The sequence below is a fragment of the Nocardioides panaciterrulae genome, assembly GCF_013409645.1.
Classification (GTDB): Bacteria; Actinomycetota; Actinomycetes; order Propionibacteriales; family Nocardioidaceae; genus Nocardioides; species Nocardioides panaciterrulae.
Genome location: NZ_JACCBG010000001.1, coordinates 224,739 through 280,801, shown reverse-complemented (window position 1 = coordinate 280,801; position 56,063 = coordinate 224,739). Strand labels below are relative to the sequence as shown.

52 protein-coding genes (1 of these 52 only partly in view) are annotated in these 56,063 nt (G+C 74.9%); 28 read left to right on the top strand and 24 right to left on the bottom strand.

The window, feature by feature from the left end; all coding sequences use genetic code 11:
- On the bottom strand, positions 1–988 hold the 5' portion of the coding sequence (gene pdhA / locus BJZ21_RS01350) for a pyruvate dehydrogenase (acetyl-transferring) E1 component subunit alpha (protein WP_179662115.1). Its footprint begins 188 nt before the window's first position; only the first 988 of its 1,176 coding nucleotides appear in the window; its start codon is at positions 986–988; the stop codon falls past the left edge of the window.
- Positions 989–1,184: 196 nt separating this feature from the next.
- Between pdhA (BJZ21_RS01350) and BJZ21_RS01345 the strand changes: the two genes are divergently transcribed.
- A complete protein-coding gene (locus tag BJZ21_RS01345) occupies positions 1,185–1,634 on the top strand; it encodes an SRPBCC family protein (protein WP_179662114.1) in 450 nt (149 codons plus the stop codon).
- A gap of 166 nt (positions 1,635–1,800) precedes the next feature.
- Here BJZ21_RS01345 and BJZ21_RS01340 read toward each other — a convergent pair whose 3' ends face one another.
- Positions 1,801–2,361: a DinB family protein gene (locus tag BJZ21_RS01340; RefSeq protein WP_179662113.1), complete on the bottom strand. Its 561-nt coding sequence runs from the start codon at positions 2,359–2,361 to the stop codon at positions 1,801–1,803.
- Positions 2,362–2,422: 61 nt separating this feature from the next.
- Between BJZ21_RS01340 and BJZ21_RS01335 the strand changes: the two genes are divergently transcribed.
- Positions 2,423–3,394, top strand: coding sequence for a helix-turn-helix transcriptional regulator (locus BJZ21_RS01335; protein ID WP_179662112.1), 972 nt, complete (start codon positions 2,423–2,425; stop codon positions 3,392–3,394).
- On the opposite strand, the gene BJZ21_RS01330 is transcribed toward BJZ21_RS01335, so the two are convergent.
- On the bottom strand, positions 3,391–4,371 hold the full coding sequence (locus tag BJZ21_RS01330) for a glutathione S-transferase family protein (RefSeq protein ID WP_179662111.1): 981 nt from the start codon (positions 4,369–4,371) through the stop codon (positions 3,391–3,393). The two genes, BJZ21_RS01335 and BJZ21_RS01330, sit on opposite strands and share 4 nt — an antisense overlap.
- Positions 4,372–4,442: 71 nt before the next feature.
- Between BJZ21_RS01330 and BJZ21_RS01325 the strand changes: the two genes are divergently transcribed.
- Genes BJZ21_RS01325 through BJZ21_RS01315 form a run of 3 tightly spaced genes read left to right on the top strand, consistent with a single transcriptional unit; the run spans position 4,443 to position 7,201 of the window.
- The gene (locus BJZ21_RS01325; protein WP_179662110.1) at positions 4,443–5,174 is read left to right on the top strand and encodes an SRPBCC family protein; all 732 of its coding nucleotides are present in this window, start codon (positions 4,443–4,445) and stop codon (positions 5,172–5,174) included.
- 54 nt (positions 5,175–5,228) lie between these two features.
- Positions 5,229–5,864: a helix-turn-helix domain-containing protein gene (locus BJZ21_RS01320; protein ID WP_179662109.1), complete on the top strand. Its 636-nt coding sequence runs from the start codon at positions 5,229–5,231 to the stop codon at positions 5,862–5,864.
- Entirely contained in the window at positions 5,861–7,201 is a 1,341-nt protein-coding gene (locus BJZ21_RS01315) for an MFS transporter (RefSeq protein WP_179662108.1), read from the top strand. Before BJZ21_RS01320 ends, BJZ21_RS01315 begins: the two co-directional genes overlap by 4 nt.
- Before the next feature lie 82 nt (positions 7,202–7,283).
- Here the strand turns inward: BJZ21_RS01315 and hisC are convergent, their stop codons facing one another.
- A complete protein-coding gene (gene hisC, locus BJZ21_RS01310) occupies positions 7,284–8,363 on the bottom strand; it encodes a histidinol-phosphate transaminase (RefSeq protein ID WP_179662107.1) in 1,080 nt (359 codons plus the stop codon).
- Between the two features lie 35 nt (positions 8,364–8,398).
- Positions 8,399–8,959, bottom strand: coding sequence for a VanZ family protein (locus tag BJZ21_RS01305; RefSeq protein ID WP_179662106.1), 561 nt, complete (start codon positions 8,957–8,959; stop codon positions 8,399–8,401).
- A gap of 269 nt (positions 8,960–9,228) precedes the next feature.
- Here BJZ21_RS01305 and BJZ21_RS01300 point away from each other — a divergent pair, with 269 nt between their 5' ends.
- The 12 genes from BJZ21_RS01300 (at position 9,229) to BJZ21_RS01245 (ending at position 21,393) form a co-directional block, all read left to right on the top strand.
- Entirely contained in the window at positions 9,229–9,609 is a 381-nt protein-coding gene (locus BJZ21_RS01300) for a phage holin family protein (protein ID WP_179662105.1), read from the top strand.
- Between the two features lie 7 nt (positions 9,610–9,616).
- Positions 9,617–10,165: a low molecular weight protein-tyrosine-phosphatase gene (locus BJZ21_RS01295; RefSeq protein WP_179662104.1), complete on the top strand. Its 549-nt coding sequence runs from the start codon at positions 9,617–9,619 to the stop codon at positions 10,163–10,165.
- The gene (locus tag BJZ21_RS01290) at positions 10,162–11,019 is read left to right on the top strand and encodes a fructosamine kinase family protein (RefSeq protein ID WP_179662103.1); all 858 of its coding nucleotides are present in this window, start codon (positions 10,162–10,164) and stop codon (positions 11,017–11,019) included. Before BJZ21_RS01295 ends, BJZ21_RS01290 begins: the two co-directional genes overlap by 4 nt.
- Positions 11,020–11,089: 70 nt before the next feature.
- Entirely contained in the window at positions 11,090–11,821 is a 732-nt protein-coding gene (locus BJZ21_RS01285) for a response regulator transcription factor (RefSeq protein ID WP_343051894.1), read from the top strand.
- Positions 11,818–13,440, top strand: a complete 1,623-nt coding sequence (locus BJZ21_RS01280) for a sensor histidine kinase (protein WP_179662102.1) — start codon at positions 11,818–11,820, stop codon at positions 13,438–13,440. Before BJZ21_RS01285 ends, BJZ21_RS01280 begins: the two co-directional genes overlap by 4 nt.
- A 251-nt stretch (positions 13,441–13,691) precedes the next feature.
- The gene (locus BJZ21_RS01275; protein ID WP_179662101.1) at positions 13,692–15,014 is read left to right on the top strand and encodes a phosphoribosyltransferase family protein; all 1,323 of its coding nucleotides are present in this window, start codon (positions 13,692–13,694) and stop codon (positions 15,012–15,014) included.
- 60 nt (positions 15,015–15,074) lie between these two features.
- Positions 15,075–16,808, top strand: coding sequence for an acetate--CoA ligase (acsA, locus tag BJZ21_RS01270; RefSeq protein ID WP_179662100.1), 1,734 nt, complete (start codon positions 15,075–15,077; stop codon positions 16,806–16,808).
- The gene (gene pdhA / locus BJZ21_RS01265) at positions 16,805–17,824 is read left to right on the top strand and encodes a pyruvate dehydrogenase (acetyl-transferring) E1 component subunit alpha (protein ID WP_179662099.1); all 1,020 of its coding nucleotides are present in this window, start codon (positions 16,805–16,807) and stop codon (positions 17,822–17,824) included. The genes acsA and pdhA (BJZ21_RS01265) overlap by 4 nt, the downstream gene beginning before the upstream one ends.
- The gene (locus tag BJZ21_RS01260; protein ID WP_179662098.1) at positions 17,821–18,825 is read left to right on the top strand and encodes an alpha-ketoacid dehydrogenase subunit beta; all 1,005 of its coding nucleotides are present in this window, start codon (positions 17,821–17,823) and stop codon (positions 18,823–18,825) included. Before pdhA (BJZ21_RS01265) ends, BJZ21_RS01260 begins: the two co-directional genes overlap by 4 nt.
- Positions 18,826–18,829: 4 nt before the next feature.
- Entirely contained in the window at positions 18,830–20,221 is a 1,392-nt protein-coding gene (locus tag BJZ21_RS01255) for a dihydrolipoamide acetyltransferase family protein (RefSeq protein WP_179662097.1), read from the top strand.
- Complete coding sequence (locus BJZ21_RS01250) at positions 20,218–20,454, top strand: phosphopantetheine-binding protein (RefSeq protein WP_179662096.1); 237 nt, start codon at positions 20,218–20,220, stop codon at positions 20,452–20,454. Before BJZ21_RS01255 ends, BJZ21_RS01250 begins: the two co-directional genes overlap by 4 nt.
- A 105-nt stretch (positions 20,455–20,559) precedes the next feature.
- Positions 20,560–21,393, top strand: a complete 834-nt coding sequence (locus BJZ21_RS01245; protein WP_179662095.1) for an alpha/beta fold hydrolase — start codon at positions 20,560–20,562, stop codon at positions 21,391–21,393.
- Positions 21,394–21,455: 62 nt separating this feature from the next.
- On the opposite strand, the gene BJZ21_RS01240 is transcribed toward BJZ21_RS01245, so the two are convergent.
- Positions 21,456–21,863, bottom strand: a complete 408-nt coding sequence (locus BJZ21_RS01240) for a spore germination protein GerW family protein (RefSeq protein WP_179662094.1) — start codon at positions 21,861–21,863, stop codon at positions 21,456–21,458.
- Between the two features lie 135 nt (positions 21,864–21,998).
- Between BJZ21_RS01240 and BJZ21_RS01235 the strand changes: the two genes are divergently transcribed.
- Complete coding sequence (locus BJZ21_RS01235; protein WP_179662093.1) at positions 21,999–22,364, top strand: VOC family protein; 366 nt, start codon at positions 21,999–22,001, stop codon at positions 22,362–22,364.
- 158 nt (positions 22,365–22,522) lie between these two features.
- On the top strand, positions 22,523–23,173 hold the full coding sequence (locus BJZ21_RS01230) for a TetR family transcriptional regulator C-terminal domain-containing protein (protein ID WP_179662092.1): 651 nt from the start codon (positions 22,523–22,525) through the stop codon (positions 23,171–23,173).
- On the opposite strand, the gene BJZ21_RS01225 is transcribed toward BJZ21_RS01230, so the two are convergent.
- From BJZ21_RS01225 to BJZ21_RS01205, 5 genes are all read right to left on the bottom strand, one after another.
- Positions 23,166–25,088, bottom strand: a complete 1,923-nt coding sequence (locus BJZ21_RS01225) for an anthranilate synthase family protein (protein WP_179662091.1) — start codon at positions 25,086–25,088, stop codon at positions 23,166–23,168. The genes BJZ21_RS01230 and BJZ21_RS01225 overlap by 8 nt on opposite strands.
- Positions 25,089–25,161: 73 nt before the next feature.
- On the bottom strand, positions 25,162–27,348 hold the full coding sequence (locus tag BJZ21_RS01220) for a HelD family protein (protein ID WP_179662090.1): 2,187 nt from the start codon (positions 27,346–27,348) through the stop codon (positions 25,162–25,164).
- 166 nt (positions 27,349–27,514) lie between these two features.
- The gene (locus BJZ21_RS01215; RefSeq protein ID WP_179662089.1) at positions 27,515–28,822 is read right to left on the bottom strand and encodes a hypothetical protein; all 1,308 of its coding nucleotides are present in this window, start codon (positions 28,820–28,822) and stop codon (positions 27,515–27,517) included.
- Positions 28,819–29,358 (bottom strand): SigE family RNA polymerase sigma factor, encoded by a 540-nt coding sequence (locus tag BJZ21_RS01210; protein ID WP_343051893.1) that lies wholly within the window; start codon positions 29,356–29,358, stop codon positions 28,819–28,821. Before BJZ21_RS01210 ends, BJZ21_RS01215 begins: the two co-directional genes overlap by 4 nt.
- A gap of 127 nt (positions 29,359–29,485) precedes the next feature.
- A complete protein-coding gene (locus BJZ21_RS01205; protein WP_246298434.1) occupies positions 29,486–30,256 on the bottom strand; it encodes an enoyl-CoA hydratase-related protein in 771 nt (256 codons plus the stop codon).
- 90 nt (positions 30,257–30,346) lie between these two features.
- Here BJZ21_RS01205 and BJZ21_RS01200 point away from each other — a divergent pair, with 90 nt between their 5' ends.
- From BJZ21_RS01200 to BJZ21_RS01160, 9 genes are all read left to right on the top strand, one after another.
- Positions 30,347–31,912, top strand: coding sequence for a molybdopterin-dependent oxidoreductase (locus BJZ21_RS01200; RefSeq protein ID WP_179662086.1), 1,566 nt, complete (start codon positions 30,347–30,349; stop codon positions 31,910–31,912).
- Positions 31,913–31,995: 83 nt separating this feature from the next.
- A complete protein-coding gene (locus tag BJZ21_RS01195) occupies positions 31,996–32,652 on the top strand; it encodes a fasciclin domain-containing protein (protein WP_179662085.1) in 657 nt (218 codons plus the stop codon).
- A 39-nt stretch (positions 32,653–32,691) separates the two neighbouring features.
- The gene (sigK, locus tag BJZ21_RS01190) at positions 32,692–33,315 is read left to right on the top strand and encodes an ECF RNA polymerase sigma factor SigK (protein ID WP_179662084.1); all 624 of its coding nucleotides are present in this window, start codon (positions 32,692–32,694) and stop codon (positions 33,313–33,315) included.
- The gene (locus BJZ21_RS01185; protein ID WP_179662083.1) at positions 33,312–34,028 is read left to right on the top strand and encodes an anti-sigma factor; all 717 of its coding nucleotides are present in this window, start codon (positions 33,312–33,314) and stop codon (positions 34,026–34,028) included. The genes sigK and BJZ21_RS01185 overlap by 4 nt, the downstream gene beginning before the upstream one ends.
- Positions 34,028–36,088, top strand: coding sequence for an FAD-dependent oxidoreductase (locus tag BJZ21_RS01180; RefSeq protein ID WP_179662082.1), 2,061 nt, complete (start codon positions 34,028–34,030; stop codon positions 36,086–36,088). Before BJZ21_RS01185 ends, BJZ21_RS01180 begins: the two co-directional genes overlap by 1 nt.
- A gap of 4 nt (positions 36,089–36,092) precedes the next feature.
- Complete coding sequence (locus BJZ21_RS01175; RefSeq protein ID WP_179662081.1) at positions 36,093–37,487, top strand: SAM-dependent methyltransferase; 1,395 nt, start codon at positions 36,093–36,095, stop codon at positions 37,485–37,487.
- Entirely contained in the window at positions 37,484–38,875 is a 1,392-nt protein-coding gene (locus tag BJZ21_RS01170; protein ID WP_179662080.1) for an SAM-dependent methyltransferase, read from the top strand. The genes BJZ21_RS01175 and BJZ21_RS01170 overlap by 4 nt, the downstream gene beginning before the upstream one ends.
- Before the next feature lies 1 nt (position 38,876).
- Positions 38,877–39,692, top strand: a complete 816-nt coding sequence (locus BJZ21_RS01165; RefSeq protein WP_179662079.1) for a DUF1295 domain-containing protein — start codon at positions 38,877–38,879, stop codon at positions 39,690–39,692.
- 317 nt (positions 39,693–40,009) lie between these two features.
- Entirely contained in the window at positions 40,010–40,582 is a 573-nt protein-coding gene (locus BJZ21_RS01160; protein WP_179662078.1) for a protein-L-isoaspartate O-methyltransferase family protein, read from the top strand.
- Here the strand turns inward: BJZ21_RS01160 and BJZ21_RS01155 are convergent.
- The 13 genes from BJZ21_RS01155 to BJZ21_RS01095 all read right to left on the bottom strand — a co-directional run bounded on the left by BJZ21_RS01155 (position 40,558) and on the right by BJZ21_RS01095 (position 55,908).
- Positions 40,558–41,571, bottom strand: a complete 1,014-nt coding sequence (locus BJZ21_RS01155; RefSeq protein WP_179662077.1) for a YhjD/YihY/BrkB family envelope integrity protein — start codon at positions 41,569–41,571, stop codon at positions 40,558–40,560. The two genes, BJZ21_RS01160 and BJZ21_RS01155, sit on opposite strands and share 25 nt — an antisense overlap.
- Before the next feature lie 54 nt (positions 41,572–41,625).
- Entirely contained in the window at positions 41,626–42,789 is a 1,164-nt protein-coding gene (locus tag BJZ21_RS01150) for an acyl-CoA dehydrogenase family protein (protein WP_179662076.1), read from the bottom strand.
- Entirely contained in the window at positions 42,786–44,756 is a 1,971-nt protein-coding gene (locus BJZ21_RS01145) for an ATP-binding protein (RefSeq protein WP_179662075.1), read from the bottom strand. Before BJZ21_RS01145 ends, BJZ21_RS01150 begins: the two co-directional genes overlap by 4 nt.
- A gap of 70 nt (positions 44,757–44,826) precedes the next feature.
- Positions 44,827–46,407: an acyl-CoA carboxylase subunit beta gene (locus tag BJZ21_RS01140; protein WP_179665435.1), complete on the bottom strand. Its 1,581-nt coding sequence runs from the start codon at positions 46,405–46,407 to the stop codon at positions 44,827–44,829.
- A 74-nt stretch (positions 46,408–46,481) separates the two neighbouring features.
- Positions 46,482–47,645: an acyl-CoA dehydrogenase family protein gene (locus BJZ21_RS01135; protein WP_179662074.1), complete on the bottom strand. Its 1,164-nt coding sequence runs from the start codon at positions 47,643–47,645 to the stop codon at positions 46,482–46,484.
- Between the two features lie 46 nt (positions 47,646–47,691).
- Positions 47,692–49,449 carry an acyclic terpene utilization AtuA family protein gene (locus BJZ21_RS01130; RefSeq protein ID WP_179662073.1) on the bottom strand — a complete coding sequence of 586 codons (1,758 nt, stop codon included), beginning with the start codon at positions 49,447–49,449 and terminating at the stop codon, positions 47,692–47,694.
- Positions 49,450–49,489: 40 nt separating this feature from the next.
- Entirely contained in the window at positions 49,490–50,299 is an 810-nt protein-coding gene (locus tag BJZ21_RS01125) for a TIGR03084 family metal-binding protein (RefSeq protein ID WP_179662072.1), read from the bottom strand.
- On the bottom strand, positions 50,296–50,925 hold the full coding sequence (locus BJZ21_RS01120) for a TetR/AcrR family transcriptional regulator (protein ID WP_343051891.1): 630 nt from the start codon (positions 50,923–50,925) through the stop codon (positions 50,296–50,298). The genes BJZ21_RS01125 and BJZ21_RS01120 overlap by 4 nt, the downstream gene beginning before the upstream one ends.
- A gap of 138 nt (positions 50,926–51,063) precedes the next feature.
- Complete coding sequence (locus tag BJZ21_RS01115) at positions 51,064–53,697, bottom strand: FtsX-like permease family protein (RefSeq protein ID WP_179662071.1); 2,634 nt, start codon at positions 53,695–53,697, stop codon at positions 51,064–51,066.
- A complete protein-coding gene (locus BJZ21_RS01110; protein ID WP_179665433.1) occupies positions 53,694–54,437 on the bottom strand; it encodes an ABC transporter ATP-binding protein in 744 nt (247 codons plus the stop codon). Before BJZ21_RS01110 ends, BJZ21_RS01115 begins: the two co-directional genes overlap by 4 nt.
- The gene (locus tag BJZ21_RS01105) at positions 54,437–54,580 is read right to left on the bottom strand and encodes a hypothetical protein (protein ID WP_179662070.1); all 144 of its coding nucleotides are present in this window, start codon (positions 54,578–54,580) and stop codon (positions 54,437–54,439) included. Before BJZ21_RS01105 ends, BJZ21_RS01110 begins: the two co-directional genes overlap by 1 nt.
- Positions 54,577–55,236: a PadR family transcriptional regulator gene (locus BJZ21_RS01100; RefSeq protein ID WP_179662069.1), complete on the bottom strand. Its 660-nt coding sequence runs from the start codon at positions 55,234–55,236 to the stop codon at positions 54,577–54,579. The genes BJZ21_RS01105 and BJZ21_RS01100 overlap by 4 nt, the downstream gene beginning before the upstream one ends.
- A gap of 111 nt (positions 55,237–55,347) precedes the next feature.
- Positions 55,348–55,908: a TetR/AcrR family transcriptional regulator gene (locus BJZ21_RS01095; RefSeq protein WP_179662068.1), complete on the bottom strand. Its 561-nt coding sequence runs from the start codon at positions 55,906–55,908 to the stop codon at positions 55,348–55,350.
- Positions 55,909–56,063 lie beyond the last annotated feature (155 nt).

Sequence of the window (56,063 nt, the reverse complement as noted above, 5' to 3'; positions counted from 1 at the left end):
CGTCCTCGGCCAGCCCGTTGCGCTTGAGGTAGACCTCGACCCGGGCGATCGGGTCCTTCAGCTTCCAGTGCTCCACGTCGTCGGAGAGCCGGTAGCGGGTCGGGTCGTCGGTGGTGGTGTGGGCACCCATCCGGTAGGTGTAGGCCTCCACGAACGTCGGGCCCTGGCCCTCGCGGGCCCGCTGCAGCGCGGCCTGGGTGACGGCGTACGTCGCGAGCACGTCGTTGCCGTCGACCCGGATGCCGGGGAAGCCGAAGCCCAGCGCCCGCTGGTAGAGCGGGATCCGGGTCTGGCGCTCGATCGGCTCGGAGATCGCCCACTGGTTGTTCTGGCAGAAGAACACCACCGGCGCGTTGTAGGAGGCGGCGAAGATGAACGCCTCGTTGACGTCGCCCTGCGAGGACGCGCCGTCGCCGAAGTGGGCGATCACCGCGGCGTCGCGGTCGGGGTCGCCGGTGCCGACGACGCCGTCGCGCTGCATGCCCATGGCGTAGCCGGTGGCGTGCAGGCACTGGGCGCCGATCACGATCGTGTAGAGCCCGAAGTTGTTGTCGTTGGGGTTCCAGCCGCCGTGGTCGACGCCGCGGAACAGGCCCAGCAGGTTCAGCGGGTCGACGCCGCGGCAGTAGGCCACGCCGTGCTCGCGGTAGGTCGGGAAGACGTAGTCCTGCGGGCGCAGCGCGCGGCCGGCGCCGATCTGCGCGGCCTCCTGGCCGAGCAGCTGGGCCCAGATGCCCAGCTCGCCGTGGCGCTGCAGCGCGGTCGCCTCGGTGTCGATGCGCCGGGTGAGGACCATGTCGCGGTAGAAGCCGCGGATCGCCTCGTCCTCGGGCACGTCCCCGGAGTCGAAGCGGAAGTCGGGGTGCTCGACGCGCTCGCCCTCGGGGGTCAGGAGCTGGACGAGCTCGGGGCCGCCGTCGCTCTGGGAGGGTCCGAAGACCTCCGCGAGGTCGGGGCCGAAGCCTGGGCTTCCGGGCTGCTGGGTCACGTGCACTCCTTCGTGGTCGTCGGCGGCGCGGGGTCTCCGCAGGCCGAACGTCGGATCCGACCGGGGGCGCGGGGGTGGTGCGCTGTGATCGGGGCCACAACGGGCTGCCCACAACTTACCGGGGGCTCCCCGCGGCTCGCCAATCCGCCGCCGCGCCCCGCCGCCCGGCAACCGGACCGCACCTAGATTGAGCCCCATGAGCACTCGCCTGGTCTCCGCCAGCACCATCGTCGCCGCGCCGCCCGAGGTCGTCTTCGCGATCCTGGCCGACCCCCGCCAGCACCCGCGGATCGACGGCTCCGGCACCCTGCAGGGCACCATCTCCGGGCCCGCGCGGCTCACCAAGGGCGCGACCTTCGGCATGGACATGAAGATGTTCGGGCTGCCGTACAAGATCCGGAACCGGGTCGTGGAGCTCGAGGAGGACCGGCGGATCGCCTGGCGGCACTTCGGCGGCCACCGCTGGCGCTACGAGCTCACCCCGGTCGAGGGCGGCACCCGGGTGACCGAGACCTTCGACTACTCCCGCTACAACCGGTTCTGGGCCAAGGGCATCGAGATCACCGGCTTCCCGGACCGCAACCGGCGGGGCATCGAGGAGACGCTGGTGCGGCTCAAGGCCGCGGCCGAGGCGGACGCGACCTGAGCCGGCGCCGCGCTGCGGGAATCCCCGGCTGGCCGGGGACTCTCTCGGTTGGGGGCCGTTGCAACGCCCCCCAACCGAGAGAACACCCTGACAACCCCCGGGGTACGGCGGGCCGAGGCGGACGCGACCTGAGCGGAGGTACGCCGGGCCGCGGCGGCCGACCGACTCAGGGACGCCAGTCGCGCGGCGGGTCCTCGCCGGTCCGGCCGTCCACGGCCTCGCGGATCAGGTCGGCGTGGCCGGTGTGCCGGCCGTACTCCTCGACCAGGTCGAAGAGCAGCCGCCGCAGGCTGGGCCGCCGCCCGTCGGGCCACCCGAGGTTCACCGGCTGGTCGAGACCACCCGCGGCCAGGGCGGCCTCGAGGTCGGCCCGGGAGCGGGCCGCGGCGCCGTCCCACAGGGCATACAGCTCCTCGGGCGAGTCCTCCGCGGCCGAGGTCCACTCCCAGTCGGGCGTGGCGTCCCAGTCCACGCCCTCCCAGGGCGCACCCGGCGACTCACCGGACAGCTTGAGCGTGAAGTAGTAGGCCTCGACCCACGCGAGGTGCTTCAGCAGGCCCCCGATGGTCACGGCGGAGGCACCGACCCGGACGCGCAGCCCGGCGGGGTCGAGGTCGGCGGCCTTCCAGCGGAAGGTCGCGCGCTGGCGGTCGAGCGCGGCGAGGAGGTGCTCGACCTCGGTGCCGGCGACGGGAGGCTCCCACGGCGGGGTGTCGATGAGGGTCATGTGAGGACCGTAGGTCCGAAACCGGACGGATCGCATCCGGTTGACGTGGCAGTCTGGGGCCATGGACGAGGCCAATCCGACCGCCCGCGCGCTGGTCTGCCTCGAGCTGCTGCAGGGCAGCCCGGGCATCACCGCGGAGCGGCTGGGCCGCCGGCTGGGCGTCTCCGACCGCGCCGCCCGCCGCTACGTCGCGGTGCTGCGCGCGGCCGGGGTGCCGGTGGAGTCCGAGCGCGGTCGGTACGGCGGCTACCGCCTCGGCCGCGGCCACCGGGTGCCGCCGCTGATGTTCACGACCACCGAGGCGCTGGCGCTCGTGATGGCGGTCCTCGAGGGCGACCACGCGGCCGGGGACCCCGCCACCCCGGTCGGCAGCGCGCTGGCCAAGATCGTCCGGGCCCTGCCCGCGCCGGTCGCTGGCCCCGCCGACGCGCTGCGCACGCTCCGCGCCGGCCGGCGCGCCCACGAGTCCACCAGCCCGGACCCCGCGACCACGGTGCGCCTCGCCGAGGAGTGCGCCGCCGCCCGGCGGCTCCGCGTCGGCTACCGCACCGGCTCGGGTCGCGAGGTGGCGCTGGAGGTGGACCCCTGGGCGGTGGTCACCCGCCACGGCCGGTGGTACCTCCTCTGCTGGTCCCACGACAGCGGGGAGCAGCGGGTGCTCCGGGTCGACCGGGTGCTCACGCTCGACGCGCTCGACGCGACGTTCGCGCCGCCCGAGGGCCTCGACGCGCTGCGGGTCGTCGAGGACCACCTCGCCGACGGCTGGACCCACCGGGTCGAGGTCGTCGTCGACGCGGCCGCCGAGGACGTGCGCTGCTGGGTCCCCCGCAGCCTCGGCCGGGTCGAGCCGCTCGACGCCGGCCGCTCCCGGCTGGTCGGCTCCACCGACGACCCGGAGTGGTACGCCCACCAGCTCGGCGCGCTGCGTACGTCGTTCCGCATCCTCGGCCCGCCCGAGGTGCAGCGGGCGGCGGCGCGGATCGGGCGCAACCTCGCGCGCGCCGCGGGCCCGCCGGCGGGCACCGGGGACTAGGCCCCGGACGGCCCGAGTCGCTCCCGGCCGTGCGGGCTCGCCCACCCCGAGGGGTCCGGCCCCTTCGGGACTATCCCGGAGGGGTTGAGGTCGCTCTGCACGACGTAGTAGTGCTGCTTGATCTGCTCGAAGTCCACCGTCTCGCCGAAACCGCGGGTCTGGAACAGGTCCCGGGCATAGCCCCACAGCGCCGGCATCTCGCTGAGCTTGTTGCGGTTGCACTTGAAGTGGCTGTGGTAGACCGCGTCGAAGCGGGCCAGCGTCGTGAACAGGCGTACGTCGGCCTCGGTGAGCCGGTCGCCCATCAGGTAGCGCCGGTCGGTGAGCCGCTCCTCGAGCCAGTCCAGCGCCGCCCACAGCCGATCGTAGGCGCGCTCGTAGGCGGCCTGGGAGCCGGCGAACCCGCACCGATAGACCCCGTTGTTGACGTCGGTGAAGACCCGGTCCATCACCTCCTCCATCTCCTCGCGGAGGTCGTCGGGCCACAGGTCGGGCGCGTCGGGGCGGTGGTGGTCGCGCCACTCGAAGAACAGGTCGTGGGTGATCCACGGGAAGTCGTTGGTGACGACGTGGCCGGACGCGACCTCCACCACCGCGGGGACGGTGATGCCTCGCGGATAGTCCGGGAACCGCGCGTCGTAGGCCTCGCGCAGCTCGTGGATGCCGAGCACCGGGTCGACCCCGCCGGGGTCGAGGTCGAAGTTCCAGCTGGCCGGACCGTGCGTGGGCGCCGGCAGCCCGACCGAGAGGACGTCCTCCAGGCCGAGCAGCGCCCGCACGATGAGCGACCGGTTGGCCCAGGGGCAGGCCGGGGCGGCGACGAGCCGGTAGCGGCCCGGCTCGACCGGCCACAGCTCGCCCTCGACCGGTCCGTGCTCGGGCTTGCGCGCCTCGTGGGTGATCCGGTCCGGGATGTAGGTCATGTCCCGGTCGAACTCCTCGCCCGCGGTGATGAAGGTCGGCTTCTCCTCGCTCATGTCCCTCTCCTACCCCCTCCGAGGACGTCCGACTCTGTGAGCTTCGCCCGGCACCGCGATGGGCTCGGTCCATGAGCACCCCCGGCCCGCTGTCCCTGGCCCGCGCCTTCACGGTCGTCTCCGGCGGCCCGCTGGTGCTGGCCGCGGCCGCGCTCGTCGCCCCGGTGGCCGCCGTACGACGCTGGCCGGACCGGGCCCGCGGCGCCCCGGCCCGGCGTACGGCGTGGGCCGTGACCGCGGCGGCGCTGGCGCTGCCGTGGGTCTACGCCGGCCTGGTCCGGCCGTGGTTGCAGCACTGGGGCAGCACGCCGGCGGAGCGCGCGACCCGCTACCCAGGGGACGCCGACCGGCGGCCGCTGAGCGTCGCCACCCGCGCGGTGCGCGTCGACGCGCCCGCCGAGGAGGTGTGGCGCTGGCTGGTGCAGATCGGCCAGGACAAGGCCGGGTTCTACTCCTACGACTGGCTGGAGAACCTCGCCGGCTGCCGGCTGCACACCGCGACCCGGGTGCACCCCGAGTGGCAGGACGCCCGCGTCGGCGACCCGCTCACGCTGTTCCCCGGGGTCGCCACCCGCCTCGCCGAGGTCGACCCGCCCCGCGCGCTGGTCATCGAGGGCTGGGGCGCCTACCTCGTGCAGCCCGACCGGGACGGCTCGTGCCGGCTGGTCGCGCGCTCCCACGTGGACCGGGAGCCGCGGGCGCTGGCCTACTACCTCGGGCTGGAGCTGCCGCACGCGCTGATGGAGCGCCGGATGCTGCTGGGGATCAAGGCGCACGCGGAGGCGGCCGCCGCACGCCTCTAGACCAGTTAGCAAAGACCTCTTTGCAAACAGTTCTTTGCGGTTTATCGTGAGGGCGTGGACCTCACCTCGATCACCCCGACGCCCAGCCAGCTCAAGGCGCTGACCCACCCCGCGCGGCTGCGGATGCTGGGCCGGCTGCGGCAGGAGGGGCCGGCCACGGCCACCACGCTGGCCCGCGAGCTCGGCCTGAACACCGGCGCCACGTCGTACCACCTGCGCCAGCTGGCCCAGCACGGCTTCGTGGTCGAGGACGCCGGGCGCGGCAACGCCCGGGACCGGTGGTGGAAGGCCGCGCACGAGTCCACGCGGATCGACCGGAACGACCTGGACGAGTCCGGGCGCGAGGCCCTCGACGCCTTCCAGCAGGCCGTCGCGATCGAGCACACCGCCTGGCTGCAGCGGGCCATGGAGGAGCGCGGCCGGCTGTCCGAGGGGTGGCGCGCGGCCTCGACGCTGAGCGACTTCGGCCTCCGGCTCACGCCGCGGCGCACCGAGGAGCTGATCGCGGTCCTCTTCGACCTGGTCCGCGGGTGGGAGGAGGCCGACGAGGACGAGGACGAGGTCGCCGATGTCGCGCTGGTCATCCACGCGTTCCCGCGCCCCGGCACCCTCCCCACCGAACCCCCGACCACCACCGGACCCGAGACCTCCACCGAGGCCGCGAGCATCACTGAAGGAGAGCGTCGATGAGCACCCGCAAGCCCCTCTACGGGTTCCTCACCGCCCAGGGCGTCTCGCTCGTGGGCACCCGGGTCTCGATGATCGCGCTGCCGTGGTTCGTGCTGACCACGACCGGCAGCGCCACCGAGACCGGCCTCGTGGCGTTCGCGGAGATGACGCCGCTGGTCATCCTCAAGGTCCTCGGCGGACCGATCATCGACCGGCTCGGGGCCCGGCGGGTCAGCATCGGCTGCGACGTCGCCAGCCTGGTCGCGGTCAGCGCCATCCCGGCGCTGTACGCCGTCGGCTGGCTGAGCTTCCCGGTGTTCCTGCTGCTGGTCGCCCTCGCCGGCGCCCTCCGCGGCCCCGGTGACGGGGCGAAGACCGCCCTGGTCCCGCACCTGGTCGAGCAGGCGGCGGTGCCGATGGAGCGGGCCACCGGCCTGTCCGCCACCGTGGAGCGGACCGCCTCGATGCTCGGGGCGGCCTTCGCCGGCGGGCTGGTGGCGCTCATCGGCCCGGCCGACGCGCTGGTGGTCGACGCGATCAGCTTCGGGCTCTCCGCGCTCGTGCTCGCCTGGGCGACCCGCCCGCTGCCGAGCCGGTCGGACGCGGGCCGGCCGGTCCCGGGCCGGCCGGACGCGAGCCGGCCGGTCCCGGGCCCGGTGGTCGCGGACGACGCCGTCGAGACCCCGGCGGGCTACCTCACCCAGCTCCGCGAGGGCTGGCAGTTCCTGCGCGGTGACCGCGTCCTGATCGGCATCGCGGTGATGGTGGCGCTGACCAACCTGCTCGACCTGGCCTACGCCAGCCTGCTGGTGCCGGTGTGGGCGAAGGAGAGCGGTGGCGGCGCCGGCGCGATCGGCCTGCTGTTCGCGGTCTTCAGCGGCGCGTCCGTCTGCGGTGCGCTGATGGCGGCGGCGTGGGGGACGCGACTGCCGCGATTCAAGACCTACCTGTTCGCGTTCCTGATCGGGGGCGCGCCCCGCTTCGTCGTGCTCGTGCACGGCTCCCCGCTGTGGGCGGTGCTGGCGGTCGCGGTGGTCGCCGGCGTCACCGGCGGCTTCATCAACCCGGTGCTCGGCGCGGTGATCTTCGAGCGGATCCCCTCCGCGCTGATGGGCCGGGTGACCTCGCTGTCCACCGCGATGTGCTTCGCGCTGATGCCCTTCGGTGGCCTGCTCGGCGGCGTGCTGGTCAGCACCTGGGGCCTCACGGTGGCGCTCCTGGCCTGCGGCGCGGCGTACTTCGCGGTCACCATGCTGCCCGCCCTGGACCCGCGCTGGCGGGAGATGGACCGGCGCCCGGCCGTGCCGGCCGAGCCGGTCGAGCCGGGGGACCCGGCGGCTGCAGGAGTACCCGGCTGACCGGGGATTCCCTCGCTTGATGGGCGTTGCAACGGCCCTCAAGCGCGAGTTTCCCCGGCTGGCCGGGGACTCCCGCAGCCCCTCAGCGCGGGAACTCCTGGGCCAGCTTGAGCAGCCGGTCGTTGGCCTCGTCCTCACCGATCGAGACCCGGACCCCCTCGCCGGCGAACGGGCGGACCACGATGCCGAGCTCGTCGGCGGCGGCCGCGAAGTCCAGGGTCCGCTCCCCGAGGTCGAACCACACGAAGTTGCCCTGCGCCTCCGGCACGTCCCAGCCGGCCGCGCGCAGGCCGTCGACCACCCGGGTGCGCTCGGCGACCAGCGCCTCGACCCGCTCGAGCAGCTCGGCCTCGCGCTCGAGCGAGGCGATCGCCGCGACCTGGGCGACCGTGGAGACGCCGAACGGCAGCGAGACCGCCCGCAACGCGCCCGCGATCGGCTCCGGCGCCACGGCGTACCCGACCCGGAAGCCGGCCAGCCCGTAGGCCTTGGAGAACGTGCGGGTCAGCACCACGTTGCGGTGCCGGCGGTACGTCGCGAGCCCGTCGACCGGGTCGGCCATCCGGACGAACTCCAGGTAGGCCTCGTCGACCACGACCAGCACCCGCGGGGGCACCTTGGCCAGGAACGCGTCGAGCTCGGCCCGGGTGACCGCCGGACCGGTGGGGTTGTTCGGCGTGCAGACCAGCACGATCCGGGTCCGGTCGGTGACCGCCGCGGCCATCGCGTCGAGGTCGTGGCGGCCGTCGGGGAGCACCGGCACCTTCACCGAGGTCGCGGCCGCCGCGGTGACCGCGATCGGGTAGGCCTCGAACGAGCGCCACGCGTAGACGACCTCGTCGCCGGGCTCGCAGAAGGCCTGCACGAGCTGGTAGATCAGCCCGACCGAGCCGGTGGCCAGCGACAGGTCGTCGACCGGCACGCCGAGCCGGTCCGAGAGGGCCTGGTAGAGCGAGGCGGACCCCATGTCGGGGTAGCGGTTCATCGAGCCCACGGCCTGCTGCACGGCCTCGACCACGCCGGGCAGCGGCGGGTAGGGGTTCTCGTTCGAGGAGAGCTTGTAGGACACCATCCCCGGGCGGACCGTCGGCGGCTTCCCTGCGACGTACGGCGGGATCGCGCCGATGTTCGGGCGGGGAGTCGGGGTCTGCTCGGTGCTCATGCGCAGCAGGTTAGTGGTGCGGGTCACCGGCGGTGTCACCAGCGGCGCGACCGCGCCCGCCACGGGCGCAGCACCAGCGCGAGCACCAGGCCGGCGGCGACGCCGAGCGCCGCCCCGGTGACGTTGTCGACGACGTCGGTGACGTCGCAGGCGCGGTCCAGCCGGGCCAGCACCAGCTGGGTCAGCTCGATCCCGGCGGAGTAGGCGGCCAGCATCACCAGGCCCGCGGGCACCAGCCACCGGGCCGCCCGCCACCGCGCGGCCGCCACCACCAGCAGCGCGCCGGACGGCACGAACAGCGCGGTGTTGAGCGCCCGCTGGCCGCTGGCGATGATCCAGAAGCCGTCGGGGGCCGGGCCGCCGATGTCCCACGAGCAGCCCGGCTGGCGCTGGTCGGCGTACACGATCCCGGGCGCGCCGTTGGCCGGGACCAGCGTCACGCACGCGATGACCACCAGCGACCACAGGAACCCCGCGAGGGCGAACGCCGTCACCGTCCCCAGCCGTCGCCGCAGCCCGAGCGCGAGCAGCAGGCAGACCACGCCGGAGAGCGCGATGCCGAGCAGCATCACGCCCACGCCACCGACCGGAACCACGACGGGGAGGCTAACCCGTGACGTCGAACCGGCCCTTCCGGCGCACCGAGCGCGGCGCGGCCGGGGCTCGCGCCGGCGGGGGGCCCAAATCAACACGGCGGCGGGCCCAACTCGACCCGGCAGCGGGCCCAACTCGACCCGGCAGCGGGCCCAACTCGACCCGGCAGCGGGCCCAACTCGACGCGGCGGCGGGCCCAACTCAACACGGCGGGGGGCCCAACTCAACACGGTGGGGGCCCAACTCGACGTGCGGCTCTAGGGTGGGCCCCGTGCGTTTCGTCTCGTGGTTGATCAGCACCGCCGTCGCGCTGGCCGTCGCGGCCTGGCTCTTCGAGGGCATCTGGTTCGCGCCGCGGCACGGCGACCTGTCCGGCAAGGTGGTGCCGCTGCTGGTGGTGGCGGTGATCCTCGGCGCGGTCAGCTCGTTCGTGAAGCCGGTGCTGCAGATCCTGTCGATCCCGTTCATCATCCTCACGCTCGGGCTGTTCCTGCTCGTGATCAACGCCGCGATGCTGGGGCTGACCGCGTGGCTGGCCGGAGCTCTGGGCATCGGCTTCCACGTCGACGGGTTCTGGCCGGCGCTGGGCGGGGCGGTCGTGATCACGATCGTCGGCTGGGTGATGGACGGCCTGCTCGGTGCCGACCGGTGAGCGCGTGATGGCCGACCTGCCCCCGCCCCGCACGCCCGGCGAGTACCGGATCGCGCTGGTCTGCCTGGGCAACATCTGCCGCTCGCCGATGGCCCACGTGGTGCTGGCCGAGCGCGTCGCCGAGGCCGGCCTCGCCGACCGGGTGACGCTCACCAGCTCGGGCACCGGCGGCTGGCACGTCGGGAACCCGATGGACGACCGGGCCGCCGCGACGCTGACCCACGCCGGGTACGACGCGAGCCGGCACCGGGCCCGCCGGTTCGAGCCGGCCTGGCTCGACGAGCTGGACCTGGCGCTGGCCATGGACCGCCAGAACCTCGCCGACCTCGCCGACCTCGCCGACCCGGTCAGCGGCCGGCGGGAGCGGGTGCGGCTGTTCCGCGACTTCGATCCGCAGGAACCCGGCGGCGAGGTGCCGGACCCGTACTACGGTGGGTCCGACGGCTTCGAGGAGGTGCTCACCATGGTCGAGCGCACCGCCGCGTCCCTGGTGGACCGGCTGGCCCTCGTGCTGGCCGGGCACCGGGCCGACCCGCCGGGGAGCAGGTCGAGGTGACCCGGCTGCCGCTGGTCGCCCGCCGCGCCGAGGAGCTTCTCGGCGCCGCGGTGGTGGCCACGGCCCCGGTGGCCGGCGGCGACGTCGCCACCGCCACGCGGCTGCGGCTGTCCAACGGCAGCAGCGCGCTGATGAAGACGCTGCCGCACCCGCCCGAGGACTTCTTCGAGAGCGAGGCGCGCGGACTGCGCTGGCTGGCCGAGGCCGACGGACTGGCCGTGCCCGAGGTGCTCGCGGTCGACCACGAGTGCCTGATCCTGGCGTGGGTCGAGCCCGGCCGGACCACCCCCGACGCCGCCAGCGCCTTCGGCCGCGCGCTGGCCCGCACCCACGCGGCCGGCGCCCCGTCGTACGGCCTGGACCGGGACGGCTGGATCGGCACGCTGCCGCTGCCCAACCGGCCGGCCGGCACGTGGGCGGAGTTCTACGCGACCCGGCGGGTGCTGCCCTACCTCAAGCTGGCCCGCGACCGCGGCCACCTCGAGCCCGAGGACGCCGGCGTGATCGAGGCGGTCGCCCGCCGGCTCCCGGACCTGGTGCCGGAGGAGGGGCCGGCCCGGCTGCACGGGGACCTGTGGAACGGCAACGTGCTCTGGGGCGGGGACGGCGCGGCCCACGTCATCGACCCCGCCGCCCACGGCGGGCACCGGGAGACCGACCTGGCGATGCTGGCGCTGTTCGGGCTGCCGCAGCTGCCCCGCGCGCTCGAGGCCTACGCCGAGACCGCCCCGCTCGCCGACGGCTGGCAGGACCGCACGCCGCTGCACCAGCTGCACCCGCTGCTGGTGCACGCCTGCCTGTTCGGCGGCGGGTACGGCGCCCGGGCCGCCCAGGCGGCGCGCCGGTTCCTGTAGGACTTCCGGGAGGACACGGCCGGCGCCGCGTTCTCAGACACGGTTCAGCCTGGGCTGGCACAGTGGGGTCGTGACCACCAGCGCCTCGTCCAGCCCGGGAAGCCTGCCCCGGCCCCGCGTCCTCGTCGTGGACGACGACAAGGCGGTGCGGGAGTCGCTGCGCCGCTCGCTGGAGTTCAACGGGTACGACGTCACGCTCGCCTCCGACGGCGCCGAGGCGCTGGCCGGGCTGGCCGCCGCCGGGACCGGCGCCCCCGACGTGGTCGTGATGGACGTGATGATGCCGCGCCTGGACGGCATCGAGACCACCAAGGCGCTGCGCACCGCCGGCAACGACGTGCCGATCCTGGTGCTCACCGCCCGCGACGCGGTCGGCGACCGGGTCGAGGGGCTCGACGCCGGCGCCGACGACTACCTCACCAAGCCGTTCGCGCTCCAGGAGCTGCTCGCCCGGCTGCGCGCGCTGCTGCGCCGCGTGTCGGTGCCCGAAGAGGACGCCGACGAGGTGCTCGCGTTCGCCGACCTGCGGATGGACATCGGCACCCGCGAGGTGCTCCGCGGCGACCGGCTGATCGAGCTGACCCGCACCGAGTTCACGCTGCTGGAGATGTTCCTGCGCCGGCCGCGCCGGGTGCTGGAGCGCTCGTTCATCCTCGAGGAGGTCTGGGGCTACGACTTCCCGACCACCGCGAACTCGCTGGAGGTCTACGTCGGCTACCTGCGCCGCAAGACCGAGGCCGCCGACGAACCTCGACTGATCCACACCGTGCGCGGTGTCGGCTACGTGCTGAAGGAGTCATGAGCTCACTGCCGCCGCCTCCCGGGCCCCCACCCCCGACCCCGCCCCCGCCCCCGCGCCCGCCCGTCTCGCCGCCCGCGGCGGGCCCGGCGGCCGCCGGCCCGGAGGGCCCGGGCGGCCCGGTGGCCCCGGTGGTGCCGACCCCGCCTCCGGCCCCGGCCCCGGCGGCGCCGGCCGCCGAGGAGCGCCGCTGGCACTACCGGCGCTCGCTGGCCAGCCGGGTGACGCTGCTGACGACCTTCGCGGTCGGCCTGGCGGTCGCGTTCGTCGCGGTCGGCGCCTACGTCACCGTGCGGATGCAGCTGCAGTCGACCCTCGACGACTCGCTGGTCCAGCGGGCCACGTCCGCGGCGCGCTCGGACGCGCTGGCGCAGATCACCGACAGCTACCGGCTGCCGTCCTGGGCGCTGGGCGCCTCCGACGTGCGGATCGGGTTCCTCTACAGCAGCGGCCACGGCATCGTGCTCGACCAGGGCCCGAAGCTCCCGGTCAGCAGCGCCGAGCTCGCCGTCGCGAACGGCCGCTCGGGCACCAGCCTGCGCACCGTCTCCTCCGGCGGCCGGGACTACCGGATGGTCGCGGTGCCGACCACGGTCCCCGGCCAGGCGCTGGTGATCGCCCAGCCGCTGGACTCCCAGCAGCGGGTGCTCGAGCGGCTCGGCTGGGTGATGCTGCTCTTCGGCGCGGCCGGGGTGATCGCGGCCGCGATGGCCGGCTGGGGTGTGGCCCGCAACGGCCTGAGACCGGTACGCCGCCTCACCGGCGCCGTCGAGCACATCGCCCGCACCGAGGACCTCACCCCGCTGCCGGTCGAGGGCGACGACGAGATCGCCCGGCTGGCCACCGCGTTCAACATGATGCTCACCGCGCTGGCCGCCTCCCGCGACCGGCAGCGCCAGCTGGTGGTCGACGCCGGCCACGAGCTGCGCACCCCGCTGACCTCGCTGCGCACCAACCTGGACCTGCTGGCCCAGATCGACGACTCCGCCGCCCCGGGCGGAGCCGGCGGGCCGGCGCTGCCGCCGCAGGCCCGGGCCGAGCTGCTCGACGACGTCCGCGCCCAGATCGAGGAGCTGACCACGCTGATCGGCGACCTCGTCGAGCTCGCCCGGGACGAGCCGCTCACCCACGTCGTGGAGGAGGTGGACCTCTCCGAGGTCGCCGACCGCGCGGTCGGCCGGGTCCGCCGCCGCGCTCCCGGCGTCACCTTCGAGGTGCGCACCAGCCCGTGGTGGGTCGAGGGCGAGCCCGCGGCCCTGGAGCGCGCGGTGACCAACCTGCTCGACAACGCCGCGAAGTGGAGCCCCGCGGGCGGCACGGTCACGGTCAGCCTCGACCACGGCGTGCTCACCGTCGACGACGCCGGCCCCGGCATCGCCGACGCCGACCTGCCGCACGTCTTCGACCGCTTCTACCGCTCCCAGGAGTCCCGGTCGATGCCCGGCTCCGGGCTCGGCCTCTCCATCGTCCGGGCGGTCGCCTCGCGGCACGCCGGCTCGGTGGCGGCCGGCGCGTCCCCCGCCGGCGGAGCCCGGCTCACCCTCTGGCTCCCGGGCCGGCCCGCGCCGCGCCACCCGTCGTACGACGAGCAGACCGTGCCGATCGCCGCCCGCCCCCGCTGACGCAGCCCGCCCGGCACGCCCCCCGCACGCCGAGTCGGCGCAGGTTGACGCACCCCGCACCCCGAGTCGGCGGATGTTGACCCGCAGCCCGCGCGCCCGGGCGTCAACATGCGCCGACTCGGCGCTCCCACCGACGGCCCGGGCCGTCCAAACGTGGCGGGGTGGCGGGGCGGCGGGGCCGCCGGCGCAGGTGACCCTCGGCGGGCCCAACGTCCCTACCGACCGCGTGGGGGCCCGCGCAGCGTGGCCCCATGATGTTCGAGGACCGCGAGGACGCCGGTCGCCGGCTGGCGCGCGCGCTCGAGCGGCATCGTGGCGCCGACGTCGTGGTGCTGGGCCTGCCCCGCGGCGGCGTGCCGGTCGCGTTCGAGGTGGCCCGGGCGCTGCGCGCCCCGCTGGACGTGCTATGCGTGCGCAAGCTCGGCGTGCCCTTCCAGCCGGAGCTCGCGGCGGGCGCGGTCGGCGAGGACGGCGTGGTGGTGGTCAATCCCGACGTGGTCGCCGCGGCCCGCCTCGGCCCCGCCGAGCTCGACGCCCTGCAACGGCGGGGAGCCGCCGAGCTCGAGGAGCAGGTCCGTCGGTGGCGCGGCGTGGCGCCCCGCCAGCCGCTCTCGGGCCGGATCGCGCTGGTCGTCGACGACGGCATCGCCACCGGGGCCACCGCGCGCGCCGCCTGCCAGGTGGCCCGCGCACACGGCGCCGCCCGGGTCGTGCTCGCGGTGCCGGTCGCCGCCCACCAGGCCGTGACGGCGCTGAGCCAGATCGCCGACGAGGTCGTCTGCCTGGACCAGCCGGCGGAGTTCTGGGCGGTGGGCCAGGCCTACCGCCACTTCGGGCAGACCAGCGACGCCGAGGTCACCGCGCTGCTGCAGGCGGCCACCTGGCCCAGCGCGGCGACCGTGCGCGAGCAGACCCGGCGCCGGGACGTCGCGATCCCGGTCACCGGCGCGGACCGTCCGCTCGCGGGCCTGCTCGACCTGCCGCCCGACCCGGTCGGGATCGTGGCGTTCGCGCACGGCAGCGGCAGCAGCCGGCTCAGCCCGCGCAACCAGCAGGTGGCACAGGTGCTGGGCGCCGCCGGCCTGGGCACCCTGCTGATGGACCTGCTCACCGCCCGCGAGGACGGCGACCGCCGGCTGGTCTTCGACATCGGCTTCCTGGCCGACCGGCTCGCCGGCGCCTGCCGCTGGCTGCGGCAGCAGCCGGGCTGCACGCAGCTGCCGCTGGGGCTCTTCGGCGCCAGCACCGGCGCCGCCGCGGCGCTCACCGCGGCCGGCGACCCGCTGCTCCGGGTCTCGGCCGTCGTCTCGCGCGGCGGCCGCCCCGACCTGGCCGAGCAGCTCCCCCGGGTGCACACCCCGACGCTGCTCCTCGTCGGTGGCCGGGACACCGAGGTGCTCCGGCTCAACCGGCTCGCCCAGCGGCAGCTGCCCGACGCGAGCCTGGTCGTGGTGCCCGGGGCCACCCACCTCTTCGAGGAGCCCGGCACCCTCGAGCAGGTCGCGGTCCTCGCGCGCGACTGGTTCCTCGCCCACCTCGCCCCCGGCGACCGGCACGGCACCGCCGCCGGTTGACGCCCCGTGAGCACCCAGCCGTGAGCCCCCAGCCGTGAGCACCGAGCCCGAGGAGCCGCCGTGTCCCACCTGAGCACCCGTCCGACGTACGACGAGCTCCGCCGCGGCTTCAGCTGGGAGCAGGCCCGGCGCGAGCTGTCCGGCCTGCCCGGCGGCCGGGGGCTCAACATCGCCCACGAGGCGGTCGACCGCCACGTGCTGGCCGGCCACGGCGACCAGGTCGCGCTGCGCTGCGTCGAGGAGGACGGCACCGTGGCGTCGCTGAGCTACGACCTGCTGCGCCGCGAGACCAACCGGTTCGCCCGGGTGCTCGACGAGCTCGGGATCCGGCGCGGCGACCGGGTGGTGACGCTACTGGGCCGCCAGCCCGAGCAGTACGTCGCGGCGCTGGGCACGCTGAAGGCCGGCGCGGTGTTCGCGCCGCTGTTCTCCTCCTTCGGCCCCGAGCCGATCCGGCAGCGGCTGCTCCTCAGCGGCGCCCGGGTGCTGATCACCACCCCCTCGCTCTACCGCCGCAAGGGCGCCGGCCTGCTCGGCGACCTGCCCGACCTCGCGCACGTGCTGGTGACCGGCGAGCCGCCCGACGAGCGCGCCGGCAGCCTGACCGCCGCGATGGCGCTGGTGACCGACGACCTGGAGATCGCGCCGACCCGGCCCGAGGAGCCGGCCCTGCTGCACTTCACCAGCGGCACCACCGGCCGCCCGAAGGGGGCGGTGCACGTGCACGAGGCGGTGGTCGCGCACCACGCCACGGCCCGGTTCGCGCTGGACCTGCAGGCCGGTGACGTGTTCTGGTGCACCGCCGATCCCGGCTGGGTGACCGGCACGTCGTACGGCATCGTCGCGCCGCTCACCCACCGCTGCACGGTGGTGACCTACGCCGGCGAGTTCGACCCGCGGGCGTGGTACGGGCTGCTGGAGGAGCAGCGGGTCGACGTCTGGTACACCGCGCCGACCGCGCTGCGGATGCTCGTGAAGTACGGCGCCGCGCCGGCGCGCGCGCACGACCTGTCGTCGCTGCGGCACATCGCCAGCGTCGGCGAGGCGCTCAACCCCGAGGTCGTGCTGTGGGCCCGCGACACCTACGGGCTGCCGGTGCACGACAACTGGTGGCAGACCGAGACCGGCGCGATCATGGTCAGCAACTACCCGGGCATGGAGATCCGGCCCGGCTCGATGGGCCGGCCGGTGCCGGGCGTCGAGGCCGCGGTGCTGGTGCGCGGCGAGGACGGGCGGGCGCTGGTCAGCGACGGCCGCACCACCGTCGCCGGGCCCGGCGTCACCGGCGAGCTCGCGCTGCGCCCCGGGTGGCCCTCGATGTTCCGCGGCTACCTGGGCGAGGAGGAGCGCTACCGCTCCTGCTTCGCCGGCGGGTGGTACCTCAGCGGCGACCTCGCCCGGGTCGACGAGGACGGCTGGTTCTGGTTCGTCGGGCGCGCCGACGACGTGATCAAGTCCGCCGGCCACCTGATCGGGCCGTTCGAGGTCGAGACCGTGCTGATGGAGCACCCGGCGGTGGTCGAGGCGGGGGTGATCGGCAAGCCGGACCCGGTCGCCGGCGAGCTGGTCAAGGCGTTCGTGACGCTGCGGCCGGGGTTCGAGCCCTCCGAGGACCTGCGGCTGGACCTGCTGGCCTTCGGGCGGCACCGGCTCGGCGGGCTGGCGCCCAAGGAGATCGACTTCGACCAGCACCTGCCGCACACCAGCAGCGGCAAGGTGATGCGCCGGCTGCTCAAGGCCCGCGAGCTCGGTCTGCCCGAGGGCGACCTGTCCACGCTGGAGCGCCCGTCATGAGCCTGCTGGAGGAGCGCGTCACCGCCACCCACCGGAGGCAGCTGCTGCGCACGATGCTGCTGATCCGCCGGTTCGAGGAGGTCTGCGCCGAGCTCTACAGCGCCACCCGGATCCGGGGCTTCCTGCACCTCTACGTCGGGGAGGAGGCGGTCGCCACCGGGGTGATGTCGACGCTGCGGCCCGAGGACGCGGTCGTCTCGACCTACCGCGAGCACGGACACGCGCTGGCCCGCGGGGTACCGGTCGCGGCGATCATGGCCGAGATGTTCGGCCGCAGCACCGGGTGCAGCCGCGGCCGCGGCGGATCGATGCACCTCTTCGACGCCGGCACCCGCTTCCTCGGCGGCAACGCCGTGGTGGCCGGCGGGATCCCGCTGGCGATCGGGCTGGCGCTGGCCGACCGGATGCGGGGCTCGACCACCGGCGGCTCGGACCCGGTCACCGCCTGCTTCTTCGGCGACGGGGCGGTGGCCGAGGGCGAGTTCCACGAGGCGATGAACCTCGCCGCGCTCTGGCGGCTGCCGGTGCTGTTCTGCTGCGAGAACAACCGCTACGCGATGGGCACCGCGCTCGCCAAGGAGCACGCCCAGACCGACCTGGCGCTGCGGGCCTCGTCGTACGGCATGACCGCGTGGGCGGTCGACGGCATGGACGTGCTCGCGGTCGAGGAGGCCGCCACCCGGGCCACCGAGGAGGTGCGCGGCGGCGGGGCGCCGGTGTTCCTGGAGCTGCGGACCTACCGGTTCCGGGCGCACTCGATGTACGACCCCGACCGCTACCGCACCAAGGACGAGATCGCCGCCTGGCGCGCCCACGACCCGATCCCGGCACTCCAGGAGCGGATGCGGGCCGAGGACCAGCTCGACGACGACGCGCTCGCCGACCTCGAGAAGGAGGTGGCCGACCTGCTCGCGGAGGCGGTGGCCACCGCGGAGGAGGGACCGCTGGAGCCGGTCGACGAGCTCACCCGCTTCGTCACCAGCCCCGGCGGCGTGGCCGCGGACGGCCTGGCATGAGCGCCCCCGCCGCCACCGCGGCCCCCACCACGGGCGCGACCACGACCTACCGCGAGGCGATGCGCGAGGCCATCCGGGAGGCGATGCGCGCCGACGAGCGGGTGTTCTTGATGGGCGAGGACGTCGGCAGCTACGGCGGCAGCTTCGCGGTGAGCCTGGGGCTGCTCGAGGAGTTCGGGCCGGACCGGATCCGGGACACCCCGCTGTCGGAGTCGGGGTTCGTCGGCGCCGGGATCGGGGCCGCGCTCAACGGCATGCGGCCGATCGTCGAGGTGATGACGGTCAACTTCAGCCTGCTCGCGCTGGACCAGATCCTCAACAACGCCGCCTCGCTGCTGCACATGTCCGGGGGGCAGTTCAACGTGCCGCTGGTGATCCGGATGACCACCGGCGCCGGGCGGCAGCTGGCCGCCCAGCACTCGCACAGCCTGGAGGGGTGGTACGCCAGCATCCCCGGCCTGCGGGTGCTCGCCCCGGCGACGGTCGCCGACGCCCGCGGGATGCTGGCCCCGGCGCTCGCGGACCCCGACCCGGTGCTGATCTTCGAGCACGGGTCGCTCTACAACTCCTCGGGCCCGCTGCCCGACGGGCCGGTCGAGCTCGAGCGGGCGGCGGTGCGGCGCGCCGGCGACGCAGTCACGATCGTGGCGTACGGCGGCTGCGTGCCCAAGGCCCTGGCCGCGGCCGATCTGCTGGCCGCCGAGGGCCGCTCGGCCGAGGTCGTCGACCTGCGCTCCCTGCGGCCGCTGGACGACGCGACGCTGATGGCCTCGGTGCGGCGCACCCACCGGGCGGTCGTGGTCGACGAGGGCTGGCGCACCGGCAGCCTCGCCGCCGAGATCAGCGCCCGGATCACCGAGCAGGCCTTCTTCGCGCTCGACGCGCCGGTGGAGCGGGTCTGCACCGCCGAGGTGCCGCTGCCCTACCCGCGGCACCTCGAGGAGGCGGCGCTGCCGCAGCCGGACACCATCGCGGCGGCCGCCCGACGGACCTGGGAGTGAGGCGATGAGCGACTTCACGATGCCGTCGCTGGGCGCGGACATGGACGAGGGGACGCTGCTGGAGTGGCTGGTCAAGCCCGGCGACGCCGTGCGCAAGGGCGACATCCTGGCCGTCGTCGACACCTCCAAGGCCGCGGTCGAGGTGGAGAGCTTCGCCGACGGGGTCGTGGACCGGCTCGTCGTCGAGCCCGGCACCCGGGTCCCGGTCGGCGCGGTGCTGGCGACGCTCGGGGAGCCCGAGACGGCGGCCGCCGGGGAACCGGTCCCGGTTCCGGCTCCGGCTGAGGCTCCGGCTCCGGCGGCCCCGGCCGAGGCTCCGGTGGCGACTCCGGGCGAGCGGCCGGCAGGGCATCCGGCGCGGCGCGAGCCCGCCCACCGCAGGGTGCCGCCGGGGCTGCGGGTCAGCTCGCCCTCGGTGCGCCGCGAGGCCGAACGGCTCGGCCTCGACCTCGCCACGATCACCGGCACCGGGCGGGGCGGGGCGATCACCCGCGCGGACGTGTCCCGGGCCGCGGCCCACCCGGAGCCGGCGCCGCGCCGGGTCACGCCGTACGCCCGCGCGCTGGCCGACCAGCTGGGCGTCGACCTTCAGCGGGTCCCGACGACCGGGCGCGGCCCCGTGCGCGCCGCGGACGTGCGCGCCGCCGCTGCGGCCGCACCGAGCGAGCCGGCTCCCGCCGCCGAGCCGGCTCCGGGCGCCGAGCGGGTCCCGGCCGCGGCGGGCGAGGACCGGCGGGCCGCGATGCGCCACCAGATCGCCACGGTGATGGCCCGCTCGAAGCGGGAGATCCCGCACTACTACCTGACCGCCACCGTGGACCTGGGCCGGGCGGTGGCCTGGATGCGGGAGCGCAACCGGGACCTGCCCGTGGCCGAGCGGCTGGTGCCGGCGGCGCTGCTGCTCAAGGCGACCGCGCTCGCGGCCGCCCGGGTGCCCGAGCTCAACGGGTTCTGGGTCGACGACGCGTTCCGCCCGGGCGCCGGGGTGCACGTCGGGGTCGCGGTCTCCCTGCGCGGCGGCGGGCTGGTGGCGCCGGCACTGCACGACGCCGACCGGCTCGACGTGGTGGCGCTGATGGCCGGCATGCGCGACCTGGTCACCCGGGCGCGCGCCGGGCGACTGCACCGCGCCGAGCTCAGCGACCCCACCCTCACCGTCACCAACCTCGGCGACCAGGGCGTGGAGTCCGTGCACGGGGTGATCTACCCGCCCCAGGTGGCGCTGGTCGGGTTCGGCCGGGTCGCGGAGCGGCCGTGGGCGATCGACGGGCTGCTCGGCGTCCGCCCCCTGACCGTGGCCACCCTCGCGGCCGACCACCGCGCCACGGACGGCTTCACCGGCGGCCGGTTCCTCGCCACCGTCGACGACCTGCTCCAGCACCCGGAGGACCTGTGAACGAGCACGACGCCCGCGCCGCCGTCAGCACCGCCCTGCTCCGGATCGTCCCGGACGCCGACCTCGAGGCGCTCGGCGACGACGCGGTGCTGCGCACCGAGCTGGAGCTGGACTCGCTGGACTTCCTGTCCTTCGTCGAGCAGCTGAGCAGCTCGACCGGACGGCGGATCGAGGAGGACGACTACCCCTCGCTGCGCACCATGCACTCCTGTCTCGGCTTCCTGACCGGTTGACGGGTCCACCGGACCTGCATCTGGTGACCTTGGGTCCCACCCGCCGCTCGCGGGGCACGACACACTCGGGGCAGGAGGGCTCGGCTCCTGGAACGGGAGGCCGAGATGAGCATCGGCATTACCTGGAGGCACCTCCTGGTCGACGGACGTGACACGTCGTACGGCGTCGCGGGCAGCGGACCCACCGTGGTGTTCCTGCACGGTTGGGGGCTCTCCCACCGCACCTACCGGCACGGGCTCGAGCGTCTCGTCGGGCGCGGGGTGCGGGTGGTCGCACCGGCGCTGCCGGGGTTCGGCGGCACCGCCGCACTCCCCGCCGCGGCGTTCAGCCTGGAGGGGTACGCCGCGTGGGTGGCGGCGTTCCTGCGCGAGCTCGGGACCGAGGAGCCGGTCACCCTGGCCGGGCACTCCTTCGGCGGCGGGGTGGCGCTGCGGACCGCCCACGACCACCCGGAGCTCGTGGGCCAGCTGGTGCTGATCAACTCGATCGGCGGGTCGGTCTGGGCCCGCCGGGGCGAGCTGCCGGTCCTGATGTCCGACCGGCCGGTGTGGGACTGGGGCCTGCACCTGGCCGCGCACGCGATCTCGGTGCGCTCCTTCACCCGGGTGATGCCGGTGATCGCGGCCGACGCCGTGCCGAACTTCCTGCTGCACCCCGGCACGCTGTGGCGGGTGGGCCGGCTGGCCCGCGACGCCAACCTGTCCGAGGAGCTCGAGGAGCTCAAGGGCCGCGGCCTGCCGATCGTGATCGTCTGGGGCCGGGACGACACCGTGATCCCCTGGGCGTGCGCGGAGTCGCTGGTCATCGCCCTGGGCGGACCCGAGGTGGTCACCGTGCCCGGCAACCACAGCTGGCTGCTGGCCGACCCGAACCGGTTCGCCGAGGTGATCACCAACGTGCTCGGGGTGGCCGAGGACGAGGAGACGCAGGCGTCCTGAGCGGCTCGATCCGGGTGTCGGCCCGGGAGGTCGGCGGGGGGTCGGCCGTGAGGTCGGTCGGGTCAGGCGTCCTCGTGGCCGGCGCCGGTCGCGCGCCGGGCGGCCCGGCGTGCGGCGAGCATCTCCCACTTGCCGACCGCCGCCCGGGCCCGGACCAGCCGCGGCCGGCTGAGCAGGAAGGCGACGAGCACCAGGCCGAGGACGGTCACGACCCGGTTCGGGTCGACCGCGGGCCGCCAGCTGACCCGGCCCTCGCGGACGACGTAAACCCCGGCGGGGCGCCCGCTCAGGCCGAACCCGCCGCCCTCGCCCTCCTGGCCCTTCTCGTCGTGACCGGTGCCGCCCCCGGCGCCGCCGGTCACGTTCGCGGCCGGGATGACGGTGGTGCCGTCCTTCTCGTAGGGCTCCCCGAACACCCGCTTCACCGTCAGGGCGTCCCGGGCTGTGCTGACCACGTCCGCAAGGCTCATGGCTCCACGCTGCGACCGGCGCCGCGGGAGCAGACAGGGCCGGAGGTCCCCGCTGCTGCCAACCGACGGCCGACCGAGGGCCAACTGACGACAGGTCGGACCACCGGATCGCCGCCCCGCTGAGAGCATCGGTGCATGCGCGCACGCCTCCACCACCTCGTCCTGGACTGCCCCGACCCCCGGGCGCTGGCCCGGTTCTGGTCGGCGCTGCTCGACCAGCCGGTCACCTACGACAGCGACGACTGGGTGGTCGTGGCCGCCTCCGACCGCGCCTCCGGCCTGGCCTTCCAGCTCGCGCCCGACCACCGTCGGCCCACCTGGCCCTCCCCGGCGGTGCCCCAGCAGGCCCATCTCGACGTGATGGTCGAGGACCCCGCGGCGGCCGGCCCGGAGGTGCTGGCGCTGGGCGCGACGCACCTGGCGGGGGACGTGTACGCCGACCCGGCCGGCCACCCGTTCTGCCTGGTCACCCGGCCGGGCTGGGCGGTGCCGCTGGAGTGACCCCGGGTGGTGGTCGAACGTTCGGACACCACCGGGGCCCGACCGCCGGTGGACGAACGTTCGACCACCACCGGGGCCCGATCCGCGGGACTGACCCGGCGCCGCCCGCCTGTGGACGAGCCCGGCGCCGGGCAGCGATCTCGTGGTGGGCTGGCCGGGTGCCCCGCAAGATCGACTACGCCGACCGCGGCGACCTGATCGTGGACTCCGTCTGCCGGATCGTCCTCCGCGGTGGACTGCCCGCCCTGTCCCTGCGCGCGGTGGCCGGCGAGATCGGGATGAGCCCCTCCTCGCTGCTCCACCAGTTCGACAATCGTGCCCGGCTGCTCAGCGTGTCCGCGGCGAAGGTCGGCGCCGCGCGGACGCGGTACGCGACGTGGGCGTGCCACCAGCGCGGACCGGTCGGCCTGCTCCCCCGCCGTCCGGACGATCTCGACCGCGCGCGGGTCTGGCTCGCCTTCGTGGAGCTGGCCCGCTCGGAGCAGGACGTGGCCGAGGTGGTCGCGCACATCCGTGACGAGGAGCGGCAGATCCTCATGCGCACCACCCTGCTCGACGCCGGGGCGCCCGAGCTGGTGGCGCTGGCGGCACTCATCGACGGCCTCCTCTCAGGCATGACCGCCGGCCGCGACCCGCTCCCGCTCGAGTGCGCCGAGCGGGCGCTGGCCCTTCACCTCCACCACACCGGCCTGGCCCTGGAGCGGCAGGCCCGGGTGGTGGACGAACGTTCGACCACCACGGACCCCCCTCCCGGAGACGGGCCCGGAGACGGGGCACCTCCCCCCGTCGGCCCGGCTCGGGTCAGGTGAGCAGGTCGACGACGAGGTCGTGGACCAGGTCGTAGCCGTGCTGGGTGAGGATCGACTCGGCGTGGAACTGGATCCCCCGGTAGTGCGGCCCGCGCACCAGGTGCACGTCGCCGGTGGCCGGGTCGGCCTCGACGGTGACCCCCTCGGGCAGCCCCCCGGCCAGACCGCCCCCCTCGCCGCCGGTCGGGACCCGGCCGACGAAGGTGTTGTAGAAGCCCACCCGCTCCTCGCGGCCGCCGATGGCCACCGGCGACTGGGTGCCCTGGAAGACGATGTCCTTGTAGGCGAGCGGGATCCCCAGCTCGTGGCACAGCGCCTGGTGACCCAGGCAGACCGCCAGGAACGGCCGGCCCTGCGCGAGCAGCGAGGCGACCGCCGCGCGCATCGTCGCGATCTTCGGGTCGGCCCCGTCCCGGGGGTCGCCCGGGCCGGGTCCGACGATGACCAGGTCGAACCCGTCGAGCGCGCCGGCGGCGTACTCGTCATGGCGCACCACGGTGCTGGTCATGCCCAGCACGCCCAGCAGGTGGCGCAGCATGTTCACGAAGTCGTCCTCGCCGTCGAGGATCACCACGCTGCGTCCGGCCAGCCGCGGGTCGGGGGCGGAGCCGCCCTGGTCGGTGAGCCAGAACGACGAGAGCCGGCGGTTGCGGGAGTTCAGCGCGATCAGCACGTCCTCGTCGGCGACCAGCTCGGCGAGGTCGGCCCGCGGCGCCGGGGCGGGCGGCACCAGCCCGAAGGCACTGAGGATGCCGCCGGCCTTGGCGTGCGTCTCCGCGACCTCGGACGCCGGCTCGGAGTCGCGGACCAGGGTCGCGCCGGCGGTGACGGTGAGCCGCCCGTCGAGGCCGACGTCGGCGGTGCGGATCACGATCGGGCTGTCCACGACCGGGCCGCCCTCGGGGTCGCGGCCGAGCACGGCCAGGGCGGCGCCGTAGTAGCCGCGGCCCTGCTGCTCGTACTTGCGGATCAGCCGGCAGGCGTTCTCCACCGGGGAGCCGGTGACCGTGGCGGCGTACATCGTGTCGCGGAGCACCTCGCGCGGGTCCCGGCTGGTGCGGCCGGCGAGGAGGTACTCGGTGTGGATCAGGCGGCTCATCGGCTTGAGGAACGGGCCGAGCACCTGGCCACCCTCGTGGCACAGGTCGCACATCATCTTCAGCTCCTCGTCGACGACCATGAAGAGCTCGTAGATCTCCTTCTCGTCGTGGAGGAAGTCCAGGAGCTGGGCCCGGGTGTCGCCGTCGGCGGGCAGGCGGAAGGTGCCGCTGATCGGGTTCATCCGCACGTCGCCGCCGTGGATCGAGACGTGCCGCTCGGGGCTGGCGCCGATGAGGTAGCGGTCGCCGGTGAAGAAGACGTAGGTCCAGTAGGCGCCGCGCTCGCGCTCGAGCAGCCGGCGGAACACGGTCAGGGCCGCCGCGACCCCCCAGTCGGCGACCCGCGCGCGGTAGTGCCGGCCGATGACGAGGTTGGCGCCCTCGCCCTGGCCGATCTCGTCGCGGATGATCGTCTCGACGAGCTTGCCGTACTCCTCGTCGCTGGTCTCGAAGCCGCCCGGGTCGGCGAGCTCGACGCCGGCGTCGTCGATCGCGTCGATCACCTCCGCGACGGAGAACTCGAGCTCGGTCTCGACCTCGACCACCACCAGCGGGGTGCCGTCGTCGTGGGCCTCGAACCCGCGCTCGGCCACCTGCCGGAACGGCACCGCCAGCAGGCGGTCGGCGATGTGGCCGTCCTCGGGCGGGCCCTCCTCGAGCGGTACGTCGAGCAGCGACTCCACCACCCGCCGCTTGCCCCCGACCAGGCCGACCGTGTCCCGGTCCCCGGCCCGGGTCGAGCGGCGGATGATCGCCCACGCCTCGTGCCCCTGGAGCGCCTCGATCGCGGCCCGGGCGTCGGTCGTGGAAGCCATGGCCGCAGCCTAGTTGGCCCCGAGCCGCACGACCGCCACGGTCCACGCCCCGCCGGGCGGCCGTGCCGGCGACTCAGGACAGCGTGGTGAGCAGCTGCGTGGCCCGGGTGAGCACGACGTACAACGTGGCCCGGCCGGTGGCCGACTCGTCCTCGATCTCCTGGGGCCGGACCACGACGATGCCGTCGAACTCCAGGCCCTTGGTGTCCAGGCCGGTCAGCACGACGACCCGGTCCTCGCCGGACGGCGTGACCGAGGAGTCCACCGCGGCGCGCGCACCGGCGGCGTCCTCGGCGAGCTCCGGCCAGGACGCCAGCCAGGCGTTGACCTCCGAGCGCCGGGCCACCGGCACCACGATCCCGACGGTGCCCTCGACCCGGCCCGCCACGTCGGCCACGGCCTGCCGGGTCGCCGCCTCGAGGTCGGTGACCCCGGTGACCTCCTCCGGCTCCACCCCCGTCGAGCGGACGGCGGTGGGCAGGTCGGCGTCCAGGCCGACCCGGCTGGCGTACGCCGCGGCGTGGGCGTAGATCTCGGAGGAGTTGCGGTAGTTGGTGGACAGGTGGAACTCGTGCAGCTCCTTGCCCTCCAGGGCCGCGGCCCGCGCGGCCGCGGACTCCTCGGGCACCGGCCACGAGGACTGCGCGGGGTCGCCGACGATCGTCCAGGAGGCGGTCCGGCCGCGGCGCCCGACCATCCGCCACTGCATCGGCGTGAGGTCCTGCGCCTCGTCGACCAGGACGTGGGCGTAGGGGTCGTCCTCGATCCGGTTGGTCGGGGGCGTCCAGGGCCGCCCGGCAGGCGCGTACTCGCGGTCGGCGGCGGTCACCAGCTCCTGGAGGTCGTGGCCGCCCTGCAGCAGGGCGGTGTCGTCGAGCTCGCGCTCGTCGTCGCTGCGCTGCGGCACGTCGCCCAGCGCGTAGCGCAGCTCGTCGAGCAGCGGCACGTCCTCCACCGACAGCGAGCCGTCGCCGCTCCACGACTTCGACAGGAGCCGCTGCTCCTCCGCGGCGAGCACGCCCTCGGCGACCCGGGACAGGAACTCGGGGTCGCGCAGCCAGGACAGCACCTCGGTCGCCTCGAGCGGCGGCCACCAGGCCAGCGCGAAGTCCACGAACGCGCGGCTGGAGAGCATCTCGTCGTTGAACGCCTCGCGGCCCCGCTCGCGGCCGCGCTCGCCCCGGACCTGGCGCCACATCGCGTCGAGCAGCGTGTTGGCCACCCGCGGCAGCTGCCGGTTGCGGCGGCCCTGCGACATCAGCTGGCGGCGCAGCCGGCCCAGCACCCCGCGGTCGAGGACGATCACGTCGTCGCGCCAGAACACCCGGAACTCCCGGGGGCTCCCCGGCGCCTGCTGCCGGGCCGCACGCCGGACCACCTCGGCCATCCGGGCCGAGCCCTTGACGTCGGCGACCGCCGGCTCGTCGTGCCGGGTCGCGCGGACCCCGTCCACGACCTCGCCGAGCGAGCGCAGCGCGATCGCGGTCTCACCGAGCGAGGGCAGCACCCGCTCGATGTAGCGCATGAACACCCCGCTCGGGCCGACGATCAGCACGCCGCCGCCCTCGTAGCGGCGGCGGTCGGTGTAGAGCAGGTACGCCGCGCGATGCAGCGCGACGACCGTCTTGCCGGTGCCCGGGCCGCCCGAGATCGACACCACGCCCTTGCCGGGTGCCCGGATCGCCTTGTCCTGCTCGGCCTGGATGGTGGCGACGATCGAGTGCATCGAGCGGTCCCGGGCCCGGGACAGCTGGGCCATCAGCGCGCCCTCGCCGATGATCGGAAGCGCCTCGGCCCCTGGGCTGTCAGGGTCGAGCAGCTCGTCCTCGACACCGACCACCGTCGGACCCAGGCAGCGCAGGACACGGCGGCGTACGACGCCGTGCGGCTCGGCCGCCGTGGCCTGGTAGAACACCGCGGCGGCGGGGGCGCGCCAGTCGATCAGCAGCGAGTCGCGGTTCTCGTCGCGCAGCCCGATCCGGCCGATGTAGCGCGGCTCGGGATCGAGGTCCTCGGTGAGGTCGAGCCGCCCGAACACCAGGCCCTCGTGGGCGGCGTCGAGCTGGGCGATCCGCCGGGCGGCCTGGAAGACCATGGCGTCGCGCTCGACCAGGCCACCCTCGTGACCCAGCCGACCCCGGCCGTGCCCCTCCCGCGCCAGCTCCTGAGCGGCCCGGGCCGACTCCTTGAGCTGCACGTAGACCCTGTCGACGACGGCCTGCTCACGACCGATCTCGTTCTCGACGAGCTGTTCTGACAACGGATGTTCCCCTCGGCCCCGAACACGTCCCCCCGCCCGGCCGGTCCGGCCGCTGCGCTGCGGGAGGGGGCCGGCCCCACGCGACCGGCGAGTCGACAAGCCTACCTGCTCCCCCCGCGCGCGCACGCAATTACGGCCCACCCGGCCCCACCCCCGGGGCGGCGGATCAGTCCGCGGGCCGGTAGACCAGCAGCGTCCCGCGGAACGTCCGTCCGGGCCGCTCCTCGCCGAGCGTCACCCGGTAGTGGTCGCCGGGGAGCAGCACGGTCCCGGGACCGGACAGGGATGGCCCGGTACCCCACGCGCCGGTCTCGGTCGCGGGCACCAGCCGGCCGTCGAGGCGCAGGCCGAGGTGGCCGCCGCTGCTGACGTAGCCGAGCACCAGCGGCCCGTCGGCGGTGTCGAAGGAGTGGGCGAGCACGTGGGAGCCGGCGCCGTTGTCGATCATCCGGTCCAGGGTCCAGGTGCGCCCGGCGTCCTCCACGGTGGTGGGCACCCGCATGCCCTGGACGACCGGGTCGGCGGCCTGCTCGCCGTAGGCGGCCAGGCCGATCACGGCGCCGGGCACGGCGACCGGCCGGGCGTCCTGGCCGGTGCCGGGGGCGAGCCAGGCCCGGACGCGGTGCTGCTGCACCGGGCCGGGGTCCTCGACGGAGAAGTCGGTGAGGCCGGCGTCCTCGGCGGCGTCGCCGCAGGGCGAGGAGACGTAGCCGTCGCCGTCGATGGCGACGTGCAGCGCCAGCCGCCGGGGGACGCCGGTGCAGTAGTCGGCGAACGAGACCTCGCCCAGGGCGCCGGTGAACCCGAACCGGAGCACGGCCTGCCCGGGCTCGGAGAACCGGCCGGCCAACAGGTCGGCGCCGGCGACCGTCCGGCGGAACACCGCCGAGCCGTTGCTCACGCCGTCCGGCATCCGCCCGTCGCGCTGGTAGACCGCGAGCGCGGCGGTGGCGCCAGCGGGGGCGTCGTGCAGCCGCACCCGCAGCGTGGTGGCGTCGGCCGGGACCGGCACCGGCCGCTCCAGCGAGCCGCCGGCCAGCGACCGGGCGACCGGCTCGTTCCCGACGAAGAGCGTCGCGACCCCGTCGCCGAGGCCGTCGGCGACGAGCGAGACGACCCGGCCGCGGTCGGACGCGGGCAGCCGCACCCGGCCTCCGGCGACCTCGCGGGGCGGCACCGCGTCGGCGTAGCGGTAGCCGAAGCCGAGCACGCTGACCCGGGCCGGCACGTCGTGACCCGCCAGCCGGTGGGGCGGCCCGGCCGGCTCGGGCGCGCCACCGCCCAGGGTCGGGAGCAGGCCCACCCCGGCGGCGGTCAGCACCACCGCGACCGCGGCGGCGACCAGGCCGCGCCGGCGGCGGCGCACGACCCGGACGCGTTCGCGCACCGCGACCGGGCGCACGTGCAGATCGTGGTCGGCCACCCCGGCCGCATGGTCGCCGAGGACGGCGCGCAGCTCGTCGGTCGTGCTCATCGCAGGCCCTCCATCTCGTCCGTCCTCGAGCCCGGGTCGGTGCCGTCGGCGAGGGACGGGTCGATCCGCAGCTTCGCCAACGCCTTGCTGGTCTGGCTCTTGACCGTGCCGACCGAGCAGCCGAGCAGCCGCGCGGTCTCGGCCTCGGTCAGGTCCTCGAAGTAGCGCAGCACCACCACCGCCCGTTGCCGCCGCGGCAGCCGGCCCATCGCGGTCCACAGGTCGTGGCCGGCGTCGACCGCCACGGTCGCGTCGCCGGCCGGGTGCTCGGGGAGCTCCTCGGTGGCCAGCTCGCCGTTCCAGCGGCGACGCCACCAGGAGGCGTAGGTGTTGACCAGGATCTTGCGGACGTAAGGCTCCGGACGCCCCGAGATCCGCGCCCAGGCGAACCACGCCTTGGCGAGCGCGGTCTGCAGCAGGTCCTCGGCCAGCGCGTGGTCGTGGGTCAGCAGGTACGCCGTGCGCAGCAGCCCGGAGGACCGGGCCGCCACGAACTCGTCGAAGTCGACCCGGTCCTCAGCGTGCGTGTCGTCCACCGGTCTCCCCGAGGTGGTCGCGGTGTCTCGCGATCCGGCCAGTGCGGTCATATCCGGTACTACCGGGTGGCGGTCCCGGATGGTTGCCCCAATTGGTTGCCCCGGAACTCGCCGAGGTCGTCGGCGGCTACTTCTTGCGGTTCAGGAACGCGGTCATCGCCGCGCGCGCCTCCTCGGAGGCGAACAGCCGGGCGCTGAGCGCCGCCATCTCCTCCCCGCCGGCGTCGATGCGCGCGAGCAGGTCGGCGTTGAGGATCCGCTTGGACTCCCGCAGCCCCTGCGGGGTCCCGGTGGCCAGCGAGGCGCAGAGCCGCGACACCTCGGCGTCCAGCTCCTCCGCCGGCACCGCGGCGGTGACCAGGCCGTACGCCGCGGCGTCGCGGCCGGTGAACACCTCGCCGCCCAGCGTGGTCAGCGCCGCGGCCCGCGGGTTCATCCGGTGGTGGACGGTGAGCGAGATGATCGCGGCGGCCAGGCCGAGCTTGACCTCGGTCAGCGCGAATGTGGCGTCCTCGGCGGCGATCGCGAGGTCCGAGGCGGCGACGATGCCGATGCCGCCGGCGCGCACCGCGCCGTGCAGCCGGGTGACCACCGGCTTGTCCATCGACACGATCAGCCGCTGGAGCTCCACGATCCGGCGGGCGCCCTCCTCCATGCCGCCCGCGCTGGCCTCGGAGAGGTCCGCGCCGGAGCAGAAGACCCGGCCCTCCGCCCGGACCAGCACCACCCGCACCGCCGGGTCGGCCTCGGCGCGGCGCAGCCCGTCGAAGAGCTCGCCGACCAGCTGGCGGGAGAGCGCGTTCCGGTTGTGCTGGCTGTCCAGCGTGAGCGTCGCGACCCGCGCCTCCGGGGGGCCGTCGGTGGCGTAGTGGACGAGCTCGCTGGGGACGTCAGGCATGCGGTCCATCCTGCCGCACCCCACCGCCGGCCGGGTGTGAGGCAGGACACCGCCTGGGATCCGCGACGGCCGCCGCTCCGAATCACCCCCATGACCTCACGACTGCTCCATGCCTGGTTCGGCGTGCTCGCCACCCTCGTCGGGGTCGCCGCCGGCCACCTCGTCGCCGCGCTGACGGAGCCGTCCGCCTCCCCGGTGCTGGCCGTCGGCTCGGCCGTCATCGACCTGACCCCGACCCCGCTGAAGGAGTGGGCGATCGCCCACTTCGGGAGCAACGACAAGACCGTGCTGGTCGGGTCGGTGCTGGTCGGGGTGCTGCTGCTGGCCGCGGTCGCGGGCCTGCTCGCGCGCCGCCGGCTGGCGTACGGCGCCGCGCTGCTGGTCGTCCTGGTGGCGATCGCGGCGGCGGCCGCGCTGTCCCGGCCGACCGCGGGGCCGATCGAGGTGCTGCCGAGCGTGGTCGCGGCCATCGCCGGCGTCGGCGCGCTGGCCTGGCTGGTGACCAGGACGACCTCCGGTGCCGTTCCGGCCGGATCCGCGGCCGCCGACGACCGGCACCGGGACACCAGCCACGGGGACACCAGCCACCGGGGCACCAGCCGCCGGGCGGTGCTGGTCGCCTCCGGCACGCTGACCGTCGCGGCCGCCGCGATGGGCGGGATCGGCCGGTGGATCGGCTCCTACCTCACCCGCCCGGAGGACGTGGCGCTGCCGGCGCCCGACGACCCGGCGCCGGCGTTTCCGGCCGGGCTGGACGACCGGGTGCCCGGCATCACGCCGTTCCGCACCGCCACCTCCGACTTCTACCGGGTCGACACGCGCCTCACCCTGCCCGCCGTCGGCCTGGACGGCTGGCGCCTGACCATCGACGGCGACGTCGACCGCGAGGTCGGGTTCAGCTTCGACGACCTGACCCAGATGGACCTGATCGAGCGGGACATCACGCTGACCTGCGTGTCCAACGAGGTCGGCGGCCACTACGTCGGCGGCGCGCGCTGGCTGGGCGTGTCGCTGACCGACCTGCTCGACCGGGCCGGCATCGGGCACACCGGGGCCGACCAGATCCTGTCCACCGACGTGGACGGCATGACGATCAGCACCCCGCTGGAGCTGGCCACCGACGGCCGGGACGCGATGATCGCGATCGGCATGAACGGCGCGGCGCTGCCCCGCGAGCACGGGTTCCCGGCCCGGATGGTCGTCCCCGGCCTGTACGGCTTCATCAGCGCCACCAAGTGGATCACCCGGATGACGCTGACCACCTACGCCGAGCACGACGCCTACTGGACCCAGCGCGGCTGGGCCACCGACGCCCCCATCAAGATCGCCAGCCGGATCGACACGCCCCGGCCGCTGGCCACGATCGACGCCGGCCGCACCCTCATCGGCGGCGTCGCGTGGGCGCAGCACCGCGGCGGGGTCGCGAAGGTCGAGGTGCGCATCGACGGCGGCCCCTGGCAGGAGGCCCGGCTGGGCCCCTCGGCCGGCAACGACTACTGGCGGCAGTGGTACCTGCCCTGGTCGGCCGGCAGCGGCCGGCACACGCTCACCGTGCGCGCCACCGACGGCCGGGGCGAGCAGCAGACCGCGGTCCGCGCGACCCCGTTCCCGGACGGCTCCAGCGGCCTGCAGCAGGTCGTGGTCACCGTCACATGACCCGCTGCCCCGTCGGGCAATCCGCCCACCCGGCCGCACCGAATCACTCCTGTCAGCCCCACCAACGGAAGGTCCGAAGAACCATGAAGAGCAACACCCTCCGCCGCACGGGCGGGCTCGCCGCCCTGGCCCTCACCGCCACCATGGGCCTGGCCGCCTGCGGGAACAGCGACGACACCAGCGCCTCGGCATCCGACAGCACCAGCATGTCGTCGACGCCCAGTGACAACAGCAGCTCGGACTCGATGGCGTCCGACGCCGGTGCGCAGACCTTCGGCCCCGGCTGCTCGGCGATCCCGACCTCGGGCGCCGGCTCCTTCGGCGGCATGGCCACCCAGCCGGTCGCGACCGCCGCCAGCGCGAACCCCCTGCTGCAGACCCTGGTCAAGGCGGTCGGCGCCGCGGGCCTCGGGGACACCCTGAACTCCGCCCAGGGCATCACCGTCTTCGCGCCGACCGACGACGCGTTCGGCAAGATCCCGTCCAAGACGCTGGACAGCGTCCTCAAGGACAAGAAGACGCTGACCACGATCCTGTCGCACCACGTGATCGGCGAGCAGCTCTCGCCCGACCAGCTCGCCGGCACCCACAAGACGCTGGCGGGCGATACCGTCACCGTGAAGGGCTCGGGCGAGGACTTCACTGTCGGCGACGAGAACGCCAAGATCCTGTGCGGCAACATCCCGACCGCGAACGCCACGGTCTACGTGGTCGACACGGTGCTGATGCCGAACAGCTGATCGGGTTTGTCGAGAGACGTTCACGGAAGGATTCCAGGAGTGGACCCCATCCGGCCCGTGCGGGACGGCGCCCCCTCGATCGAGGGGGCGCCGGCGCCCGCCGCCGCGGCCGACACGCACGGACAGCTGGCCGACCTGCTCCGCAGGTCCGGCCGAGGCGACCAGGGCGCCTTCGCCGCGTTGTACGACGCGACGTCGCGCCGTGCGTACGGCCTGGCGGTCCGGGTGGTCCGCGACCCGGCACAGGCCGAAGAGGTGACCCAGGAGGCCTACCTCGAGGTGTGGCGGAGCTCGACCCGGTTCGACCCCGCCCGCGGCAGCGCCCTGTCCTGGATCCTCACGATCGTCCACCGCAAGGCGGTGGACCGGGTCCGGTCCGCGGAGGCCTCGAGCCGCCGGGACCTGACCTACCACCAGCAGAACCAGCCGGTCGACCATGACGCGACCGCGGAGGCCGCCGAGGCCTCGCTCGAGGCCCACCGGGTCCGGGGCGCGCTGGCCCACCTCACCGAGGTGCAGCGCGAGGCCCTGGAGCTGGCGTACTTCGGGGGCTACACACATACGGAGGTGGCGACGATGCTCGACCTGCCGGTCGGCACCGCCAAGACCCGGATCCGGGACGGCCTGATCCGACTACGAGACGCGATGGGGGTGGGAAGATGAGCGACATGCATGCGCTGTCCGGCGCCTACGCCGTCGACGCCCTCGACGAGCTGGAGCAGGCCCGCTTCGAGCGGCACCTCGCCGAGTGCGCGGTCTGCCGGGCCGAGGTCGACGAGCTGCGCGAGGCGGCGGCGCTGATGGCCGAGACCTCCGCCCTCGAGCCCGACCCGGCCCTGCGGGTCCGGGTGCTGTCGGAGATCGCGACGGTGCGCCCGCTGCCCCCGCACACCGGTGCCGCCGGCCCGTCCGCGCCGCACCGCCGCCGCTGGCTCGCGCCGCTGGCCGCCGCGGCCGCCGTGGTGGCCGCGCTCGGCGTGGGCGGCACGGTCTGGCACCCGTGGACCGACGACTCCTCCCAGGCCCAGCCGTCCGCGATCCAGCGGGTGCTCCGCGCCGCGGACGCCCAGCGGGTGACGAAGACTGTCGACGGGGACGGCGAGGCCACCCTCGTACGCTCGCGGTCGATGAACGAGGCCGTGCTGCTCACCAAGAACATGCCCGCCCCGCCCGCGGGCAAGGTCTACGAGCTCTGGCTCCAGGACCCCGACAAGGGCATGGTGCCGGCCGGGCTGATGCCCGACGGCGCCACCTCGGTGCTGCTCTCCGGTGACGCCGCCGACGCCATCGGCGCCGGGATCACGGTCGAGCCGCCGGGTGGCTCGACCGTGCCCACCTCGGACCCGGTGCTCCTGTTCAGGTTCGAGAACGCCTGATGGGGAGCACCACCCCCGCCCGGGTCGCCGTCGTCGGCTCCGGGGTCGCCGGGCTGACCGCTGCGTACGTCGCGGCCGGGACGGCCCGGGTGACCCTGTACGAGGCCGACGACCGGCTCGGCGGCCACGCCGACACCCACCGGGTCGAGACCGCGACGGGCACGCTGGCGATCGACACCGGCTTCATCGTGCACAACCAGCGGACCTACCCGACGCTGCTGCGGCTGTTCGCCGAGCTCGGCGTGCAGACGCAGGACTCCGAGATGTCGATGTCGATCCGCGACGACGCCTCGGGGCTGGAGTGGGCCGGCGCGCTCGGGCGCCGCGGGCTGTTCCCGACCCGCGCGCACCTCGCGCGCCCGGCGTACCTGCGGATGCTCACCGAGATCCCGCGGTTCCACCGCCGGGCCCGGGCGCTGCTGGCCACCGGCGAGGCGGACCCGGCCTCGGACGGGACCACGCTGCGGGCGTTCCTCGACGCGGGCGGCTTCTCCGGCGACTTCCGGCGCCACTTCATGGAGCCGGTGGTCGCCGCCGTGTGGTCCTGCGACCCGGAGCTGGCGCTGGACTACCCCGCGCGCTACCTGTTCACGTTCCTGCAGCACCACGGGATGCTCGCGATCTTCGGCTCGCCCCCGTGGCGCACGGTCACCGGCGGGTCGGGCACCTACGTCGAGCGGGTCGCCGCCCGGCTGCACGAGGTCCGGACCGGCACCAAGGTCACCTCGGTGGCCGAGACCCCGACCGGCGTCGAGGTCACCGACGGCAACGGCGGCGTCGAGACGTACGACGCGGTCGTCGTCGCGACCCACCCGGGCCAGGCGCTGGCGATGCTGGCCGACCCGACGCCGGCCCAGCGCGAGGTGCTGGGCGCGATGCCGTACTCGCCCAACACCGCGCTGCTGCACACCGACGCCTCGCTGCTGCCCCACGCCCGCAACGCCCGGGCGTCGTGGAACTTCCGCCGGCCGGAGGCCGCGCGCGGCCACGTCACGGTCACCTACGACCTGACCCGGCTGCAGCGGCTGCCCACCGAGACCCACTACCTGGTCACGCTCGGCGGCGAGCACCTGGTCGACCCGGCCACGGTGATCGACCGGATGGAGTACGAGCACCCGCTCTACACCCCCGCCTCCGTGGCCGCCCAGCGGCGGCTGCCGGAGATCGCCACCGACCGGCTCGCGTTCGCCGGCGCCTACCACGGCTGGGGCTTCCACGAGGACGGCGCGCGCTCCGGCGCGGCCGCCGCCGCCCGCCTCGGCCTCACCTGGCAGCCCTCCGGCGATCGGGGGGCGAGCGCGCAGCGTCCCGAGACCCCGGAACCGGCGACCGGCGTCTACGCCACCACGATCCGGCACACCCGGCGGACGCCGTTCCGGCGCAGCTTCGAGAACCACTCGCACACCTGGCTGGTCGACCTCGACGACCTGCCGCAGCACGGCCCGCTGGCCCCGGTCCTTGGCCGGTTCGAGGCGCGTGACCACCTCGGCGACCCGCACCGCACGATCCGGGAGAACGTCGCGACGTTCCTGGCCAAGCACGGCGTCGCGCTGGACGGCCCGGCCGGCCGAGGCCGGGTGCTGATGGCCGCGCACCCGCGCGCGTTCGGCTACTGCTTCAACCCGATCAGCGTGTTCTGGTGCCTCGACGCGACCGGCGACCGGATCGCCACCGTCGTCGAGGTGCACAACACCTACGGCGACCGGCACGCCTACCTCGTCAAACCCGACCCGCAGGGCCGGGCCCGCGTGGGCAAGGCGATGTACGTCTCGCCGTTCCACGGCACCGACGGCTCCTACGACCTCGCGGTCCCCGTCCCCGGGGACCGCCTGCACGTCGCGGTCAGCCTGCACACCGACGACGGCGCCACCTTCAGCGCGTCCCTCACCGGGGCGCGACTGCCGGGGGGCGCCACCGGCCCGGGCTCGCGACGCCGAGCGCTCCGGGCAGCTCCGGCCGCGCTACGCGGCTCGCTCCTCATCCGCGCCCACGGCCTGCGCCTGTGGGCCCGACGACTGCCGGTCCGTCAGCGACCGCAGCACCACCAGGAAGGTGTCTGACCCCATGACCCTTGCCCCCTCCCGTCCCGAGACCACCCGCGAGGCCACCGCCGAGAACATCCGCGAGGCGCTCAGCGACTGGCCGGGACTCGATCGGGTCCCGGCCGGCCTACGCACCCGGGTGTCCGCGAAGGTCGCCCGCCAGCTGTTCCTCGGCGCCGTCCGCCGGCTGCCGGTGACCGTCGAGGTGCTCGCCGAGGACGCCCCCGGCTCGGGCAGCGTCACGACCTACGGCCGCGGCGGCCCGCGGATGGTGGTGCACCGGCCGGGCGAGCTGTTCGACCGGCTGGGGAGGGACGGCCTGATCGGCTTCGGCGAGGCCTACCTCACCGGGGCCTGGGAGGCCGAGGACCTGGCCGGGTTCCTCACGGTGCTCGCCGCCCAGCTGAGCGACCTGGTGCCCCGGCCGCTGCAGCGGCTGCGAGCGATCGCCGTGCCGCGCACCCCGCGCCGGACCCGGAACACCACCCGGGGGTCGCGCGACAACATCGCGCACCACTACGACCTGTCCAACGAGCTGTTCCAGCTGTTCCTGGACCCGTCGCTGAGCTACTCCGCGGCGCTCTTCGACTCCGACATCGTCGACCGCGGCGACTTCCGGCAGGCGACCTCGCCGTACCGACCCGGCACCGACGGACCCGGCTCCGGGGAGGACCTGCTCGAGGCCCAGGCCCGCAAGGTGGAGCGGCTGCTCGACCAGGCCGGCGTCGGGGAGGGCACCCGGGTGCTGGAGATCGGCACCGGCTGGGGCGAGCTCGCGCTGCGCGCCGCCCGCCGGGGCGCCCGGGTGCACACGATCACGCTGTCGGTGGAGCAGAAGGAGCTCGCCGAGCAGCGGATCGCCGCCGCCGGGCTCGCGCACCTGGTGGACGTGGAGCTGTGCGACTACCGCGAGGTCTCGACCGGCCCGACCAGCGACGTGCGCTACGACGCGGTGGTGTCGGTGGAGATGATCGAGGCCGTCGGCCACGAGTACTGGGCCACCTACTTCGAGACCATCGACCGGGTGCTCGCCCCGGGCGGGAAGGTCGCGATCCAGGCGATCACCATGCCGCACGACCGGATGCTGGCCACCCGCAACACCTACACGTGGATCAACAAGTACATCTTCCCCGGCGGCTTCCTGCCCTCGGTCGAGGTCATCGACCAGGTCACCCGCCGGCGCACCGGGCTGCGGGTCACCGACCGGCTCTCGATGGGGGCCCACTACACCGAGACGCTGCGCCGCTGGGACCGGGCCTTCGCCGAGGCCTCCGAGCAGGTGCTGGCGCTGGGCTTCGACGAGACGTTCCTGCGGATGTGGCACTTCTACCTGGAGTACTCCCGCGCCGGCTTCGACGCTGGTTACATCGACGTCAACCAGATCACCCTCGCCCGGCCCGAGGAGGCCCGCCGATGACCGACACGGCCACCCCCGCCACCCCCGCCACCCCCGCCAGCCCGGCCACCGCTGACACCGCGGGCCCGGGCCGGTCCCCGGCCACCGACGGCCGGAGCCCGGCCCCCGGTGGGGTCGCGACCGCGCTGGCCGAGGCGGCCCGCCCGTTCGTCGGCGGGGAGCTCCCGGTCCGGCTGCGGGCCTGGGACGGCTCCGAGGCGGGCCCCGCCGACGGGCCGCGGGTCGAGCTGCGCTCGCCCGACGCCGTACGCCGGCTGCTGTGGCACCCCGGGGAGCTGGGCGCGGCGCAGGCCTACGTGACCGGCGAGCTCGACGTGCCCGAGGTGGACGGCTGGACCCTGGACCGGGCGCTCGCCCACGCGTTCGCGGTCGCGGCGCAGCGGGGCCTGTCCGGCTCCCGGCCCTCGCCCACCGCGCTGGCGGCCGCGGTCCGCACCCTGCTCGGCGTGCCCGAGCTGCGCGCGGCGCTGCTCGGCCGGCCGCCGGCCCCGCCGGCCTCCCAGGCCCGGGTGCGCGGCCGGCTGCACAGCCCGCTGCGCGACCGGCGGGCGATCAGCCACCACTACGACCTCTCCAACGAGTTCTACTCGCTGATCCTGGAGGAGTCGATGGCGTACTCGTGCGGCTACTTCACGAGCGAGGACACCACGCTCGAGGAGGCCCAGCACGCGAAGCTGTCGCTGGTCTGCCGCAAGCTCGGACTGGCCGAGGGCAGCACCCTGCTCGACGTCGGCTGCGGCTGGGGGTCGCTGTCGCTGCACGCCGCCGAGCACTTCGGTGCCCGGGTGGTCGGCGTGACGATCGCCGCCGAGCAGAAGCGGTTCATCGACGCGCGGATCGCCGAGCGGGGGCTCGCCGACCGGGTCGAGATCCGGCTGCAGGACTACCGCGAGGTGCCCGAGCGCGACCACTTCGACGCGGTGTCCTCCCTCGAGATGGGCGAGCACGTCGGGGAGCGCAACTACCCGACGTACGCCGAGGTGCTGCGCCGCTCGGTCCGCCCCGGCGGCCGGGTGCTGGTGCAGCAGATGTCGCGCACCGGGAGGTGGCCCGGTGGCGGCCCGTTCATCGAGTCGTTCATCGCGCCGGACATGTACATGCGCCCGGTCGGCGAGACCGTCGCGTACCTGGAGCGCGGGGGGCTCGAGGTCCGGGACGTGCACGCGCTGCGGGAGCACTACGTGCGCACGGTGGACGGCTGGCTGGAGCGCTTCGAGGCGAACCGGGACCGGCTGGCCGAGCTGGTGGGCGAGGAGGTCGTGCGCGTGTGGCGGCTCTACCTGGTCGGCGGCTCGATGGCGTTCCGCGACGGGCGGATGGGCGTCGACCAGATCCTGATGGTGCGGCCCGGCGCCGCCCACGACCTGCCGCCGACCCGGGGCTCCTGAGATGTCCACCGGGACCGGCGTGCTGGTCGTCGTCCTCGTCGCGCTGCTGTGCGCGGTCGTGACGATGGCGGCGGCCGCGCTGCGGGCCCGGCAGCTCGGCGTGGTCGCGGTGGTCGACGTGGCGTGGGGGCTGGGCTTCGTCGTGACCGCGGTCGTGACCGCGGCGGTGGGCACCGCGGTCGACGGCGCGGACGCCCGGCGCTGGCTGGTCGCGCTGCTGGTGGCGGTGTGGGGGCTGCGGCTGGCCTGGCACGTGCGCCGGCGGGCGGTCGGCGGGGGCGGCCACGAGGACCCGCGCTACGCCGAGATGCTCGGTGGGTCGCTGCGCGAGGTGGGCATGGCGGCCGCCGTACGCCGGGTCTTCGCGGTGCAGGGCGTGGCCCAGTGGTTCGTCGCGCTGCCGGTCGCGGTGGGCGCGGCGCTCGGCACCGCCTGGTCGTGGGCCGCGGTCGCCGGGGTCGCGGTGTGGCTGGTCGGCCTGGTCTTCGAGGCGGTGGGCGACGCCCAGCTGCGGCGCTACAAGGCGCGGCCGCGCGACGAGCGCCCGCCGGTGATGGACCGCGGGCTGTGGGGCTGGACCCGGCACCCGAACTACTTCGGCGACGCCTGCGTGTGGTGGGGGCTGTGGCTGGTGGCCGGGCTGGCCGCCGGCTGGCTGCCCGGCCTGCTCACCGTGCTCAGCCCGGTCGTGATGACGCTCTTCCTGCGCAACGTCACCGGCGCGAAGCTGCTCGAGCGGACGATGTCCCGGCGCCCGGGGTGGGACGAGTACGCCGCCCGGGTGCCGATGTTCGTGCCCCGGCCACCGCGGCGCTGACCGGCCTGCAGGAATCCCCGGCCAGCCGGGGAAACTCTCGCTTGAGGGGCGTTGCAACGCCCATCAAGCGCAGGGATCACCGGTCAGCCGGGGATTCCTGCAGCGGCCCGGCGGGGGCGGCGGGACGGGCGGAATCGACGCGGTCCGGGCTCACGGTCGCGCGGGACGGCTCGGCGGCCGGTCGGGGGCTCGCTCCGGGGTGTACGCACGTGCGTACACCCCGGAGCGGGACCACCGCCGGGCTCCGGCCACCCCGGCGGCAATCTCGAGCTGCACCTCCTTGTCCTGCCACCGGCGCGCCGGTTGACTCGGGACCCATGGACGCCGGACCGGACCGTGTCGCCGCGGCGTTCGCGGCCTGCCCGCGGGCACGGTTCCTGCCCGCGGGACAGCAGCGGCGCGCGGACTTCGACGGGCCGATCCAGATCGGCCATGGCCAGACCTGCTCCCAGCCGCGCACGGTCGAGGCGATGCTCCGGCTGCTGGAGGTGCGGCCCGGGCAGCGGGTGCTCGACGTGGGGTCGGGGTCGGGGTGGACCACCGCGCTGCTGGCGCACCTGACCGGTCCCGCCGGGACGGTGGTGGGGGTGGAGATCGAGCCGGAGTTGGTGCGGTTCGGGGCCGACCACCTGGCCCGGACCGGCCAGCCGTGGGCCCGGATCGCGCCGGCGGTCGAGGGCGTGCTGGGCTGGCCGGCGCAGGCGCCGTACGACGCGATCCTGGTCTCCGCGGGCGCCCGCGCGCTGCCCGCGGAGATGGTCGACCAGCTGGCCGCGCCCGGCCGGCTGGTGATCCCGGTGGCCGGCTGGATGCTGCTGGTGGAGAAGGACACCGCCGGCGAGGTGCGCACCGGCCGGCACGGGAGCTACCGCTTCGTGCCGCTGAGGTGATCCGGTTCGCCCGGTCCGTCGCGGCCGTCGAAGCTGACGTCGACCCGCTCGAAGCCCTTGTGCCGCTGGGCCCGGGCATAGCTGGCGTAGGCCTTGCGGTCGGCGTCGGTGAGCTGCACCGCGTCGGTGAACGGCGTGAGCAGCGCGCGGGGCCACAGCCGGCGGGCCAGCACCACGTTGATCTCGATGCCCAGCACGCCCATCACCGAGGCGATGTAGATCAGCCCGACCAGCCCCAGCACCAGCCCGAAGGTCTGGTTCATCGCGCTGGTCTCGGTGAGCACGTGGGTGACGTACCAGGTGCCGACGTACTGCAGCACCTGCCACATCGCGGCGACCGAGAACGCCCCGGGCGCCGCGGCCTTCAGCGGGTGGTCGCGGGCCGCCGCCACCCGGAACAGCAGCATCAGCACCACGCCGACGACCAGCACGGTCCCGATGCGGACCACCCAGCCGAGCCAGCCGCCGGCGTTCGCGAGCACCTGGGTGTTGCTCACCAGCGCCGAGAGCACCGAGATCGCGACCACCGCGGCGCCGGCCGTCACCAGCAGGAACAGGCTGCGCAGCCGCAGCAGGATCGGGTTCGGCCGGCTGTTGCGGGGCACCGACCAGGCGATGTTCATGGCGTTCTGGATGGCCTGGCCGAGCCCGAGGGAGCCGTAGAGCGCCGCCAGCCCGCCGACCACGATCGCGGTCACCGACCCCTGCAGGCCCTCGGGCCGGCCGAGCTGCTCCCCGATGATCGGGAACTGGCTCAGCGTCGAGCTCAGCACCTGCGCCTGCAGGTCGGGGTTCCCCTGGAGCACGAACCCGAAGATCGAGGTCGCCAGCAGCAGCAGCGGGAAGATCGCCACGAACGCGTAGTAGGTGATGATCGCGGCGAGGTAGTTGCCCTGGTCGTCGAAGAACTTGTAGACGACCGCGATCGGGACCGCCACGGGAGGGAACCGCCGCTGCCCGTGGTCGAGAGTGTCGGCGACCTTCCCCACGCGCCCCAACCTACCGGCCGCCCCCGCAGGACAGGCGTACGCCGGCCGCCGAGGTCAGTACGACTTCGGCAGCCCCAGCGAGTGCATCGCCACGAAGTTCAGGATCATCTCCCGGCTGACCGGCGCGATCCGGCCGGCCCGGGTGGCGACCAGCAGCCCGGCCATGCCGTACTCCTGGCTGATCCCGTTGCCGCCGTGGGTCTGCACCGCGCGGTCCACCGCGGCGCAGGCCGCCTCGGCGGCGGCGTACTTCGCCATGTTCGCGGCCTCGCCGGCGGCCAGGTCGTCCCCGGCGTCGCAGAGCGCGGCCGCCTTCTGGTTCATCAGCCGAGCCAGCTCGATCTCGATGTGCGACTGCGCGAGCGGGTGCGCGATCGCCTGGTGGCTGCCGATGGGCGCCTGGAAGACGGTGCGCTGCTTGGCGTACGCGGTGGCCTTCTCCAGCGCGAACCGCGCCAGGCCGAGGCTGAACGCCGCCGCCATGATCCGCTCGGGGTTGAGCCCGGCGAACAGCTGCACCAGCCCACCGTCCTCCTCACCCACCAGCGCGTCGTCGGGCAGCCGGACGTCGTCGATGAACACCTGGAACTGCTTCTCCGGCGAGACGATCTCCATCGGGATCGGGTTCGCCTCGAAGCCCGGCGCGTCGGTCGGCACCACGAACAGGCAGGGCTTGAGCCGGCCGGTGCGACTGTCCTCGGTCCGCGCGACGACCAGCACGTTGGGCGCCTCGTCGATGCCGGAGATCCAGATCTTGCGCCCGTTGAGCACCCAGCCGTCGCCATCCCGGCGCGCGGTGGTGGTGATGTTGTGGGAGTTCGTGCCGGCGTCGGGCTCGGTGATCGCGAACGCCATCGTGCCGGTGCCGTCGGCCAGCCCGGGCAGCCAGCGCTGCTTCTGCTCCGGCGTGCCGTAGCGGCCGATGATCGTGCCGCAGATCGCCGGGCTCACGACCATCAGCAGCAGCGGGCAGCCCTGGGCGGCGAGCTCCTCGCAGACCGCGGCGATGTCCCCGATGCCCCCGCCGCCGCCGCCGTACTCCTCGGCGATGTTGATGCCGAGGTAGCCGTGCCGGCCGATGTCGAGCCACAGGTCGGTGGTCTTGCCGCCACTGCGGGCCTGGGCGACGAAGTAGTCGCGGCCGTACTTCGCGGCCAGGCTCGCCACCGCCTTGCGCAGCTCCTGGCGCTCCTCGGACTCGATGAACGCGTGCGTCATGACTCCTCGCCTCCTTCGGGCTCCTGATGGTCGGTCGCGACCACGGCGAGCACGTCGCCCGCCGCCACCTGCTGCCCGGTGCTGACCGGGAGCTCGGTGACCGTGCCGGCGACCGGCGCCGCCACGGTGTGCTGCATCTTCATCGCCTCGAGCACCAGCACCGGCTGGCCAGCCGCGACCCGCGCCCCGGCCTCGACCGCGAGCCGGACCACGGTGCCGGGCATCGGCGCGAGCAGGCTGCCGCTGGCCACGGCGTCGGCCGGGTCCACGAACCGCGGCACCCGGACCAGCCGGACGTGGCCGCGCGGACTGTCCACGTCCGCGCTCGAGCCGTCCGCGGCCAGCGCCACGCGGTAGGTGGTGGTCTCCTTCTCGAAGCGCAGCCGCACCCAGTCCGGGCCCTCGGCGAGCACCTCGGCGTCAGCCATCGGGAACCAGAGGCCGTCGCGGCCGCCGCACCACGCGACCTCGTGCTCGTGCTCGCCCTCGCGCCAGACGACCTCCGACGGCCGGCTGCGCACGTTGCGCCAGCCGGCCGGGATCCCCTGCTGCACGGTGCGCCGGGCGGCGGCGGCGCGCACGACGAGGTAGGTCGCGGCCAGTCGCGCGCCCACGTCGTACGTCGGGGCCGGTGCCGGCCGGTCGACCAGGAACTGGGTGCTGACCTCACCGGCGAGGAACGCCTCGTCCCGCAGGATGCCGACCAGCAGGTCGCGATTGGTGAGGACGCCGTGGATCCGCGCCTTGGCGAGCGCATCCGCGAGCCGTCGCGCCGCCAGCGCCCTCGTCGGCGCCCACGCGATCACCTTGGCCAGCATCGCGTCGTAGTGCGTGGACACCTCGCTGCCGCTCTCGACACCGGAGTCCAGCCGGAGGCCGGGCCGGTTGAGCAGGTCGAACTCGGCATCCACGCCCGGGATGTCGACCAGCGTGAGCCGCCCGCTCTGGGGCTGCCATCCGGCGGCCGGATCCTCGCCGTAGAGCCGGACCTCGATCGCGTGGCCGTAGGTCTCGCCGATCGCGCGCGGGTCCAGCGGGCGCCCCTCGGCCACGGCGAGCTGGAGCTCGACCAGGTCGACCCCGTGCACCAGCTCGGTGACGGGGTGCTCGACCTGGAGGCGCGTGTTCATCTCGAGGAAGAAGAACCGGTCCGACCCGGCGTCGTAGAGGAACTCCACGGTGCCGGCACCGCGATAGTCGATCGCCTTCGCGGCCGCGCGGGCGGCGTCGTGCAGGGCGGTGCGGGTGGCCTCGGGCAGCCGAGGCGCCGGGGTCTCCTCGACGACCTTCTGATGACGTCGCTGGATCGAGCAGTCGCGCTCCCCGAGCACCAGGACCCCGTGCTGATGGCCGACGACCTGGACCTCGACGTGGCGGCCGCGCTCGACGTACGGCTCGACGAAGACGGTGCCGTCGCCGAACGCCGACGTCGCCTCGGCCGACGCCCTCTCGATCTCGGCCGGCAGCTCGTCCAGCGCCCGTACGATCCGCATGCCGCGTCCGCCGCCGCCTGCGGAGGCCTTCACCAGCAACGGCAGGTCGGCCTCGGTGGCGGTCTCGGCGGTGAGGCTCGCGAGGACCGGGACGCCGGCGGCGTCCATCAGCTTCTTGGACTCGACCTTGGAGCCCATCTGCTCGATGGACTCGGGCGCGGGGCCGACCCAGACCATGCCCGCCTCGATGACGGCGCGGGCGAAGTCGGCGCTCTCCGAGAGGAAGCCGTAGCCGGGGTGCAGCGCGTCCGCCCCGGCTCCCAGGGCGGCCTCGAGCACGAGGGCGGCGTCCAGGTAGGTCTCGGCGGGGCTGTTGCCGGGCAGCCGCACGGCGGCGTCGGCCTCGCGGACGAACGGGAGGCCGGCGTCGGCGTCGGAGTGCACCGCCACGGTCTCGATGCCGAGCCGGCGGCAGGTCGCGAAGACCCGGCGGGCGATCTCGCCGCGGTTGGCGACGAGCAGTCTGCTGATCACTTCTCCCACCTCACTGGGTCCCGACGCGCCCGTCGCGGCGCTCGTTCCTCCCACGCCGCTGCTCGCTTGATCACGGTCGGAACACCCCGAATCGGTCGGTGCCGGCGTAGGGCTTGTTCTCGATGACCGACAGGCAGATGCCCAGCACGGTGCGGGTGTCGCGCGGGTCGATCACCCCGTCGTCGTAGAGCAGCCCGGAGAGGAAGAACGGCAGGCTCTGCTCCTCGACCTGGGCCTCGACGAACTCGCGCATCGCGGCGTCGCCGGCCTCGTCGTACTCCTTGCCGCGCGCCTCGGCGGCGGCCCGGGCGACGATCGACAGCACGCCGGCGAGCTGGGCCGGCCCCATCACCGCGGACTTGGCGCTGGGCCAGGTGAACAGGAACCGGGGGTCGTAGGCGCGGCCGTTCATGCCGTAGTTCCCGGCGCCGTAGGAGGCGCCCATGATGATCGAGAGGTGCGGCACGGTGCTGTTGCTGACCGCGTTGATCATCATCGCGCCGTGCTTGATGATGCCGCCCTGCTCGTACTCCTTGCCGACCATGTAGCCGGTGGTGTTGTGCAGGAACAGCAGCGGGGTGTCGACCTGGTTGGCGAGCTGGATGAACTGCGTCGCCTTCTGCGCCTCCTCGGAGAACAGCACGCCCTGGGCGTTGGCGAGGATGCCGACCGGCCGGCCGTGGAGCCGCGCCCAGCCGGTGACCAGGCTCGGGCCGTAGAGCGGCTTGAACTCGTCGAAGGCGACCTCGTTGCCGGGGCCGGCGCCGTCGACCACGCGGGCGATCACCTCGCGGGGGTCGAACGGCTCCCTCAGGTCGGTCGGGATCAGGTCCAGGAGCCCCTCGGGGTCCCGGTCCGGCTCGGCGTACGCCGGGACGTGCCCCGGGCCCTGCCCCGAGACATGCTCCGGGGAGTACGCCTTGCGCCAGTTGAGCCGGGCCACGATCCGGCGGCCGATCCGGATCGCGTCGCGCTCGTCCTCGGCGAGGTAGTCGGCCAGGCCCGAGGTCCGCGCGTGCATCTCGGCGCCGCCGAGCGACTCGTCGTCGGACTCCTCGCCGGTCGCCATCTTCACCAGCGGCGGGCCGCCGAGGAACACCTTGGCCTGCTCCTTGACCATCACCGTGTAGTCGCTCATGCCCGGCACGTAGGCGCCGCCGGCGGTGGAGTTGCCGAAGACCAGCGCGATCGTCGGCTGCTTGCGGGCACTGGCCCGGGTTAGGTCGCGGAACAGCCGACCGCCCGGGATGAAGATCTCCTTCTGGGTCGGCAGGTCGGCGCCGCCGGACTCCACCAGCGAGATCGTCGGCAGCCCGTTCTCCTCGGCGATCTGCGAGGCGCGGAAGATCTTCTTGACCGTCCACGGGTTGCTCGCGCCGCCCTTCACGGTCGGGTCGTTGGCGGTGATCAGGCACTCGACGCCCTCGACCACGCCGATGCCGGTGACCACGCTGGCGCCGACGGTGAAGTCCGAGCCCCAGCCCGCGAGCGGGCTCAGCTCCAGGAACGCCGAGCCCTCGTCGACCAGCAGCTCGATCCGCTCCCGGGGCAGCAGCCGGCCGCGGGCGTGGTGCCGCTCGACGTACTTCTCCCCGCCGCCGGCGACCGCCTTCGCGTGCTCGGCGTCGAGGGCGGCGAGCTTCTCCAGCATCGCCTCCCGGTTCGTGGGCTCGGCAGGCTCGGCGGGCTCGGCCGGCTCGGCGGGCTCGACCACCGCGTCCGCGGTCACGGTGTGTAGCCCAACAGCCGTGCGGCCAGATCGGTCAGCACCTCGGTCGCTCCTCCTCCGATCGGCAGGATCCGGGCGTCGCGGTAGTGCCGCTCCACCTCGGTCCCGTGCAGGTAGCCGGCCCCGCCGTGCAGCTGGACCGCCTCGTGACAGACGTGGGTGGCGGCGTCGCAGGCGGTCTGCTTGGCCAGGCAGGCCTCGGCGACGACGTTCTCGCCCTGCCCCCGGGTGTGCAGGACGTGGCGCCGGGCCACCTCGCGGGTGTACGTGCGGGCGACCTCGACCTGCCGGTGCATCTCGACGAGCTTGTGCCGGACCACCTGGTTGGCGACCAGCGGCCTGCCGAAGGTCTCGCGGTCGCGGCAGTACGCCGCGGTCAGCGCCAGGCTGCGGGCCGCGATGCCGTAGGCGTGCACCGCCAGCGCGATCCGCTCGACGACGAACTGCTCGGCGATCTGGTAGAAGCCGGAGTTCTCCGCGCCGACCAGGTTGGCCACCGGGACCCGCGCGTCGACGAAGGACAGCTCGGCGGTGTCGGAGCAGTGCCAGCCCATCTTGCCCAGCGCCCGGTCGACGGTGAAGCCCGGCGTGCCCTTCTCGACGACGAGCAGCGAGATGCCCGCGTGGCCACCCCCGGGGCCGGCCGGCCCGCCGGTGCGGACGGCGGTGGTCACGAAGTCCGCCCGGACCCCGCTGGTGATGAACGTCTTGGTGCCGTTGACCACGTACTCCCCGCCGTCCCGCACGGCGGTCGTGCGGAGGCCCGCGACGTCGGAGCCGCCGCCGGGCTCGGTGATCGCGAGCGCGCCGATCGTCGCCCCGGCCAGGGTCGGGCGGACGAACCGGTCGACCAGGTCGGCGTCGCCGGAGGCCGCGAGGTGCGGCAGCGCGATGCCGCCGGTGAACAGCGCCGCCATCAGCCCGCTGGAGGCGCCGGCCTCGAACATCGCCTCCTGCAGCGCGACCGAGTCCAGCAGGTCGCCGCCCTCGCCGCCGACGGCCTCGGGGAACGAGACGCCGAGCAGCCCCTGGCGGGCCGCCTTGGCGTGCAGCGCGCGCGGGACCGAGCCCGCGTCCTCCCAGCCGTCGAGGTGCGGTGCCACCTCCCGGCGTACGAACTCGGCCGCGGTCGCGCGCAGGGCGTCGCGCTCGGCGGTCACGACCGGGCCCCCGGGCTCTGGGGCCGGCAGCAGCACGCGCTCCGGGTCACAGCAGTCCCTCCTGGATGTGCACCATCCGCGAGCGGACCCACTCCCCGAGCCCCTTGGCCTGCGGGTCGAAGCGGGTCGAGGCGGCCACCCCGGCGCCGAGCAGCCCGCGGAGCACCACGTTGACCGCGCCGAGGTTCGGCAGCACGTAGACGTCGATCTCGAGGTCGGCCGCCTCGGGGACCAGCTCGCGGATCTTCTTCGGGGTGATCAGCTTGGCCAGCCAGGTGACCCGCGCGTCGTACTTCTCGGGGTGGCCGGGGCCCTCGTGCGCGACCCACAGCCCGAGGTTCGCGTCGCCGCCCTTGTCGCCGGAGCGGGCGTGCACGAAGGTGCCCAGCGGCAGGCGGCGGTTGAGCGAGTCGGCGGGGGCGGGGTACGGCGAGGGCCGCCGGCCGGCGTCGGGCGGCACCTCGCCGAACGTCTCCGGGTCGGGCACGACCTCACGACGGCCGTCGGCGTGCACGACGGTGTGCGTGAGCGCCCCGCGGTCGACGAACGCCGCCCGGTAGACGCCGTACGGCGTGGGCGCGGCGGGCGGGCCGGTCATCGTGAAGCCGGGGTACGACGCGAGCGCGAGCTCGACCGCGGGGCCGGTGAACGCCTTGCCGCACGGGTCCGGGGAGGGGTCCATGACCGTGCACCGCAGCAGGCAGGACGCACCCTCCTCGGTGGCCGCGTCCTCGGCCGGGAACGACCCGCGGGTCCAGGACACGGACGCGGCGGTCAGCGCGGGGCCGAGCTGGTCGCGCAGCCACCGCTCCTTCTCCTCGACCTCCAGTCCGGTGAGCACGAACTCCACCGTGTTGCGCCACCCGCCGAGCTCGTTGAGGCAGACCTTCAGCCGCTCCGGCGGCGCCGTCCCCCGCACCCCGGTGACCGCGACCCGGTCCGGTCCGACCTGCTCGAGGCGGACCGAGTCGAGCTCGGTGGTGACGTCGGGGCCGAGGTAGTGGGTCGACTGGACCTCGTAGACCAGCTGGGCGGTCACGGTGTCGACGGTGACCGCGCCGCCGGCGCCGTCTGCCCTGGTGATCACGCTGGACCCGTCGGCGGCGAGCTCGGCCACCGGGAAGCCGAGCGGCCGGGACAGCGCGCCGGCGCGAGCCAGGCCCAGGAAGCCGGAGAAGTTGCCGCCGGTCGCCTGCGTCCCGCACTCCAGGACGTGCCCAGCCACGACGGCGCCCGCGAGCTCGTCGTAGCACTCCGGCGTCCAGCCGAAGTGGGCGACCGCGGGCCCCACCACCAGCGAGGCGTCGGTGACCCGGCCGGTGACCACGACGTCCGCGCCGCCGCGCAGGGCGGCGGCGATGCCGAAGCCGCCCAGGTAGGCGTTGGCGGTGAGCGCGCCCGCCCAGCCGTGCTCCGCCGCGACCGGACGCAGGTCGTCACCCTCGACGTGCGCGACCGCGACGTCGAGGCCGAGGCCGGCCGCGACCTCGCGCAGCCGCCGCGCCAGGCCGGCGGGGTTGAGGCCGCCGGCGTTGGCGACGATCCGGACCCCCCGTTCGAGCGCCAGCCCGAGGCAGTCCTCGGCCTGCCGGACGAAGGTCCGCGCGTAGCCGAGGGAGGGGTCCTTGAGCGTGTCCTTGCCCAGGATCAGCATCGTGAGCTCGGCCAGGTAGTCGCCGGTGAGCACGTCGAGGGGTCGCCCCCCGACCGAGCCCTCGAGCATCTCGCGCATCGCCGAGAGCCGGTCGCCGTAGAAGCCCGAGCAGTTGCCGACGAGCAGCGGGCCGGTCCCCGGGTCAGTCATCGGGTCAGCCCCCGGGTCAGTCACCGTGTCAGTCATCGGGTCAGCCACGCCGGCCGCGCCCCTCGCCGGGCGGGCCCGCGAACGCCTGCGCCAGGCCGAGCCAGCGCTCCGCGTCCGCCCCGGCGGCGACCAGGTCGGTGTCGTCGCGGTGCACGCGCCGGGTGACCAGCAGGCAGAAGTCGTACGCCGGGCCGCTGACCCGCTGGTCGGCGCCCTCGGGACCCCAGGTCCACAGCGCCCCGGACGGGGCGACGAGCTCGACGCGGAACTCGCCGGCCGGCGGCTCGAGCCCGTGGGTGCCGAACGCGAAGTCCCTGGTCCGCACGCCGAGGTGGGCCACGTGCCGGATCCGGTCGGTGGGCTCGGGCCGGGCGGCGCCGAGCGCGTCGTACACGTCGAGCGCGTGTGCCCAGGTCTCCATGAACCGGGCGGTCGCCATCGACGCCGGCGCCATCGGCGGGCCGAACCACGGCATCTTCTGCCCCGAGGGGTAGTCGTGGAGCGCCTTCGCCAGCGTCGTCCGCCCCCGGTCCCAGCGGGCGAGCAGGTCGGCGGCCGGGAGCGCGGCGAGCCGGTGCGCCTCGGCGTCCACGAACCCGTCGGGGTCGCCGAGGGCCTGCCGCACCAGCGCGTCCCAGGCCGCCTTGTCGGTGGCGGCGGCGGTGGCCGCCTCGTCGGTCCACGCGAGGTGGGCGACCTGGGCGGCGACGTCCCAGCCGGCCGCCGGGGTCGGGGTGTGCCAGCCGCCGTCGGCGGAGTCGTCGAGCCCGGCCACCGTGTCGCGGAGCCGGTCGCCCTCCGCGGCGAGGTCGGCCAGCAGGTCGTCGAGCAGGCTGCTGGTGGCGGTCATGCGTCCTCCTGCGGGGTGGCGCCGAGCGCGGCGTCGAGGGTGGCCGCCCACTGGTCGAGGATCCGGTGCCGGCGCCGGACGTCGTCGGTGATGGTGTTGGCCAGGCCCAGGCCGCGGACCAGGTCGAGCGTGGCCTGCACCAGCTCGCGCACGCCCGGCCGGGCCTCGTCGGCCTCGAGCAGGTCGACGGTGAGCCGGTGGGTCTCGCGGCCCACCCGCTGCTCCAGCGGTGCGACCGCCGCCAGCAGCGCCGGGTCGGTCCGGGCCGCCACCCACAGCTCGAGGGCCGCGGTGAAGACCGGGGAGGTGAAGTGGTCGGCGAGCATCTGGAGCACCGCGCGGGTGCGCCGCGGCCCGGTCGGCAGCGCGGCCGCCGCCTTCTCCAGCTCGGCCGCCCGGACGTCGGTGAGGTGCTCGACCGCGGCGACCACCAGCGCGTTCTTGGTCGGGAAGTGGTGCAGCTGGGCGCCCCGGCTGACCCCGGCCCGCTCGGAGACCAGCGTGGTCGAGGTCCCGCCGAAGCCACGCTCGACCAGGCACTCGACCGTGGCCTCGAGCAGCCGGGCCCGCATCGCCCGGGTCCGCTCCTCCTGGGGCACCCGCACGGTCCCCGCCTGGCTGCTCACCCCGCCAGCATCCGCCCGACAGCAACAAACAGTCAAGCCTGACTTTTAGTTGGGTCGGATAGAAGAGGTAGTCCGTGACGTTTGGGTCGGTTACTCGTCAGTAAGGCGACCCAAACGTCACGGACTACCCCAAAGGCCTCAGTCCAGCCGGGCGACGAGGGGGAGCCGGGAGCGGACGCAGAGCCCGACGACCGCGGCGGTGAGCAGCGGGAGGGCGACGACCAGCCCGAGCACCAGCAGCCACGGGACGTCGAGGAAGTGCGCCGCGCCGGCGCCCGCTCCGCCGGGCGACCAGTCGGCGCCGGTCAGCGGATAGGTGATCGCCACCCCCGGGATGAAGCCGACGGCCACGCCGAGCAGCGCGCCGACCACCCCCACGAAGGTCGCGTACGACGCGGCGACCCCGCGCCGGGTCCGGGGCGCGGCCCCCACCGCGGCCAGCGTGGCCAGGTCGGGCCGGGCGTCGGAGAGCGCCAGGAACGTCGCGGTCAGCGTGCCACCGAGCATCAGCACGGCCCCGAGCCCGAAGAGGATCCACTCGATGATCAGCGTCGAGCTGTCCGGCACGTAGCCGCGCTCGACGTAGAACGAGGCCCCGTCGTCGACCGCGGCCAGCCCCTCGGTGGCCGCCTCCTGCTCGGCCGCGGAGATGTCGGTGCCGCCCACGGTCAGCCCCACCGGGACCACCCGCAGCCCGAGCCGGTCGGCAAGGGCGGAGGACACCACGGCCTGCGGCTCCCCTTCCGTGTTCCCGATCGGTACGACGGTGGCCGGGACCGTGGCCCGCACCGGTCGACCCTGTCTCCGGCCGCGATCGTCCGAGATCCGGATCCGCAGCCGCACCGGCCCGTCGGTCGCGCCCTGGTCGGTGAACGCCACCAACCCACCGGCCGCGAGCGCCCGCTCCGCCCGCCGCCGGTCGGAGCCGGAGATGCCGACGAGGCCGGCGGGCAGCGACCCGTCGGAGACCAGCACGTCGGCGCCGAACCTCGTCCCGTAGCTCCACAGCAACGGCTCGTGGTGACGCGCCAGGCTCACCTCGGTGTAGCCGTCCCCGGGTGTCCCCAGCCCCCGGACCCGGTCCACGACGGCGCCGGGGACGTCGCCCTCCACGACCCGCCGCATCGCGGCCCAGTCCGTCCGGACCCCCTGCGGGGCCGTGACGACGCCGGCGCCGGCGGCCAGGAAGGGGTCGTAGTGGGCGGCGTTCTGCGCCTCGTCGCTGGCCACGGCGATCCCAAGCGCGACCACACCGGCCACGGTCGCGGCCACGGCGGCGACGGCGGGCGCGGTGCGGGAGCGGTGTCGCGCGGCGTCGCGGGCGGCGTACCGCAGGGTCAGCGGCAGCCGTCGGGCCAGCCGGCCGACCAGCACGAGCACGACCGGCACGAGCAGCACCATCCCGAGCACCGACACGATGGCCGCGCCCGCGATCGGGTACGCCGCGCTGGCGCTCCCGCCGCCCGAGGCGCCGTACGCCGCGGCCGCCACCCCGGCGCCGAGCAGCAGCACGCCGAGGATCGGCGAGCGCAGCGAGGCCTTCCGGTCCCCGCGGCGGCCGGCCAGCACCGCGACCACGTCCTGGCGGGAGGCCAGCCAGGCCGGCGCCGCGGCCGCGAGGACTGCGCTGGCCAGGCCGAACGCCGCGATGCCGGCCAGGTGCCGCCACGGCACCTCGAACGGGCCGAACCAGGTGCCGGACCGTGCCTGCAGCACCGGCACGAGCAGCCGTCCGGCGCCGATTCCCGCCCCCACGCCGACCAGCGCGGCGACGCCGCCGAGCACCACCGCGCCGGCAAGCACGACCCGGCGCGCCTGGGGCGGGGTGCCGCCGGTGGCCGCCAGCAGCGCCAGCGAGCGGGACTGCCGGCGTGCGCCGACCGCGAACGCCGGACCGGCCAGCAGCACCACCTCGATCAGCGCCATCACCACGACGAGCACCACGACCGCGATGGTCGACTGGTTCGACTGGTCGACGTACTGCCGGATCTGCGGCGGCATCGGCGGCGGGTCCTCGACCACCGCGCGCGACAGCACTGTGGCTCCCCGCCGGTTCAGCGCCCGGACCTGGTCCCAGGTCACCGGGTCGCCGGCCACCAGCCAGGTGGTGGTGCCGGGGGTGTCGTCGTGGAAGGTGCCGATCGGGCCCGCGACCTGCGGGTAGTCCCGGGCGGTGGCGTCCTCGGCGATCCCCACGATCCGGGGATCGCGCGCGGCCGGTCGACCCACCACGTCGAGGCGGCCGTCGAGCGAGTAGCCCTGCGCAGTCAGCGCGGCGTTGACCACCACCTCACCCGGCGCGGCGGGCCAGCGGCCGGCGGTGAGCCGGTAGAGCCCGCGCGTGACCGGGTCGCGCAGGTCGAGCCCGGTCGCCGCGACGTCGCGCCGGCCGTCGTCGGTGGTGACCGGGACCTGGCCGCGCCGCTCCTCGACCAGGCGGGCGCCGCCGAGTGTCCGGGAGACCTGCTGGGCGGTCAGCGGGACGGAGTCCTCGCTTCCGTCCGAGGTCGCGGTCCGGTCGGGGTCGATCCACTGCACGACGGTGTCCACGCCCGGCTGGACGCTCACCCGGGCCTGGGCCTGGCCCAGGCGGCGGTCGAGCGACTCCCGGGTGTTGACGTCCTGGGTCTTCATCAGCACGTCGGCGGCCGTGACGCCCAGCACCGGCAGCGCGATCATCACCAGCACGAGCACGCTGCGCCCCCGTGCGCGCAGCGCCTCGCGCCGGGCCAGGCGGAGCGCCAGGCGCCAGCCGGCCCACCACCGGCTCACGCCGGTCCCCCCAGCAGGCCCGGCTCGAGCAGCGCGTCGACCGGCAGCGAGCCGGACTCGTCCACCACGACGCCGTCGCGGAGGAAGACCACCCGGTCGGCCCAGGCCGCGTGCCGGGCCTCGTGCGTGACCAGCACACCGGCGGCGCCGGCGTCGCAACGAGCACGCAGCAGCGTCAGCACGTCCTCGCCGGTCTGGGTGTCCAGCGCCCCGGTGGGTTCGTCGGCCAGGATCAGCCGGCGCTCGCCGACCACCGCCCGGGCGATCGCCACCCGCTGCTGCTGCCCGCCGGACATCTCGTCGGGGAACCGGTCGGCCAGGTCGCCGATCCCGACCTCGTCCAGCGCGGCGCGCGCGGCGCGGCGGGCCTCGCGGGCCCGGACGCCGTCGAGCTCGAGCGGCAGCGCGACGTTCTCCGCCGCGGTCAGCGCCGGGATCAGGTTGAAGTCCTGGAAGACGTAGCCGATCGAGGTACGCCGCATCCGCGCGCGTCCCGGGTGGCCGAGCGTGGCCAGGTCGCTGCCCTCGACGCGCACCGCGCCCGAGGTCGGCTCGTCCAGCCCGCCGGCCAGCGTGAGTAGCGTCGACTTGCCGGAGCCCGAGGGGCCCATCACCGCCACCAGCTCGCCGGCGTGGGCCGCGAACGAGACCTCCCGCAGGGCGACCACCTCGGTCGCCCCCTGCCCGTGCACCCGGGTCACCTGCACCAGCTGCAGCACCGGGTCCATCACCGGGTGCATCACCGCACCGCCTTCCGGCCCCGGGTGCCGCGGACCGGGCGACGGGACGGCGAGCGACGCAGCCGGACCGCGCACAGCGCCAGCCACCGGTCCTCGGCCCGGTGCAGGCGGGTGGCCTGCTCGGGCCCGAGCTGCGCGGTCACCGGGTGCCGTCCCGGGTCTCGGCGGGCTCGGTCGGCGCGGAGGACGCGGGGGGCGCGGAGGACGCGGAGGGCGCGGAGGGCGCCGCGGTCGCCGCGGCCCGGCGCTCGGCGGCGGCGCGCCGCAGGCGGGCCTCGCAGTGGTCGAGCCAGCGGATCTCGGCCTCGGCGGCGAAGATCAGCGAGTCCAGCACCAGGCTCCAGGCCAGCTCGTGGCGCCCGTCCCCCGCCGCGCCCGCTCCCCGCCGCTTGAGCCGGGTGTAGTCCTGCAGCGCCGTCATCGTCGCGCCCCGCTGCTGCTGGATGACCTGGCCGACGTCGACCCCCGGGACCGTCACGGCCAGCGCCAGCTTGATCGCGAGCTCGTCTCGCGGCGGCTGGGTGCGGGCCACCGGCGTGGTGAACCAGGCCGCCACCTCCTCGCGCCCCGCGGCGGTGATCCGGTAGATCGCCCCGTGCGTCGCACCCCCGTCCGCGGGCTCGTCCGCCGCCGCGGTCTCGACCAGCCCGTCCCGCTCGAGCCGGGTCAGGGTCGTGTAGACCTGCCCGACGTTGAGCGGCCAGGTCGACCCCGTCCGCTGCTCGAACTCCGTGCGCAGCTGGTAGCCGTACATCGGCTCCTGCTCCAGCAGCGCGAGCAGCGCCTGCTTCACCGACATGGCCGACCTCCCGACGAGTGCTCCACGGCCCCCGTCGAGTCGTGGATACCGAGTATGTATACCACGTATGTAGCGGGCCGGTCGATGATCGCGTGCCGGCGCGGCGGGGGGTCAGGAGGCTGGGGCGCGCTCGCTGGGCTCGCTGGGCAGCAGCTCGAGCAGCCGGGCGAGCGCCGCCCGGGCCCACTCCGCCTTGAGCGGGTCGCCGGGCAGCGACCTGGCCAGGAGCAGCCCGTCGAGCGCCGCGACCACGAGGTCCAGCCAGGCGTCGTCGAGGTGGGGCACGGCCCGCTGCAGGCGAAGCCGCCGGGCCCGGCGGAGCTCGGCCATCGACCGGGCGATGCCCTCGTCGCCCCGGCCCATCGCGACCAGCGCGAGGTCGAAGGCGGCGTCGTGGACCTGGTCCTCGCGCTCCGGGAGCAGGCGCACCAGGTCCTCCGGCCCGCCGACCCACGGCAGGTCCTCGGCCCGCTGCTTCGACCAGCGGGCGACGGCCAGGTGCAGGGCGTGCTGGCGGGAACCGAAGTGGTGCACCACGCCGGCGGGGCTCATGCCCGCGTCCGCGGCGAGGGCGCGCAGCGACGGGGCGAGGTCACCGCGCCCGACCACCAGCCGGAACAGCGCGTCCAGCAGCGAGTCCAGCACGTCCATGATCAGCACGTTGCGCGGCATGTGCCGAGCCCACCACGGATCGTCCCGGCCCGCCCGCCGCTCTCCACAGCCACCGAGCTCCCGGGGGCTCGGGGGGTCGGGGTGAGCCATCGGCGCCGCCGTCTCCCGGGGGGCGCCCGGGCCCCGGTCTCGGGGGGTGCCTCCGCCGTTTGAAC

What these genes read in the sequence shown, in the direction of transcription:
- BJZ21_RS01345 (WP_179662114.1), top strand. Translation starts at nt 1,185, where the DNA reads ATGAGCACTCGCCTGGTCTCCGCCAGCACCATCGTCGCCGCGCCGCCC.
- BJZ21_RS01340 (WP_179662113.1), bottom strand. Translation starts at nt 2,361, where the DNA reads ATGACCCTCATCGACACCCCGCCGTGGGAGCCTCCCGTCGCCGGCACC.
- BJZ21_RS01335 (WP_179662112.1), top strand. Translation starts at nt 2,423, where the DNA reads ATGGACGAGGCCAATCCGACCGCCCGCGCGCTGGTCTGCCTCGAGCTG.
- BJZ21_RS01330 (WP_179662111.1), bottom strand. Translation starts at nt 4,371, where the DNA reads ATGAGCGAGGAGAAGCCGACCTTCATCACCGCGGGCGAGGAGTTCGAC.
- BJZ21_RS01325 (WP_179662110.1), top strand. Translation starts at nt 4,443, where the DNA reads ATGAGCACCCCCGGCCCGCTGTCCCTGGCCCGCGCCTTCACGGTCGTC.
- BJZ21_RS01315 (WP_179662108.1), top strand. Translation starts at nt 5,861, where the DNA reads ATGAGCACCCGCAAGCCCCTCTACGGGTTCCTCACCGCCCAGGGCGTC.
- hisC (WP_179662107.1), bottom strand. Translation starts at nt 8,363, where the DNA reads ATGAGCACCGAGCAGACCCCGACTCCCCGCCCGAACATCGGCGCGATC.
- BJZ21_RS01295 (WP_179662104.1), top strand. Translation starts at nt 9,617, where the DNA reads ATGGCCGACCTGCCCCCGCCCCGCACGCCCGGCGAGTACCGGATCGCG.
- BJZ21_RS01280 (WP_179662102.1), top strand. Translation starts at nt 11,818, where the DNA reads ATGAGCTCACTGCCGCCGCCTCCCGGGCCCCCACCCCCGACCCCGCCC.
- BJZ21_RS01275 (WP_179662101.1), top strand. Translation starts at nt 13,692, where the DNA reads ATGATGTTCGAGGACCGCGAGGACGCCGGTCGCCGGCTGGCGCGCGCG.
- pdhA (WP_179662099.1), top strand. Translation starts at nt 16,805, where the DNA reads ATGAGCCTGCTGGAGGAGCGCGTCACCGCCACCCACCGGAGGCAGCTG.
- BJZ21_RS01260 (WP_179662098.1), top strand. Translation starts at nt 17,821, where the DNA reads ATGAGCGCCCCCGCCGCCACCGCGGCCCCCACCACGGGCGCGACCACG.
- BJZ21_RS01255 (WP_179662097.1), top strand. Translation starts at nt 18,830, where the DNA reads ATGAGCGACTTCACGATGCCGTCGCTGGGCGCGGACATGGACGAGGGG.
- BJZ21_RS01245 (WP_179662095.1), top strand. Translation starts at nt 20,560, where the DNA reads ATGAGCATCGGCATTACCTGGAGGCACCTCCTGGTCGACGGACGTGAC.
- BJZ21_RS01240 (WP_179662094.1), bottom strand. Translation starts at nt 21,863, where the DNA reads ATGAGCCTTGCGGACGTGGTCAGCACAGCCCGGGACGCCCTGACGGTG.
- BJZ21_RS01235 (WP_179662093.1), top strand. Translation starts at nt 21,999, where the DNA reads ATGCGCGCACGCCTCCACCACCTCGTCCTGGACTGCCCCGACCCCCGG.
- BJZ21_RS01225 (WP_179662091.1), bottom strand. Translation starts at nt 25,088, where the DNA reads ATGGCTTCCACGACCGACGCCCGGGCCGCGATCGAGGCGCTCCAGGGG.
- BJZ21_RS01215 (WP_179662089.1), bottom strand. Translation starts at nt 28,822, where the DNA reads ATGAGCACGACCGACGAGCTGCGCGCCGTCCTCGGCGACCATGCGGCC.
- BJZ21_RS01205 (WP_246298434.1), bottom strand. Translation starts at nt 30,256, where the DNA reads ATGCCTGACGTCCCCAGCGAGCTCGTCCACTACGCCACCGACGGCCCC.
- BJZ21_RS01200 (WP_179662086.1), top strand. Translation starts at nt 30,347, where the DNA reads ATGACCTCACGACTGCTCCATGCCTGGTTCGGCGTGCTCGCCACCCTC.
- BJZ21_RS01195 (WP_179662085.1), top strand. Translation starts at nt 31,996, where the DNA reads ATGAAGAGCAACACCCTCCGCCGCACGGGCGGGCTCGCCGCCCTGGCC.
- BJZ21_RS01185 (WP_179662083.1), top strand. Translation starts at nt 33,312, where the DNA reads ATGAGCGACATGCATGCGCTGTCCGGCGCCTACGCCGTCGACGCCCTC.
- BJZ21_RS01180 (WP_179662082.1), top strand. Translation starts at nt 34,028, where the DNA reads ATGGGGAGCACCACCCCCGCCCGGGTCGCCGTCGTCGGCTCCGGGGTC.
- BJZ21_RS01175 (WP_179662081.1), top strand. Translation starts at nt 36,093, where the DNA reads ATGACCCTTGCCCCCTCCCGTCCCGAGACCACCCGCGAGGCCACCGCC.
- BJZ21_RS01170 (WP_179662080.1), top strand. Translation starts at nt 37,484, where the DNA reads ATGACCGACACGGCCACCCCCGCCACCCCCGCCACCCCCGCCAGCCCG.
- BJZ21_RS01165 (WP_179662079.1), top strand. Translation starts at nt 38,877, where the DNA reads ATGTCCACCGGGACCGGCGTGCTGGTCGTCGTCCTCGTCGCGCTGCTG.
- BJZ21_RS01160 (WP_179662078.1), top strand. Translation starts at nt 40,010, where the DNA reads ATGGACGCCGGACCGGACCGTGTCGCCGCGGCGTTCGCGGCCTGCCCG.
- BJZ21_RS01150 (WP_179662076.1), bottom strand. Translation starts at nt 42,789, where the DNA reads ATGACGCACGCGTTCATCGAGTCCGAGGAGCGCCAGGAGCTGCGCAAG.
- BJZ21_RS01140 (WP_179665435.1), bottom strand. Translation starts at nt 46,407, where the DNA reads ATGCTGGAGAAGCTCGCCGCCCTCGACGCCGAGCACGCGAAGGCGGTC.
- BJZ21_RS01130 (WP_179662073.1), bottom strand. Translation starts at nt 49,449, where the DNA reads ATGACTGACCCGGGGACCGGCCCGCTGCTCGTCGGCAACTGCTCGGGC.
- BJZ21_RS01125 (WP_179662072.1), bottom strand. Translation starts at nt 50,299, where the DNA reads ATGACCGCCACCAGCAGCCTGCTCGACGACCTGCTGGCCGACCTCGCC.
- BJZ21_RS01110 (WP_179665433.1), bottom strand. Translation starts at nt 54,437, where the DNA reads ATGCACCCGGTGATGGACCCGGTGCTGCAGCTGGTGCAGGTGACCCGG.
- BJZ21_RS01100 (WP_179662069.1), bottom strand. Translation starts at nt 55,236, where the DNA reads ATGTCGGTGAAGCAGGCGCTGCTCGCGCTGCTGGAGCAGGAGCCGATG.
- BJZ21_RS01095 (WP_179662068.1), bottom strand. Translation starts at nt 55,908, where the DNA reads ATGCCGCGCAACGTGCTGATCATGGACGTGCTGGACTCGCTGCTGGAC.